Here is a 57671-nt window from a genome sequence, read left to right as displayed (position 1 = left end):
CTAAATCAAAATTTAATTAACATGAAAAAATTAGCAGTAGTATTTTCTCTAATGATGATGATGGCCTCCTGTAACCAGGTTAAGATAGCTTATGTTGATGTGGAGGAAATATTAAAAGAGTATGATGGGGCCAAGAAGGCTGAAGAGGACATGAAGGTAAAATCGCAGGAAATTTCACAGCAGTTAGATCAATTGGCACAGCCTCTTCAGGAGAAAATCCAGGAGTATCAGAAAAACAAGGATAATTTATCTGCTTCTGCGCGTCAGAAGAAAGAATCGGAATTAATGCAAGAGCAGCAAATGTTTCAGCAGCAACAGCAAATGGCTCAGCAACAAGTCCAGGCAGAGGGACAAAGGATATTTGAAGAAATGAATTCTGATATTGAATCATTTTTGAAAGAATTTGGTGAGTCAAATGGATACACTTACATTTTGGGATCTTCCATGCAGACTAAAAGCGTATTGTACGGAGAGGCCTCTCTGAATATTACTGAGGCCGTAATAGATGCGTTAAACGAAAGCTACGCATCTGAGGCCACTGAAGATGCGAAGTCTACTGAAGTTACGGAAACTCCTAATGATTCTGAATCAGCAAAGGAACCTGCTCCGGTCAACTAAAAGATTTATTCAATAGCTAAAAAAGCTCTGCTCTGCAGGGCTTTTTTTATGCCCATTGATTTGATAAATATTTTAAAATTCCCGATGCCATATAATTTTATCGAGTTTTCTACGTTATTAACACACTGTTGATAAGTTAAAGGTTTTGGGCTCTGAGATAGAAATAAAATTATTCAAAACACCCATTTCTAAGATCAACAAAAGTGTTAACAATAATAACCAGAATTACAAACAAATTAATTTAGTATTTATGAAAAGGGGATTCATATTATTTTTTGTTTTAGCATGTTTTTTGAAAGTTACTGGTCAATCAACCGGTAAGTATCAGATTAAGTTTCTTGAAGTGAATAAGAAGAACTCTGATTATGGTGTTGCCATATTGGATGAGAATAAACTTATATTTACTTCTGCTGACCACAAAGTAACAACAGCTAGAAAAAATTATAATCCGAGAAAAGATCTTTATTCAGGAGATATAGATTTTGATGGAGAGATTAAAAATGTAGAACGTGTTACAAAAGAGATTAACAAGAGAGTTAATCAAACAGGAGTAACTTATACTAAGGATCGAAAAACAGTTTACTTCAGTAGAAATAAATACAAAAGGAAACTGAAAAAACAAAAGCTTGAAAAAAATCAACGCCTTATTTTATACAAAGCCGATGTTGCAGCGGATGGTTCCTGGAAAAGAATAAAAAAATTACCTTTTAATAAAAAGAAAACCTCTTCAGGCTATCCAGTCTTAAGTGCTGATGACAGCAAATTATATTTTGTTTCAGATCGGTTACCTTCAAAAGGTAAGTCCGATATTTTTGTTGTTGATATTTTAAAGGAAGGAAACTATAGTAAGCCCCGAAACTTGGGTTCCTTCGTAAACACAGATGGAAACGAAACTACACCATTTATTACTGAAGACAATATACTTTATTTCTCATCAGACGGTCATGAAGGTGAAGGAAAATTAGATGTATTTGCTGTAGAAGTTTATGAGAATGGAACTTCAGAGCCCTATCATCTGGCTTCTCCTATTAATAGTATAAATGATGATTTTGCTTACATCGTAAACAAAGATAACAACCAGGGATTTTTTACTTCTAACAGATTGCAGGGTGACGGTTTTAATGATCTTTATTCATTTACTCTTAAAGAAGATGTAAGGCCTTCCGACTGTTTTATTACTGTAGATGGTAAGGTACGGGATAAAGAATCTTATAAAGCCCTTGCAGGAGCCACTGTAGACTTGTATTCTATTGACGGTAAGCTACTTGAGTCTGTTGACACTTATAGTGACGGGACCTACCACTTTACAGTTTCATGTGCCAAAGAATACCAGTTAATAGCCTCTAACCCAAATTATCTTGATGATAAAAAACGTATCGAGATCCTGGAAGAAAATTATCATTCTGCGCTACATACAAATATGAATTTGAGCAGAATTGAAAAGAAACCTGTCATTGATAAGTTGTCGCCAATTTATTACGAGTTTGACGCTTATAACATCACACCGGATGCGGCTGAGGAAATGGACAGAATCGCTGAGGTTATGCTGGAAAATGAAAACCTTATTATAGAAGCATCTTCATTCACTGATTCAAGAGGTACGGATGCCTATAACATGGAGCTTTCAAAAAGACGTGCACGAGCAGCTGTAGAATACCTTAAGTCTAAAGGAATTGATGAAAGCCGAATCCGATCTAAAGGTTATGGCGAGGATAAATTGATGAATCAATGTGTCAACGGTATTGACTGTACAGATGAGTCCCATCAGATGAACCGTAGAACAGAATTCAATTTTGTAAAAATTCCGGCGGATAAAAAGAAGAAACCATCTTCAGCAAAGACTAAAGTTGCTTTTCAAAGCAAGAAGTCGGTTCGTCCAATTGAAGTAAAAGCTGAAAGTCTTCAAAAGGTGGATACCGAATCTAAAGTGACTTTAAGTGAGGTTTCAGTGAAACCTGTTAAAAAAGAAGTTGAAGTAACCTCTGTCGCTGCTGTCGAGGAAGTAAGATCTCCCGAAAAAGAACAACCTGTTTTGGAAAAATCTTCTCCTATTAAAGGTACAAAATCGGAATCACTGGTTGTGGCAGAAACTAAAAATACGATCGTGGCTCCTGAGATGGACGCGAAGAAAATGGCCAAACCAGAACCTGTTGTTGCCATGGTAAAAGAAGAAGCTATCGAATCAGAAGAAATTACTTCTGTACCTGAAGAAGAAATTACCGAAGAAACAGCTCAAGTTAAGGATGCGCGAGCAGTTGCTCCCGCCATTGCATCAGTAGATAAAATTAAAAATGACAAACCTACAGGTAAAAACAAAAACGAAAGTGGGAAAATTGACAAGGAAACTTTAGCGGTTTCCAGTGAAAAAGAAAAAGAACAAACAAATGAGAATGCTATCAAGGAGGCAGTTGTTATCAATTACAATTCATCCATTGTAGCGACTAATCCTGAAAGTAATAAGGTGCTGAATTATATTGGTACAGAAAAGGTCAAAATGATTGAACAACTTTCTGATCTGGAAAAGAAATACGATGAGGCGATTCCAAAGTATCCCAAGCTTTCAGATTCCCTTAGGGTTCAGAAAGACAAAATACGCGAGATCATTACAAATGCCGAGAATCTGGAAGAAACAGGATGGTCCGATATCATAGCCTACAAAAACAACGTATTGCATTTTAAAAGGAAGTTCAGGGATCTAATGGTTCAGAACAGCAGAAACAGAGTTTCCGGTACTACCTCACGAATAGAAAGACAATTGGCCCGAGCTCCGGAAAAGACGGAATTAAATACGGTTGCACAAGTTGAAAAGCCCAAGGCGAAAATTGCCGAGATGGAAGAGACTTTAAGCGTTGACGATATTCAAATTACCGCCATGAAAAAAAATGGTAAGGGAAAATATCAAAAGACCAGCAGTGCCAACAAAACGGATTTGATCAAAGTATCCTTCAAGCTTCGAAGCAATGAAAAGGTTGATTCGGGAAGAAAAGAAGCGCATCTGGTTCTTCAGAACCCGGAAGGAAAGGTTGAAGAAGCCAAGGGTATTTTTACGGTTAAGAATACCGAGAAACAATCGAAATATACTGATCATGCTATAATCAATTATAATAATCACGATGTTGATGTAACGATGTTTATTCAGAGAAAAGGAGAGAATTTTGAAAAAGGTGTTTATCCGATCAAGGTTTTCCTTGAGGGGGAATTAATGGCCGTGACCAAATTAGATCTCCAAAACCCTTACTAGAACAAGTTAATTCAACCGTATTAAGATTGATTGAATAAGATCGTAATTATAAATCAAAGTGATAGCCCTGGAATCCGCCAGGGCTATTTTTTTAGTACATTATCAGAGAATAAATTGACATCCCTGTATGGAATAGATGACAGGATTTTAAAGGATTTAAATATCTTTGATAAAAATTCCAAAAAATGCCCGTTTTTGCTAAAAAACACATTTTATATTTCCTTATTCTGTTCGTCGCTTTCCAAAGTCTTTCGGGTCAAACTGATTTTAGCAACACATGGGAAGATTATTTCTCTTACAATAATGTCAAGGATTTTTTTATAAATGATGAAAACATTTATGCAATTGCCGACAATGCCGCATTTATTTATGTTAATCAATTCGATGAAATCCAAAAGATTTCCTCTGTACATGGTTTATCGGGAAAAGAAACCTCGAGCCTTTATTTTAGTCAGGAAACCAACAGGTTTGTGATAGGATACCAGAGCGGGCTCATTGAGATCATAGATGAAAAAGGTAAAATCACTGTTGCTAATGACATAGAAAGACTTGACATCACGGGCCAAAAGCAAATCAATCATATCAGTGAGCACAATGGAAAACTGTACCTGTCAACTCCTTTTGGAATCGTAGTTTATGATATTGTTAATCTGAATTTCGGTGACACCTACTATATTGATGAAAACTCCAATCCGGTTTATGTAAATGAGACCCTTGTTTATGAAGAAACAATTTATGCCGTTACAGAAAAAGGAATTTATTCTGCTGATGTTAATGACCCGAATCTGATTGATTACAACAACTGGTTGCAACCTGAGGGAGACCTGTTAGGAAATTTCAGGTCAATATCGATTTTGGAAGGTCAAATTTTTACCTGTAGTTCAAGTCTTTTATTTCAATTGATCGGAATTGATGAATTACGGCAGAGACGAAATTTCAACAGGACCATTTTGAAATTAAGATCCTCTTCCAATAGAATGGCTGTCAGCTTAAACAGATCGGCTCTTATCCTGGACAAGGACTTGACATTGGTCTATGAGGCCAAAGGAACTGATCGTTATGATTTTGAGTTAAACAGCTCTTTTGCAAAAGGTGATGAAATATACCTTGCAACCAAAAACTTTGGGGTTTTAAAAAAGAGTTTTTCTGATTTAGTGTATCGAGAGATTCATCCGGATGGCCCCTCATCGAATAAGGTTTTTTCAATTGAGGCCATGAACAATAACTTGTGGGTCGTATATGGAGGTTATAATCTGTCTTTTGACCCTCTGAATAAAAAACTTGGATTCTCTCATTATAACGGATCTGCCCTGGAAACATCAGCATGGGTAAATGTGGATTATAACGAAGCATTTCCTGCTCAGGATCTTGTGAATATTACACTGGACCCTGAGACCGAAAACAAGGCCTATTTGAGCTCGTGGGGAAGCGGAATGATGGTTGTTGAAGATGATATGCCACAGATCATATGGGATGACACTAACAGTGGTTTGGAAGATCTGTATCAAAACGGAGGGCCCGAATCAAGTATCAGGGTAAATGGAGCAGCTTTTGACAATAGAGGAAATTTCTGGATCGCAAACGCATGGGTTCCAAAAAAATTGAAAAAATTAGACCCGGGAGGAAACTGGAGTGGCTTTGATTTGAATTCTATTATTACTGATCAAAGAGCTCTTGGCCTGACGGAACTGATAATTGATAAATCAGGGAGTATCTGGATAGGGTCAAGACGTAATGGCGCTTTAGTTTACAACGAGTCAGGAGATCGAAAAAGAGCTTTAGTTACTGAATCAACAAAAGGTTCACTGCCAGATCTAAATGTCAGGACCCTGGCGGTTGACAGAAATAACAGGATTTGGATCGGAACACAAAAAGGACTTGTGGTTTTTTCTGATGCCTCAGGACTTTTTGAGGCTGATATCTATGACGCCCAGCCGGTCATCATTGATGACAATGGAATTCCCAAACGCTTGTTGGGAGATCAGCCGGTCAACAGCATTGCCATTGACGGAGCAGAGAACAAGTGGTTTGGAACCGATACGGGAGGGGTTTTGGGCACAAATCCTTCGGGAAGTGAAACCTTGTACAATTTTAATAAAGACAATTCGCCTCTGCCGTCAAATAGTGTCTTAAAGATAAAGGTGGACGATTCAAATGGAAAAGTTTATTTCGCAACGGATAAGGGAATTGTTGCTTTCAACAGTGGAGTAGCTCCTTTTGGAGAAGCCTTAAGGGAAGTATATGCTTTTCCAAACCCGGTAAAAAAAGAGCATGAATTTGTAACCATTGATGGAAGAAACGGATCCCATTTACCCAAAGGCACGAATGTCAAAATTCTTGACATCGCAGGCCGATTGGTTTATGAGACCAATGTAGATATAGGACAGGAAATAAAGGGAGGTAAAGTGATCTGGAACAAAACCAATCTCAGAGGAAGAAAGGTTGCTTCGGGAGTGTATATTGTGCTGCTAACAAGTCCTGATAAATCAGAAACGGCTTCTACCAAAATTGCCCTTATTAATTAGCGTTTACAGCGAACTAAAAAACATGCAGATTAAAACCAAAGCGATAGTTCTTACCTCCATCAAATATGGCGAGGCTGATCTTATCGTAAAATGTTTGACTGAAGAAGGAGTAAAATCTTACCTGATCCGCAGTATTTTCCGGAGTAAAAGTAAAAAACTTCAGATTGGTTACTTTCAGCCGCTGAGTCAACTGGAAATTTCTGCATTTCACAATAATAAAGGAAATTTAAACAAGATGTCCGAAGCCAGGGTGTCCTACCTTTACACAAGTATTGGTTCCAATGTCTATAAACAGTCCATCGCTCTGTTTTTATCTGAGTGCCTGGCATATGCACTTAGAGAGGAAGAGAGAAACCCGGCACTTTTCGAATATATTGAAACCTCTTTTAAATGGCTGGATCAGCATGATTCCTATGCTAACTTTCATTTAATTTTTCTTTGGTACCTTTCCAAATTCCTGGGTATATTTCCTGACCTTGAGGGAAATAACAATAATTATTTTAACCTTGATGAAGGCAGCTTTAATGAGCTTAAGCCTCTGGGAAATTATCTTAGCGGGGATAAATTAATTTTATTTAAATCCATTATCGGCATAAAATTTGATGATATGCAAGGATTGAAATGGAGTTCAGAGTCAAGGAATCAAGTGCTCGAAATCGTATTAAAATACTATGAACTTCATTTACCGGGATTTAAAAAACCACGATCGCTAAAAGTACTAAAAGAGGTCTTTAATGAAGTTTCTTAATGCAGTATTAATTGTCCTGATTGGACATTTTTCTTTTGCGCAAAAATGTGTGATTGTAGATAAGGACTCTGAATTTCCTATTTCCAATGTTCAGATCACAAATGAAGACCGGTCGATATCTGTGGTTTCAGATCGAAATGGAATAGCGGATTTGAGTGGTTTTGAGGAAATGGAACTACTCATATTTCATCATGTGAGTTATGTTGAACTGGAATTGCTCAAAAAACAAATTAGAAAAGACTTTACAACTGTTTTTCTTCAATACAAATCGGAACTTTTAAAAGAAGTTTTCCTTTCTGCAGCCATGGGAGATCTTGAAAGAACCAGAATTGCTGAGGAGGTGGCTGTTTTTTCCAGTAAGGATATTCAAAAGGCTGTACCTCAAACCTCTGCAGATATGCTCGCGGAAATACCTGGTGTCAAAGTACAGAAGACTCAATTTGGGGGAGGTAGCCCTGTCCTTAGAGGTATGGAGGCGAACAGGATACTTTTGGTTGTGGATGGAGTTCGAATGAACAATGCCATTTATAGAAAAGGGCATTTGCAAAATTCAATTACAGTAAGCCCTAGTCAGCTGGATAAAACGGAGGTGATTTTTGGGCCGTCTTCAGTAGTTTACGGATCTGATGCCTTGGGAGGAGTTATTCATTACTACACCAGAAAGCCGGAAGTTTCGGAAAGGACCACGGTAAATCTGGATTTTTTGGGCAGGTACAGCACTGTAAATGACGAAAAGACTGCTAATGCTTCCGTAGAGTTACAGTTTGAAAATATAGCCTCTTTTACAAGTATTTCACACAGCAGCTTTGGTGATCTTAGAATGGGAGAATACAGGCCTCACGGATTCAGCAACTGGGGCCTTCAATATGAATACTCTGACAATACAAAAACATTTTACAATCCGGAACCGGTCCTAAATTCAAATCCAGATGTTCAGAGAAATGTAGGGTTTGAACAGACAGATATTCTCCAAAAGGTATTTATTCCTTTTAAAAACGGAAGTGATCTGCTGTTTAATTTGCAATTCAGTACCTCTTCGGATATCAATAGGTTTGACAAACTCACAGAAAGGAAGGACGGAATGTTGAGGTTTGCGGAATGGTATTACGGGCCACAGGAACGGTTTTTATTTTCAACCCAGTATCATATTGAACCTAACAAAAAACTGATGGATAAGGGTGGATTTACGGTGGCCTATCAGAATATCAAAGAATCCAGGGTCAGTCGTAGATTTGATTCCTTTGATCGGTCTTCTCAGTTTGAGCGAGTTCAGGTATTTAGCCTAAATGGTGATTTTACAAAAAAGGTTGATCCAAAAATAAATCGGGATTTTGGTTATGGTTTTGAAGTGGCTTACAATGATGTTAATTCTACTTCAAGAGGGGATGTGCTTCAGGTTCAGGGTAATGAAATAATAGGAGTTGAGGAGAATTATGTGGTTCAGACCCGATATCCGGATGGAGGAAGCAGTTACCTGAGCTCGGCGATTTACGCCAGTTACAGACAGGATATGGGAAAGAAGTCTACCTTGAATACAGGGCTAAGAGTAACAAATACCATTTTAAACGCCAAATGGATAGATACTACCTATATCAAATTGCCTGACAGTGACATTCAATCAATGAATACGGCGATTACTTTAACAGCGGGTTACGCCTATAAACCTAATACCAACTGGCAGATTAACGGCGTATTTTCTTCGGGCTTTAGATCACCCAACATTGATGACATTGGCAAGGTGAGGGAAAAAAGAGGGGACGTAACCGTACCCAATGCAGACTTACAACCTGAATTTGCCTATAACTTTGAGGCCGGAATGATTAAATTTTTTGATGAAAAGAAATCTTTTGTGGGGCTCACAGGTTATTATACCTTGCTAAATAATTATATCGTTAGAGCCCCTTATATACTTAACGGAAGTTCGCAAATCATTTACGATGGAGAACTTTCAAATGTGGTTGCAAACGTAAATAAAGGTAATGCTTATTTGATCGGAGGAACCTTTACCTTTAAGGGACAATTGACCAATACCTGGAATACCAGAGCAACTATAACTTATACGGAAGGTAATACCTATGATACAGAAGAACCCCTTTCTTCAATCCCACCATTATTTGGCAGGGTCGAGTTTAATTATGTAAGAAACCGAATCGAAACGGGGATGAATATGGTATTTAACGGGATTAAGAAGGCAGAGGATTACAACCTTTCTGAGGGAATTGACAATATTGAGGAAACCCCCTATTTGATCGATCAAGATGCGTATTATGGAACCCCACCCTGGTATACGCTGAATTATTACATGAGGATCAAGACGTCAAAATATGTGGACCTATTGATTAACGTAGACAATATCATGGACCATCACTATAAAGAATTCGCATCAGCGATCAGCGCTCCGGGTCGAAACTTTTCATTTACGGTAATTGGTAATTTTTAAGGCATCTCAACCTTTAAATTTAGGAATAAAAATTATTCATAAACGCGAATAATTTCTCCATTCCCTTTCCCTTCAAGGCTCCTTACATAAGCATTAACAACTTTATACATAGGAACCGGGTTATGGCCCGGAAAGAAATCTTTATATTTTTCATAGGCATCCTGGACCACTCCAGAAGCAACGACATTAATCCTGAGTTCGTTTTCGATTTCAAGAACAACAGCTTTTACAAAACTATGAAGGGCTCCATTTACCATGGCAGCACTTGTGGTTTTGATCACCGGGTCATCGGCCAGAATCCCTGTTGTAAGTGTTATTGAACCTTTTGACCGTAAATAGTGCTGAGCAATTCGAACCAGGTTAACCTGCCCCATCAATTTACTTTTTATTCCAATATAGAAGTCCTCTTCTGACAGATCTTTGAAATCGTCCCATTTTGCCTCTCCTGCAACACAAATTATGGAATCCAGAGACGGAATGGATTCGAGAACCTCTCTTATCGATTCTGAGTCGGTCAGATCAATTAAAAAATCACCATTATTTCTTCCGGCTACAAGCACTTCATGTTTTTCCTCGAAATGCTCAACAAGTCTCCTTCCGATGGTTCCTCTTCCTCCGATAATCAGGATTTTCATACCTTATGTTTTTGAAAGTTAAAATGATAGTGTTAGCTTAGTTGTTCGCTGGTTTTATGATCGGTTCATCAGGTGTAATCGGGATGTACCACACGTTTTTATCAAGATCGATGCCTCCCTGCATTAATTCAATTACCACCACATCTGCTATAGCTGCTCCTTTTTCAGACATATTTTCAAAAGTATCGAGGCCATTATCAGGGAAATTTTGTCTCGTTCTATGGATGTTAAACTTGTTGGAAAACTTTTGGCCAAAAGCCTTTTCAACACCCTCTTTTCCTATCATAAAGCCCAGGAGACCACCCCAGGTGGCTGTTGGGTTATCCGAATCCCATCCGCATAATGCTCCTATTTTAATCGTTTCGACAAGATCACCTTCCCCGTAAAGAAGACTAACAATACTTGCCGCAAAGTTAATTCCAGCTGCAAAACATCCGTTGCAATATAAATTTTTTGAAGTTAGGTCATATCCGTCTTTTCCTTCCACCTGGTACCTTTGATATACTGCGTCCCTGGCCTCTTCCCATGTGGCTCCCTCTTGATATTTTGCCTTCACAAAATCAAACATTTTTGCTGAATAAGAATTTTCCGGAAGTCTTTTCCTCGCCTCTTCTGCCATCCAATGGATTTGATCCTTTATATGATCCTCTGTATTGACTGCCGAAGCCAGTGAGTACATAATCACATAAAATTCGGAAATCCAGGCAGCATCTTCACGTGCTGTTACTCTTATCGGAAGCTCTGACATTTTTAATGCAACATCAGGACGCGCAGGGGCAAACAGCCCGAATATTTCAGTAGTCAACTGGGCATCGATCATCATGTAGTTCTCATTTTTTTCGGGAGAACTTGTTTTAGGAGGTAAAACCCCTTCTCGCATCAGATCGAAAGCCGTTTGATTCGAAACCCAAAGAAAGTTTTCTTCTTCAGCTTTTATGTGCTTTAGCCAGCCTTCCCTTATTTGTTCAGGACTTAAAATGGGAGCTTTATTTGTATAAATCAGGTGCTGATAGATATACTCAATATCTGTATCATCATCCGCTCCCCAAACACTGTCCTGGCCAATGAGAATAAAATCGATGGTTGGCGATAGGGCACTTGGAACCCCTTCTCCCCAAATACTTGGCTGGTCCGGTTGTCCCCAATCTTCTCGTGTGTAAAAATCTCCAGTTTTTAATTCACCTATACTACCGATCTTATCCATTTCAGTGATCAAACCTGTCCAGTTGGCAATGCACTGGCCCAACCAAAAACCATAGAGCTGGTTTTTATAGTCTTCCCTTGAAAGAATAATGTCACCGGGTTTTGGGTGGTATTTCGATTCAGACATCTGATCAGCCCCAGGAAGTACCTCGTCCTTTTGGTTTGAATTCTTTTTTTGGTCCAAATTACAGGAATGGAGTAAGAGAAAACCCATTACAATTAACAGAGTCAAAATTTGTTTCATCATACAAGAATTAATCTATGTCAAATGTAATGGGTTTTTGAGCTATATCCTATCTTTCAAAATACCAAAATAGCATGAATCTTACGAATCAAAACACTTGATTATTATTTCGGTTTGATATTCTGATTTACCCTAAACAAGTTGTTGGGATCGTACTTACCTTTGATCTCGACCAAACGATCATAGTTTTGGCCATAACTGTCCTTAACACGATCATGTCCTTCATCCATCATAAAGTTTGTATATGCCCCTCCCGAAGAATAGGGATGTAAGGCTTCCTGGTAACTCTTTGCCCAAGTTGTCAGCTCCTCTGCTTTGGCAGGATCAGGGTCAACACCTACAAAAACACCCGCATATTTTGCATGTCGGTATGCCCAGGGTGTATCGGTTGGTCCAGGCCGGCTGGCAGCTCCACTTATTGGATACAAATGCATTTGTGACAACGGGGTAGGAATACATGAACCAAACTTTTTGTGCTCTGCCCGGGCTTCGGCCCTCAGGTCATTAAAGAAGTCAGCTCTCCAATACCACTGCATTCCAGATGGCATTAGGCCATCAAACAAGGTTTGAACAGATGGATATGGCATTTCACCCACATGGTTGAATATCGGGTTCTTGTCTACCACAGGTTGAAAGAGCTCCTCAAATTTATTGGGGTCCCCAACATAACACCACACGATTCCACAGAATTGTTTTAGGTGTAATTCTTCAGGAAACGGAGGTCCTGGTATTATCATTGTTGCAATGAAACCATTTAATTCTTCAGGAATATCATGAATAAAGTCATGATACCACTCCATGATTTCTTCAGTCTGTTCTATGGGCCACAGGGTTGGCCCTCCAATGACAGTTTTAACCGGGTGAGCCTGAAATTTAAAAGAGGTAACAATACCAAAATTACCGCCTCCACCTCTGATTGCCCAGAAAAGATCAGAATGCTGAGATTCATTGACCGTGACAAAAGTTCCGTCTGCAAGAACCATATCAGCTTCCAGCACGTTGTCTATTGTGAGTCCAAATTTTCTTGAGAGATGTCCTACTCCTCCACCAAGGGTAAGTCCTCCTACACCTGTTGTCGAGATTATTCCGGCCGGAACCGCAAGTCCAAAAGGATGAGTAGCATGATCTACTTCTCCCCAAACGTTTCCTCCTCCTACACGAACTGTATTATTCTTCGTGTCGACACGAACGAACTTTATTCCTGACAGGTCGATCACCATACCGTCATCACAAATTCCGAGTCCGCCGCCGTTATGGCCACCACCTCGAACAGCGATCAGCAGGTTATTCTCTCTTCCATAGTTCACACAGGAAATGACATCTGCAACGTCCACACATTTTACGATCATTCCGGGTCGTTTGTCAATCATCGCGTTGTACACTTTGCGAGACTCTTCATAACCGTTATCCTGAGGGAGAATTACCTCTCCTCGAATACTGCTCTTAAATAATTCAAAATTAGATTCCATAGGTTTGATAGTTAAATTAGTTTTGGTGTTTTGATAGTTATAATCTTATAAAGTTACTATTTATAAATAGATAATAATGCCATAATTTGCTCAAATTATGGTTTAATGGACTCATTTTATGCTACTTATTGTTAAAATAACCAGGGGATCAAAGCCTTTCTATTTGTTGGGTATTCAGAAAAATGAGACTTATACCAGCTGTGATGTTTAGTGGCTCTGGGGATGAGGTTGGCACATGTCCAGACCAGAAAAGTCAAGGCGGGAAGATTCCATGCCATCATTGCAAACCCGCTCCATTGAATAAGTTCACCAAAAAGATTGGGGCAGGAAATATATTTAAAGAGAAATCCTTTAGGAATTTTATAGCCTGTTTCACTGGGCTTTCGCAGATGGATCAATTTATGATCACTGATCTGATTGATTATAAATCCTCCCAGGAAAAGCAAGATCCCCAAAAAGAATGTCCATTCTGTGAAGGAACTGTTTGAATAGCTTTCAAAATGGGCAAGGAAATAGCCGTTTAACCCGGCATTGATCAGGTTAAAAAAAATAGCTGAGGCAACAATTATAACCGGCATCTGTTTACCCTTTGTTCTGATTCTGAAGGGAAAGATAAAGGTCCTGTTAAAATAATGCAGTAACCAAAGGATGGAGAGCATGGAGGCGAAAGTACTTTGATCTGAAGTCAGAAAGAAGTATAGAATGACCAGGAAAGAAGGAGCTTCCATAATAATCCATCCCGCCTTATTGGAAATTTGAGGCCCCCATCCCGATTTTGCATGTCGGCCATAAGGAGCTGTTACGAACTGTAAAAGGAGGAAAGTAGCGATTCCCACAGCCATCCAAATCCAGCAAATCGTATAAAGGGTTGCAGGAGTCATTTGATATTGTTTTCATTAAACCAGGCAATAAGGGCCCGAACGCTTTCGTTAACCGGCCTGTTCGAATGCCCTAATTCTCTTTTAGCTTTGTTACAGTTCATATTCTTTGGAGCAGTTTGAAGCGTAATAAGACTTTCCCTGTTAACGGGCCATCTTAGAGGAAACAATTTATTGTAAAAATTGATAAAAGGCAATAATGCTAATAGAAGTTTTACGGAAAGAACAGTAGGTGTTTTCGAAGGATTGGCCATTTTCGCCAATTCCTTAAGAGTTACATATTGACCGCCGGTCAAATAAACGGAGCCTTTTGCTGCTTTGGACAAACTGTTCTCAATTGTTTTGCAAAGATCCCGGACATCAACCATATTATAACCACCATCGGTGATGAAAGGGAGTTCACCCTTATGCATATCGAGTATTGTTCGGCCAAACCTTGAAATTTTGGGGTCTTCAGGCCCAAGAATGGCAGTGGGCCTGAGAATGAAAGCATCCAGGTTCTTTTGATTCACATAATCGAGCACCAGTTCTTCAGCCCTGGCCTTGGTCCAGGCATAATAAAAGGACTTGTTTTTTCTATAAGGCCGGTTTTCATCGAAAACATCATTTCCCATTACATCCTCAGTTGCGGTAGAAGAACTGATGTAAGCGAACCTTAGATTCAAGTTCAAACAACAACTTAAAAGATTTCTTGTACCTTCAACATTTACACGGTAGATCAAATCCTGATTTCCTTCTCCAACAGATATGGCGCTTGCACAATGTACTAAATAATTTGAGTCTTTAATGAAATTCAAAAGACTGTCTTTATTCAATAAGTTTCCCTCAATCCAGTCCAGTTCAGAATGAAACCAGGGAGGATCATCTTTTCTAATAAGCGCTCTCACCTTGAAATTCCGGCCAATGAGGTGTTTTATAAGATTTATTCCCAAATGACCAGTTGCACCCGTTACAGCAACGGTTTTTTTAACGAGTATGTTCTTGTTTGATTTCGATTCCATTTAAAAATACTGGGGCCTCCAATAATATATTTCAGTAGTTCCTCTAGATGTTAGGTCAAAGTCCCGGCCAAAATTCAGAATTCAAAGGTTTGGCAAGGAAAACCCTCATCATCGAACATAACCTGAGCATGTCCGCTTGGAGCGTCATAGGGGGCTTTATCGAGAATAGAAGGATTATTAGGATAAGAGCCATCTTTAAAAGATAATTCTTTGAATACCCCGCTGTCTCTAACAAGAAGTATGGACCATCCATTTGTTTTAGTGGGCTCAACAAATATGGGGGCTCGGGTTACGGTAAATTTTGTTATGATTTCCCCGTACTTATCCAAAAGCAGAAAGGTGCACCCTCCGGAGCCGCAAAAATAAGGCCCCATGAACCTTACAAAAATTTCTTCATTGCCATCGTCATTGAGATCTGTTTTGTAAAATTGAAATTTCCTGTCAATGGGTTGCAGAAATTCCAGATCATCTTTTAAGTATTCGAGTGAAAGAAAATTTTTCAGATTATTGGCAGTTTGCTCATCTGTTGATTGTGAAACATACATTGATTTCTCTTGAACCCTTTCATCAGATAATGCAGTCGAGTCCATTGATTCCCCAGAAGTCTGAACCTTTTTTTTCACTTCATTTTTACAAGAAAAAATCATGAGAATCAAAATAAAAAAAGTGATATTTTTCATAGTTGTGGTTAGTTATCGGTTTTTAGCAAGTCGCCTGATTATTGCCCATTGTTTTAAGGTTTCTTTTGCCTCAACGGCAGGAAAGCCGAGAATGGTTTGCCCATCAGGAATATCATTGATAATGCCTGATTTGCCTCCGATAGTGACTCCATTTCCTATGGTGACATGATCTTTGACCGCGACTTGACCGGCCATCACTACCCCGTCTCCCAGGGTGACGGATCCGGATATTCCACAGCTTCCTGCTATCAGACAGGCTCTACCGATCTTGCAGTTATGGCCTATTTGTACCAGATTGTCAATTTTGGTTGCGTCCCCAATAGTGGTTGAACTGAACTTTCCTCTGTCAATACAGGTTGATGACCCTATCTCCACCTGGTTTCCAATTACAACATTGCCTATGTGTGTTATTTTCACGATTCCCTTCCCATCGGGGCTTGGCCTGTAACCAAAACCATCAGATCCAATACTAACATTAGCCTGTAGGATGGTATAATGACCGATCACGCACCTTTCAGCAATGACCGTCCCTGATTTAACGATGGTATGGCTTCCAATCTCGACGTCATCAAGAATCGTGACATTAGGATAAATCTGAGTATTATTGCCTATCTGAACGCCAGGACCTATATATGCATTTGCACCTATAACCACTCCTTTTCCAAGTTGGGCAGTACTTTCAACAACAGCTGATGAATGAATACCCGAGTTTAATTCAACCGGAGGAGGTGTAAACAGATCGAGCAATTGAGCCATTGCCAGATCCGCATTTTCAACCTCAATAAAAGCTCTGTTATGCCCCGGTTCATTAAGACCCAGGGATTTGTTCACAATTGCTGAAGAAGCTTTTGATTTTTCCCACAGGGAAATGTATTTTTTATGCCCTATAAAAGTAATGGAGTTCTTATCAGCAGATTCAATTTGTTCGGGTTCAGAGATTTCTTCAGTAGTATGTCCGATCAATGTCCCACTGAGCAACTCACAAAGCTCTTCAACGCTATAACTTTTTTTTGTTTTATTCATAACTGAAAGATACGTATTTCTAGTGACAGGCTTTTAGTTAATATACATTTCGTATAAGTTATTGAGCGAATAAGAGGTTTGTTTCCTGCCTACTTTTAAAAAACCAAGGTTTGTATAATATTGGCACAGAAGTTCATTGGAAGCGTCGCAGTCAAGTCTCAGTTTTCCTATTCCTTTGGTCTTAAGCCTTTCAATAACTTCCTGTATTACTATTTTTCCTATTCCAAGCCCTGAAAATTCGGGTTTGACCACCAAAGAATGAATATATCTCACACCTTTTTCTTTACCTTTTTCATCCCAGTAAAGAATATCATTCTCAAGGAGTCGGAACATACCAATTTTATGACCAGATTCGTTTAATGCAAAGTAAAATTCATTTTTGTTAAGCCCTTCAGTCACCCATTCAATTTTGTCGTCTGGAGGATCCTGCCAGTAGCTCCATTGACTGACATTTTTTTTCTCAAGCGATTTACTTGCGGTTTTAAAAAATGACAGGATTTGTTTCAGATCCGTCATATTGGCTTTTTGAAAATGTATTTTCATCATTCGCGCTACATTATATAAAACTCATTGTATGCTGTTTCCCCGAACTCCAAATTAATTTAGTACACATCTTACACCACCCCTGTCTATTTCCACGATGCACTCATTGCAGCGATTACATCCGCTTTTATAGATTCTGCCTTGTTTCATTTTAACAAGAAACTGCGGATCGTGGATCAATGGCCTGGCCAGCGCAATAAAATTGAAGCCATTTGAGAGGATCTTTTCTATGCCTTTTTTAGAATCGACTCCTCCTAAATAGATCAGATCCATATTAACTTCTTTTCTCACTTTTATGGCTTTTTCCAAAAAGAAATTCTCTTTGAATTTAAATTTTTTTACAAGTACAGGTCCAAAAAGGGCCATGGTTATCTTTTCAGCAATGGAGGAAGCATTTTTGATCATTTTTTTCAAGGGTACACGGCCTCTCAATAAATAAAATGCAGATTTACTCGTAAAACCTCCACTTAATACAATTGCAGAACAGCCTATTTTTTCAAGTTTCTTGGAAACATAAATACAGTCCTCCAGAGAAAAACCTCCTTTGATACCATCGTCAAGATTCAATTTTACAAGTACCGGAAAATCAGGTCCGACAGATCTGATCACCCTATCGACAACGTACAATGGATATCGACTCCTGTTACTTATTGATCCACCGTACTTATCCTTTCTTTTATTAGTCAGCGGACTTAAGAATTGACTCAGCAAATAGCCATGGCCCAGATGTATTTCCACAGCATCAAATCCAATTTCTTGCAGCTTACGCGCCGAAGAGGCAAATTTGTTTGCCACACGTTCAAGATCATTTTCGTCCATGACCTTAGAATAAAATAAACCGGACAGGAAACCATAGGCGTTGAAAATTTTGCTGGGGGCCAGAAGGTTTTTCGAACTATTGTCTTTTGAGAAATAACCGCAATGAGTCAATTGCATGCACACCTTACCACCTTCATCATGCACCTTATCAGCCAGTTCTTTTAACACTGCCAAACTTTCTTCATTAATGTACAATTGATCTTTGAAAGTCCTTCCATCTGAAGAAACTGCTCCGTAGGCAACTGTTGTCATTCCAACCCCGCCTTTGACCATAGACAGGTGATGCGCTATAAGTTTCTGGTTGGGAATACCTTTATCTGCCATTCCTTCATAAGTGGCCGCTTTAATAAAACGGGATTTCAGGCACAAAGCTGAATTACCTAATTTTTTATCCGAAAAAGCTGATTCAAAAGAGACGTATGCAGATTTTGATTTTGACATTTGCTAATCTTGATGTGCTAATTTAATTTAAGAACATCGAGAATCAAAGAATCAAACCTTAATTTATGCCAAAGAACCCATCGTTGAGTTCCTTTTCAGGCCCACTGACTTCTTTTTTCAATCCAACAACGAGGTTACCGTCAATTTCTTGGGCTTCAAAACCTCCCATATTCAGGTATTTGGAAACTGGAATTCTTTTTGGCCCCAAAATATGATTCTTGAAGAACCCGGCCTGATCAGATCCGCTGGCCTCAGACATAAGTGACTCCAATGCTGCAAGATCATAACCCTCATTGGTTCCACCATATTTTTTATAAAGTTGACGCATTACATTGTCGAGGCTGTTTTCGTTTGATGTTGATGAGCGTATAATCATGTCCTGTGCTATTCCAGTAAACATCCCTCCGCTGTAAATAAGGCCCCAGTGATCGTGTTTTAAATCCCCTTGAGTCAAGGAATGAATTCCTACGGCTTTATCTTTATCATAGCGCTGATAAAATAAGTCATTTAAGGTTTTCAGGTAGGAATCTTGATCCAGAAACCCTATATGATATAAAGCTTTCAAGGTATAATAATTAGTGACCCCTTCCTTAAACCATTCGCAATCATTTCCCAAAGGGGTAAATGATTTTCCGTTCCATAAATGGAAAAATTCATGAGCAAAAATAAATCTTCCGATCAATTCAGACATCATGTCCCCGTTTTCTTTCAGCAAAATGCTGATATGATTTCCAATTACCTCTCCATCTGTATTGGAAGAGGAACTCATGATGACCATGGATTTGTCAAAAGAGTCTTCCGGCGAAGGCTTTGGAACACCTCCAAAAAGATTAATATAGTAATCCATAATACCTTCCGCCATAGCGGTAAATTTTTCTTTTTGGGCTATAATTTCTTTGCCTCCAAATGCGAATATCAATTCAAAGTTTTCTCTTTTTATCAAATATTCTTCATGTGTCCCGGCAAAGAACATACTGTCTGACAGTGTCGTCAAATTATTCACGGAGTACACATAGGGCTGAGATGATGAATTTTTCCAAGGTGACGAAACCTTCCACTTTTTGGGAATATTAAATGCTACAATGATGTCTTTTTTATGTTGACCGTTCATTATAAAAATACTTCTTCCCGTATAGAATACACCCCATTCTCTGGAATAGGCAGCCCCGTCAACTCCACCGCTCCATTTAAAATTTTCATGGTCTAATTTTACGATGTATTTGAGCTTGATCCGACTTCCTGGTTTCGCATGAATTTTCCAGTTTGATCCTGCCAGGGTATCAATTTGAATCGGATCTCCTTTCAATGACCGGGCCTCCAGATCCTGGATAAAATGAGCCCATCGAGAAGAGAACTGATTTGCACCTATAGAACTCATATAGAGCTGATCATCTTCAAGCAGCATCTCACACTCAATTATGGCTGTTTTCACGTTGTTGCCATCGATATGAATTTGATATTTATCAGAATGGGATTCTCCGTTGCCAAATCCGGAAACCGAAATAAAAGTAAACAATAAAGCAATGAAGAAAGGATTTATCCTTGCAAATTTAATTTTAGTAGTCATAGTAAAAGATTTATTCAAAGTAATTGGACGTACACTCTGAATAATTCGTTACACTATTTTATTTAAAAGCTGCAATACCGGTTATATCCAGTCCTGTAATAAGCAAATGAATGTCATGAGTTCCTTCATATGTGATGACAGATTCCAGGTTCATCATATGTCTCATGATCGAATAATCACCTGTTATACCCATGGCTCCCAAAACCTGTCGGGCTTCACGGGCGATATTCAATGCCATTTCCACATTATTTCTTTTCGCCATAGAAATCTGAGCAGAAGTTGCTTTTCCTTCATTTCTCAACACCCCCAACCTCCAGGTCAGTAATTGAGCCTTGGTTATTTCTGTGATCATCTCAGCAAGCTTTTTTTGCTGAAGCTGAAAGGCAGCAATTGGTTTCCCAAACTGAACTCTCTCTTTTGCATACCGAAGAGCTGTATCATAGCAGTCCATGGCACATCCTATGACCCCCCATGCAATTCCGTATCGGGCAGAATCAAGACAACCCAAAGGAGCTCCCAACCCATTTTTGTTTGGCAGGAGATTTTCTTTAGGAACCTTCACATTTTCAAAGATCAGCTCTCCTGTGGCAGATGCCCTTAAAGACCATTTACTGTGAGTTTCCGGTGTCGAAAATCCTTCCATTCCCCTTTCTACGATCAATCCGTGGATCCTTCCTTCTTCATTCTTTGCCCAAACAACAGCAATGTCAGCAAAGGGAGAATTTGAAATCCACAATTTTGCTCCATTCAAAAGGAAGTGATCGCCCATATCCTTGAATTTTGTCTCCATTCCTCCGGGGTTTGATCCGTGATTGGGCTCTGTCAATCCAAAACATCCGATCATTTCACCGGAAGCCAGTTTTGGAAGATATTTGGACCTTTGTGCCTCATTTCCATATTTCCATATTGGATACATGACCAAAGAGGACTGTACGGATGCCGTAGACCTTATTCCTGAATCTCCACGCTCTATTTCCTGCATGATCAGTCCATAAGAGATCTGATCCAGGCCTGCACCTCCGTATTCTTCGGGAATATAAGGGCCAAAAGCACCGATTTCGGCCAATCCACTTAATAACTGATTTGGAAATTTTGCTTGCTGCGCAGCTTCTTCAATGATCGGAGAAACTTCTCTTTTTACCCAGTCTCTGCAAGCGTCTCTTACAAGTTTATGTTCCTCTGAAAGCAAGTCGTCTAAAAGGAAATAATCCGGAGCCTGAAATTGATCTACAGCCATAGTAATTTAATTTTTGTTAATAAAGCAAAGTTACAATTATTGGATTGATAAAAACAAGTACAGTAAACTTTTAAATGCATAATAAATAATTATTTATATTTGTGCTCCATGCAGGAAACTTTTAGAAAGGAAGAAAGGCTAAAAAAGAAAAATCTCATTTCAGAATTATTTGCCTCGGGTAGATCTGCCACAGTATTTCCGTTAAAAATGATCTATCTTGAATACGATCATTTATCACCCTTCAAAATCCAGGCCGGAGTATCAGTTTCTAAGAGGAACTTTAAAAATGCAGTGGAAAGAAATCGCATTAAACGACTGATGCGGGAAGCATACAGGAAGAATAAATCACTTATATACAATGATGCTGATACTAAAAAGCACATAATCATGTTTATATATCAGGCGAAGGAGGAAATATCCTTTGAACTGATGGATAGAAAAATGAATCAATTGATTCGCAAATTTTTGACAAAACAAAAACCTCACAGTGTATGAAAAGATTGAAAAAAGTTGTAGTTATAGGAGGATTAGCAGTAATGAGTACCTTTTTGTTTGCCTTCAAATCTGATTTTTTTGAAGTTGCCAAACAAATGGAAATTTATACAACCCTGTTTAAGGAACTAAACCTTTATTATATCGATGAGATCAATCCGGCAGCTTTGACTGAGAAAGCGATTAATGAAATGCTTGAAGACCTCGATCCTTATACCAAATACTATGATGAACAAGGGGTTGAAGAGGTTAAGATCAATTCTTCCGGTGAATACAGCGGCATAGGGGCTGAATCAAGATATTATGACAATAGACTTGTTATTGCCGAAGTTTATGAGGGTTATTCTGCGGAAGTAGAAGGAATAAAAGTAGGTGATGAGATCATTAAAATTGAGGACATTTATGTTGCTGACTATAACAGCGATCAAATAACTTCTCTTCTTAAAGGAACCGCAGGAACTACGGTGAAACTGGTTGTTAAGAGAAATAATGAGAAACTGAACTTCAATGTGAAAAGAGAGAAGATCATTGTTGACCCGGTTCCGCATTTCCAAATGATCACGGATGATGTTGGATACATAGCGTTTGACCGATTCAATAACAAAGCTTCTTCTTCTGTAAAATCTGCATTTGTGGACCTTAAAGAACAAGGTATGACCAAACTTATTCTTGATGTAAGGGGCAATCCGGGAGGACTCTTAAATGAGGCTATAGAAATAACAAACTTCTTTGTTCCAAAAAATGAGGTTGTGGTAAGCACAAAAGCGAAATTAAAAAAATGGAGTGAAGTTTATAAAACAAAATACGAACCTATAGACCTTGAAATTCCAATTGTTGTGCTCATTAATGAAAGGTCTGCATCTGCCTCGGAAATTGTTGCAGGATCCTTACAGGACCTGGACAGGGCTGTCATATTAGGTGAGCGCTCATTCGGAAAGGGCCTTGTTCAGCGTTACAGGAACCTTACCTATGGCACTAAGTTAAAATTGACAATTTCAAAATACTATACCCCAAGTGGCAGAAACATTCAGGAACTTGATTATACGCATAGAGACGGAGAGGATGTTCCAAAATTTTCAGAAGAAAAGCGAAATGCATTCAAAACCAGGAACGGAAGAACTGTATATGACGGAGGAGGGATATCACCGGATGTATGGGTGAAAAAAGAAGATCTTACAGCTTCGACCAAGGCCTTATTGAGATCTGATGCTATATTCAATTATGCATCCTTTTATTATTATAATCATGAGAGCATTGCCAGCCCTGATACATATGTTTTTAAGGATTCGGAATATGATGCTTTTATCGACTTTTTAAAAGAAGGAGAAACGAATTTTAAAACCAATTCTGAAAAGAAATTCGAAAGGGCTTTTGAATTATCTGAAAAAGAAAATCTATCACGAGGAATAGAAGGTTCTTACAAGGCCTTATCAAAAGCTCTTGAGGATCAGAAAATACAGGAAATAAATACGAATAAAGAAAGAATTAAGGGAATGCTGAGCGACGAAATTATAAACCGGTATTACTTTAAAAAGGGTGAATATCAAAACCATATAGAATTCAGCCCTTATATCAAAGAGGCCGTTTCTGTCTTGGAAAATCAGGATCGTTACAGAAGTATTTTATTGAATGGAAAAAATTAAAAGAACAAGAGCCCAGATTTCAACAAATGCAATTGAGCGTATTTATATTACCATGCGCCATTTGTTTATAAGAGGTTTTTACAAACCGATGGGGGTGTCGGGGAATACCCTGATTAATGAACTTTTAATTCTGCAACCTGAAATTTACGGATCTATTGCCAATGAGGCAACGGAACTGGATGGGTTGCTTTACATCATTGACAGGCTTCCGGAAGGCATAGCCGAATGCAGGTTTATAAGCCTCACTGCAGATGAAGGATTGGGCCAGTCTCATTTTAAGAAAATAGTTCCTGCCAAAAGAAGAAGAAATTGCTACAGGATTGACCGGGATCAGATGAATATTGAAATTACGCGCGGCAGGTCTGATATCTATGACATCCTGACCCACCTGACTTTCATGTTTGTTGAAGCCAATAAAATTGCAAAAAAAGTATTGATCAATGATGATGGGCGTACCATTAGAGAATGGAAACACCTGGAGGAGGTTGTTTTGACTAATAAAAAGATCGATAATAACCAGAGAGAAGTGCTTCTGGCTCATTTGTCAACATTTTTAGGCCGAAGTTATGAAGAATTACACAAGGCAGATTCAAAATTTGGAAATGAACATTCTCCAAACCGCTTTTTCCAGGTTATTTACTGGATGGGAAAACTAGCCCTGGATGAGATTATAGAAGATAAAAAGCATGAAATTACCTTCAGTCCTATTCTCAGGGAGCGAATCGGGCATCACATTTCGGGAGAAAGCTGGGCCATCAATATTAAATATGAACTTGAAAAAAGAGGTTTGATTGAAAGGCCTATTCATATCATCAGTGCCAATATGCACAGTGTAATGAACTCTATTTACGCTCCGATTTTTCTTAGCGAAGAAGCAAAGACCCATTCCGGAACAGCCCTTTTTGAACTTATAGGAAACGAGAAAAACAATAACCTAAGGAAGATCATAAAAAAAGGGGCAGCCAAGAAAGGCCTGACCTTCATCAAGGACAATACAGGGGCAAACATTGATGTTCAAATCATAGATACTGAAAAGATTGACCTGTCGAAAACGAATTATAAGCTAATTAATTCCAAGGAGGAAAGACCGGTAATTATAGTGATGGATTATGCCTTTGGAGAGCAGGCCTATGAAACGCTGGACGAACTTCTAAAACCTTACACGCTATCTTCAGGAGAAAAAAGACATTTAAATGTAGAATCAGTTTCTGTAATGGGAAAGGCGGGAATCCTGGAAGGAGTTAAAGGGGACATTATGATACCAAGTTCACATATTTTTGAAGGGACCGCAGATAATTATCCTTTTATAAATGAACTCAGCGCTGAGGACCTGAAGGATGAGGAGCTTAATGTTTTTGAAGGAGCCATGATCACTGTACTTGGAACTTCACTTCAGAACAGGGATATACTTGAGTTCTTCTACAATTCCACCTGGAGGGTCATTGGTCTTGAAATGGAAGGAGCACACTATCAAAAGGCAATTCAATCGGCCTCAAAGATCCGGGGAAATGTAAAGCAAGACATCAAAGTAAGGTATGCCTATTATGCCTCTGACAACCCCTTGGAAACGGGAAGCACACTTGCTTCAGGAGGTTTGGGAACTTCGGGTGTAAGGCCCACTTACCTTATTACTCAAAAAATACTGGAACAGATCTTCTAATATTTTTACCTGTTTCAAATTTGAGTACTTAGTTCAGAGGGCTAAATAAATTTTTTAAAGTACTTTTGCTGGCATAAAATATGGATACATGAATATACTTGTTTTAGGCTCTGGCGGAAGAGAATGTACAATTGCATGGAAGCTAGCACAAAGTTCTCAATGTGGGAATCTGTTTGTGGCCCCGGGAAACGCGGGAACCATCAAATACGCTACGAATATTGACCTTGACCCAAATGATTTCGAGGCCGTGAAAAATGCGGTGATTGAAAATAATGTTCAAATGGTGGTTGTAGGGCCAGAAGATCCTTTGGTAAATGGTATTCATGATTTTTTCCTCAATGATGATCACTTGAAACTTATACCTGTAATAGGCCCTCAGAAATTTGCTGCCCAACTGGAAGGAAGTAAAGAATTTGCCAAAGAATTCATGTACAGACATGATATTCCTACAGCTCAATATCGAAGTTTTACTGTTGATACTTTGAAAGAGGGCCAGGAATTTCTGGAAACTTTACAGCCTCCATACGTACTGAAGGCTGATGGGCTGGCAGCGGGAAAAGGTGTTTTGATTCTCGAGGATTTGAATGAAGCTAAATCAGAGCTTGAGGCGATGTTAGGGGATCAGAAGTTTGGAGCAGCCAGTTCAAAAGTTGTAATTGAAGAATTTTTAGACGGTATTGAAATGAGTTCTTTTGTGCTCACAGACAGTGAAAACTATGTCATTCTCCCCAATGCAAAAGATTACAAAAGAATTGGAGAAGGTGATGTTGGTTTGAACACCGGCGGTATGGGAGCTGTTTCTCCTGTTCCTTTTGCTGATAAGGAGTTTTTGTCAAAAGTGGAGAACCGGGTGATCAAGCCTACCATAGAGGGTTTAAAAAAAGACAATATCCCGTACGTGGGATTCATTTTTATCGGGCTGATCCGAGTCAATAATGAGCCTTATGTTATTGAATATAATGTTAGAATGGGTGATCCTGAAACGGAGGTTGTTATTCCTCGTATTCAGTCTGATCTTGTAGATCTGTTCAAGGCAACAACCGAGAAAAGACTGAATAAATTTGATCTCCATATTGACGCCAGATCAGCGACCACGGTTATGCTGGTTTCCGGTGGCTATCCGGAGGCCTATGAGAAAGGGAAGGAAATAAAAGGTCTGGATGAAATTGATACTTCAATAGTTTTTCATGCCGGAACAAAACTTTTTGAAGATAAAGTGGTTACGAATGGAGGACGTGTTTTGGCAGTTACCTCTTACGGAGCTGATTTTAGATCTGCACTGAAACAGTCTTATGACAATATTGATAAAATTCATTTTGATAAAATGAATTTTAGAAAGGATATAGGGTTCGATCTTTAGTGATCAAGTTTTGATCTTGATCTTTAAGCTTGTATCTTGGATCAAAGTATATTATTGAATCATCCAATTGAAAATAAGAAAATTCTGGTTGCTCCATTAAACTGGGGCCTGGGACATGCCGTTCGATGTATTCCGATTATCCGGGCATTGAAAAACGAGGGTTTTGTTCCTATACTTGCGGGTGACGGGGATTCTCTTTCTTATTTAAAACAAGTTTTCCCGAATCTTAAAAGTTATGAACTTCCCTCGACCAGTGTAAATTATACTTCAAAGGGAAACCTTTTGAAATTTAAATTGCTTCAACAGGCACCGTTGCTGTTTAAGAGAGTTTTAAAAGAAAGAAAATCTGTTAGAGAGATTCATAGCATTGAACATCTGAGCGGGATAATTTCAGACAATCGTTTTGGATTACGACTGAAGGGGGTTCCAAGTATATATATTACCCATCAGTTACGAGTACTCAGTGGATCTTCAAGTAGATTGACAACCAAACTCCACCAGAATATCATTTCTGGGTTTGATGAGTGCTGGGTACCGGATTTTAAAAAAAATGGATTAGCGGGGATATTATCGCGGCCAATGGAGAAAATGAATAAGGTACGATTTATAGGCCCCTTGAGTAGTTTCAAAAAACAGGAAAAAGAAAAAAAAATTGATGTTTTGGTGGTTCTAAGTGGCCCTGAACCCCAGAGAAGCATTTTGGAATCGAAAGTTAAAGAAGAACTTTCAGGGTTTAGCGGAAAATGCCTCATAGTTCAAGGCCTTATCCAAAAGAAACAGGTTTTTTCAAAGGATAAGCATTTTACTACGGTAAATTTTATGCTTAGGTCTGAACTCGAGCGGGTGATTGCCGAAAGCCATCTCATTATATCAAGGTCTGGTTACACAAGTATTATGGATTTTTTTACAATGGAAAGCCAGGTTTTCTTCGTTCCAACACCGGGTCAGTACGAACAGGAATATCTGGCAGAAAACCTTAAAAAAAAGGGTGTTGCGAATTTTTCGAAGCAGTCGGAATTCACTTTGGACAAGATTAAATACCTGGAAAAGTTCAAGGGCTTTAAGCATAAAAAAACATCAAACCCTGACTTCGACAAGTCCTTGTTTGATGTTTTTTAAATAATCTTTTAAATCTAAATAAACGACAGTTCGGAGCCATCGACTTCTTTGACTTCCACAACTTTATTGGATTTATAGGTAACTTCTTTTACTGATTCTTCACCTACCATATACCATTTACCTTCTTTCACTCCGTTATTATAAAGAGCAACAACTTTCACCTTACCCTCTTCATTATATCGAATCCACTTGTCATGAAGTTTATCATCCTTAAAAAAACCAACTTCTTTTACCATTCCATTATCGTGATAATAGGTGGCTTTTACCAGATCATCCTGCTTTTCAAAGGTAGGTTCTATACTTTGTGCCGAGGCTGTAATTGTCATCAAAACACATATAACGAGGCTTGCCAGAAACTTTTTCATAATTTTCAATATTTCCTTTTAATAGGGTAAATTTACAAAATTAACATAAAATATACAATAAGTTTACAATAACTTAACATTGGAAAGCCACTGGTTATTGTGTGATAAAGTGATTATCTTATAAAAATACTGACCTAAACGGCTTTATTTAAGGTAAATGAAAAGATGCTACCGGTTCCAGGTTCGCTCTCAACCAATACCTCCTGGTCATGAGCTTCTATAATGTGCTTAACAATGGCAAGCCCCAAGCCCGACCCTCCCTGATCCCTTGATCGACTTTTGTCTACTCGGTAAAATCTTTCGAATAATCTAGGGAGATTTTCTTTTTGGATTCCAACACCGTCATCCTCGAATTTAATGATCATCTGATGAACAGAATGAGCTTCTATGCTCACCAGCGTGCTTCCTCCTGGTTTGCCGTATTTAATAGAATTTGAAATTAAATTTATGGCCACCTGTTCTATTTTTTCTTTATCGGCTCTCACCATAATAGGAAATTCATAGGGCTCCTTAAAATCAATTCGAATATTTTTTTTGCCGGCTTTTAGTTCGAATAATTCAAAAACATCTGCAAGGGTCTTAACAATGTTGAAATCACTTTGTTCAAGTTTCATTCCAGATTCCAAACGAGCAATCATGTCGAGGTCCTTAACAATATAACCAAGTCTTTCTATACTTTTATTTGTTCTTTCGAGATACTTTCTCCTTAAGTCAGGATCTTCAATGGAATTGTCCAGGACCGTTAGCAGGTAACCCTGAGCCGTAAATAAGGGTGTTTTCAATTCATGAGAAACATCTCCTAAAAAATCCTTTCTGAAGTCATCTCTGTCATGTAACTGTTCGATTTCCTGATGTTTGGTTTCGGCGAATTTTATAATTTTTTGGATAAAGCGTTCAAAATCCAATTCGCTGCTTCGGTTTTTTAGAACCGGTTCATTTTCAAATAGATTGGATTCGTAGACACGTTGCAATTGCAAATAGATAAATTTCTTCATCTGAGATATAAAGAGCAGATAAATCAATATGAAGTAAACAATCACCGCAAGCACGATCTGAAATATACCCATATTAAAAAAAAACCAAAGGAGAATTCCTGTAACTACCAGGATAAAAACGGCGATCAGCCCTGTCTTCAGAGCTTGCTTTTGCAGAAGCGATAATTTCATTCCCAAATATACGGGAACCAGGCCTTAAACTACAAATTTATAACCAACTCCTTTTATGGTTCGTATGAAGTCGTCACCAATTTTTTCACGAAGTTTTCTGATATGAACATCTATTGTTCTCCCGCCTACGATCACATCCTGACCCCAAACGGTTTTGAGAATAATTTCCCTGTTAAAGACTTTATTAGGAACGCTGGCCAACAAACAGAGTAATTCAAACTCTTTTCTGGGAAGGGTAATTTCCTGTCCGTTTATTTCTACAAAGTACTGATCCTTATTGATTGTAATTCCATCAAATTGAAGTATGTTCTCTTGTTTTTCTTCTTTTGAACTCAAACGCCTGAGCAGCCCCCTGACCTTACTCACAAGAACTTTTGGTTTAACGGGTTTTGTAATATAATCGTCGGCCCCTGCTTCGAATCCTGCAACCTGAGAGTAGTCTTCGCCGCGTGCAGTAAAAAAAGCGATAATTACATTTTCCAGACCTTCAATATTTCTTATTTTTTCACAGGCTTCAATACCATCCATTTCGGGCATCATTATGTCCAATAGAATCAAATGAGGTCTAATTACCTTGGCATTGATAACCGCTTCACTTCCATTACTGGATTTAAAAACTTGATAGCCCTCTTTTTGAAGATGAAAACCCACGATTTCCAAAATATCGGGTTCATCGTCAACCAGCAAAATCTTAATCGATCCATTATCCATACAACTTTTCTTTAGATAAAATCATATACAAAAATAGGCAAATTTGACCCTTTTCCATGTAGTTAACAATAACTTAATATAGTAACACTGTGTATTTGATTTATTGATTGAGTTTTAAAAAGCACTTAACATTTCTGTAACATATGATCTTCAAATTTGCAACAGAAATTTTAAATCAATTATTCTAACAAAGTCTAAAAAATGAAAAAATTAATTCTTTCAACACTATTTGTAACATTTGCCTTTATAAGCAGCTGCAGCGATGAAGCGAGAGTTACATCTACTTGCTTTAATGGTATTCAAGATGGTACCGAAACAGGGGTTGATTGCGGGGGGCCTGATTGTGCCCCATGTCCAACATGTGACGATGGTATTCAAAACGGAGGAGAAACGGGAATTGACTGTGGAGGACCTGATTGTGCTCCGTGTGAGGGCTTGATTGTAAAGTCCGGAATGTTAACCGCAAACGAAAAATGGACTTCAAACAATATTTATCAATTATCAGGAAAAGTTGTAGTAGATGACGGGGTTACCCTGGAAATTGAACCGGGAACCATTATCAAAGGGCAGCAAGGAATAGGATCTTTGGCTTCTGCCTTGATCGTTGCCAGAGGAGGTAAAATTATGGCCATAGGAACCGCAGAGAACCCTATTGTCTTTACCTCAGTTCAAGATAATATATCTATAGGCCAAAAGGCTGGTACCAACTTAAGTGAACTCGACCAGGGTCTTTGGGGTGGAGTATTGATCCTCGGGTACGCCCCTGGGTCATTTAAAGGCGACGTTAAAGAGGTTCAGATCGAAGGTATTCCAGCCGGTGATACATACGGATTGTACGGAGGAGAAGATCCGGAAGACGATTCAGGGGTTTTCCAGTATGTTTCTATTCGTCATGGTGGAGCCTTGATTGGAGAAGGAAATGAAATCAATGGTTTGACCTTAGGTGGTGTCGGAACAGGTACGGTAATCAACAATGTTGAAGTTGTAGCCAATGTAGATGACGGAATAGAGTACTTCGGTGGAACTGTAAATACTGAAAATATGCTGGTATGGGCTCAGGGAGATGACGGTTTGGACATCGATCAGGGATATCAAGGGACAATTAGTAACTCGGTGGTGATTTTAGGTAACTCTTCGGACCATGGTTTGGAAATCGATGGGCCTGAAGGTTCTTCCCCGGGAGAATTTACATTGAACAATATTACTTTAATTGGAAATCCAGATACCCCAGGTGGAGAATATGCGGATTACAGAAGCCTTGCAATGGGTGCTTCAAACAATATCTACGCGTATGGTTTTAAAGATGCTGCGGATGTGGAGTTAGACAATAATGGTGTTTCTCAGAAATTTTTGGATGGAAAGTTGACCTTTTCCAATTGGGAGATCGTTGGTTTTGACAACTCGATCTTTGTAGAAAAGGTTGCCAAAGACGACAATGATGAACCTATTGAAGAAAAAATCATTGTAAACCCTGACTTTACGGAAAGGGCAGCGGAATGGACAACTCAGGTTGAGCTAGGTGCAAATACAGTGGGAGCCGATCTTGGAGATTTCAATTGGACTTACGCAAAAGGTAAGGGTGCTTTCTAAAGCATATAATAAAACAAAAAATTAACGGGCAATTGCTCACCTGTATGAAGGTGAGCAATTCGTCTGTAAACGGAAACAAAACAAACGAAGAGTACTAACAATTATGAAAAGAGTAATTTTAATATTATCGGCAATGTTACTTTGGTCATCAGGGATGTTTGCCCAAACAGGTGAATTGTCAGGTAAAGTGATCGATAAGGAGTATAATGATGTACTGCCTTTTGCCAATGTCATTGTTAAAGAGAATGGAACCGGAACAACGACCGATTTTGAAGGAGCTTATTCCATAAAACTGGAACCAGGGGTCTATACTGTGGTATTTTCTTTTATCGGTTATGAAACAGCTGAAATTTCTGAAGTTGTGATCAAAGAAAATGAGATTACCGAAGTTAATGCGAGCATCGGGCCATTGAGCAATGAGTTGGAGGAAGTAGTGGTAAAAGCCACCACACAAGAAAACACAGAAGCTTCTTTATTAAACGTTCAAAAGAAATCCATCAATCTTTTAGATGGAATTTCAGCCCAAACTTTTAGTAAAATAGGGGCAAGTAATTCAGCCAAAGCGGTTAAAAGCGTTCCCGGCGTTTCTGTTCAGGGAGGTAAATATGTATATGTCAGGGGGCTTGGAGACCGCTACACCAAATCCATTTTAAACGGAGTTGATATTCCAGGATTAGATCCGGATCGTAATACAATACAAATGGACATATTCCCTACGAATATATTGGACAATATCCAGGTGGTAAAGTCTTTTACTGCTGATTATCCTGCAGATTTCACAGGAGGAACTGTGAATATCATAACCAAGGACTTTCCAAATAAGGAAGAATACAGTGTTTCAATAGGAGCTGAGTATAATCCGAGTATGCACTTTAATAAAGATTATCTGGGTTCAGCAAAAAGTAACTCCGAATTACTGGGATTTGATGGTGGCCTGCGTTCAAACCCGATCCCTCCGGACGTGAACATACCACCTCCTTCTGCCCAAAACCCAGCTACTTCATACTGGACTTCACAGTTTAACCCAGAAATGGCGGCAAAGAGGGAGACTAGTTTTATGAATACAAATCTGGGTTTAACCGCGGGTAACTTGTATGACGTAGGAAAAGGGGGTAACAAATTGGGTTATCAGTTCGCCGGTTCCTATCGAAACGATTATATCTATTATGAAGATTATAAAAACGGGAACTGGAGAAAGTTTGCCGATAAATCGATCAATGAAATGGATCCGGATAAATTGCAAAACGGTGACCTAGCCAAAAACAATATTCTTTGGAACGTATTGGCCGGGCTTACGTTTAAGACAGATAAAAGTAAATACAAACTCTCAGGTCTCCATATTCAGAATGGGGTATCAACGGCAGGGTATCTAAGACAGGAAATCTTATTTTCCGATGCCGTTACTATTTTCAAGGATAATCTGGAGTATACGCAGAGCCAGATAACGAACCTTTTGTTAAATGGAAAGCACTCAAATGAAGACGGAACCTGGAACATTGAATGGAAGCTTTCTCCGACCCTTTCAAAAATTAATGACAAAGACATCCGTGTTGCACCTTTTGAATATGATTCCGATACAGGAGATTATTTTTTAAGTCCAAGTTCGGCAGGTAGTCCATTGCGTATCTGGAGAGACCTTGAAGAGGTAAATCTGGTGGGTAAACTAGACCTTACCAAACGACATGACCTTTTTGGAAGGAGTGCCCGATTGCTTTTTGGAGGTCAGTATACCTACAAGCAGCGTGATTTTACCATTCAGCAATACCAAATAAGGTATCAGGGAGGTACTGGTGTTGAGTTTGAGGGAGATGCGGACGAGATTCTGAACCCGAAGAATATCTGGACTGTTAGCACGAGACGAGGAACTTTCGCAGAAGGAAATTTCGAGCCTACTAATACCTTCGATGCAAATATGAATGTTGCTGCGGCATACGTATCTGAAGAATTTCAGATCACGGACAAGTTAAAGTCCATTATCGGTCTTAGATTTGAAAAATTTGACTTGTACTATACAGGTACCAACAACCAGGGAGATGTTGTACTAGACAATGAAAAGATTCTTGACAAGGCAGACCTGTTCCCTTCTGCAAACTTCATTTATGCGTTAAATGACGAATCAAATTTGAGACTGGCCTATGGCCGAACCACTGCGAGGCCTTCTTTCAAAGAAGCATCGATAACACAGATTTTTGACCCGATCTCAAGTACTACCTTTAATGGAAATATTGATCTTCAGCCTACTTATGTGGATAATCTTGACTTAAGATGGGAACGATTTGGAGAGCAAGCACAGATGTTTGCGGTGAGTTTGTTTTACAAGAATTTCAAAGATCCAATAGAATTGTCGTACTTCCTTTCTGCTTCTGACCAGTTCATCCCGGTAAATACCGATAAGGCCCAAGTATATGGGGCTGAATTTGAAATGCGAAAAAACTTTGGATTCATTGGTGGCGAAAGCTGGGAGGATTTCAGCTTCAATCTGAACTTCTCGTTAATTGAGTCCCAGCTTGAAATGTCTGATGCTGAATATGAAAGAAGACTTTTAAGCGCTCGTGATGGAGAAACCATTAGTGACACAAGAGAGATGCAAGGGCAATCTCCTTACCTGGTCAACTTTGGATTGAACTATGCAAATGATGAGAATGGATGGCAAACAAGCCTGTTTTATAATGTACAAGGTAAAACTTTGCAGGTAGTGGGTACAGGTGACGTTCCTGACGCATATACTATGCCATTCAACAGCCTGGATTTTATCTTGAATAAGAGCTTTGGAGAAGACTTTAGTTCGAACATTAGCTTTTCGGTTAAAAACTTACTGGACAGTCAACGAGAGGTACGATATCAGTCTTATGGGGCAGAGGACCAGATCTTCTCAAGCTTTAGCCCCGGTATGGGAATTTCATTGGGATATTCTTACAGATTTTAGAAGAATTAAAGAATCATGAAATAAAAAAGCATTAGTTTCCAGAAACTACCTTAAACAAAACCCTTGTGATTCGAAAACAGAATCACAAGGGCTTTTTCTTTCTCATACTATGTAATTCCGCCTCAAACTATATTTCCATTTTCATGGAAAGCTCAAACCAGCGTTCTTCTTTTTCTTCCAGAGACTGGATAATTTCCTGAAGTTTCACGGATGATTCCTGAATTTGATCCGGTTGGATCTCATTGTTGGAAAACATGTCTTCGATTTCTCTCTTTTTTCGTTCTAACTTAGCGATATCCTTTTCCAGCCTGCTAAACTCCTTTTTTTCTGTGTAGGATAACTGACCGGCCTTTGGTTCAGCTTTTCTGCTATCCTGTTTTTTAATTTTTTCACCCCCTTCAGATGGTTTTGAATCTTCATAAATTCTGTAATCTGAGTAGTTGCCGGGGAAATCAGTAATTCTACTGTTTCCTTCAAAGACAAATAAATGATCCACGATTCGATCCATAAAATAACGATCGTGAGATATGACTACCAAATTACCAGGGAAGTCGAGCAAAAAATTTTCAAGGACCTGTAAGGTTACAATGTCCAGGTCATTAGTGGGTTCATCTAAAATGAGAAAGTTCGGGTTTTGAATCAATACGGTGCAAAGAAACAGGCGTTTTAGCTCTCCACCTGACAGCTTCTCCACATAATCATATTGCTTCTTCCTGTCGAACAGGAAGCGCTCCAGCAATTGGCCTGCACTTATGGTACGGCCCTTGGCAAGGGGTATATAATCACCAAATTCTCTTATGACTTCAATGACCTTCTGACCCGGATTGATTCGTATACCTGATTGAGAATAGTAGCCAAATTTTATGGTATCGCCAATAACAATTTTACCCGAATCCGGTTTCAAGGCCCCGGTGATCATATTGACAAACGTGGATTTACCGGTTCCGTTTTTACCTATAATTCCGATTCGCTCCCCGCGTTTGAAAACATAATCAAATTTGTCGATGAGCAGTTTGTCGTCGAAACTTTTGGAAATGTGATGTAATTCGACCACTTTGCTCCCCAGTCTTTCCATCTGAATTTCCAGCTGAACCTGGTGATCCTTTCTTCTCTGATGCGCAATCTTTTTTATCTCATGGAAGTCATCGATCCTTGATTTTGATTTAGTGGTCCTCGCCTTGGGCTGTCTTCTCATCCATTCCAGCTCCTTTTTAAAAAGGTTCTTTGCCTTGCTGATGGTACTTTGCTCAGCGGTAAGACGTTCTTCCTTTTTCTCCAGAAAATAGGAATAATTGCCTTTGTAACGATAGAGAGATCCATGATCCAATTCGAGGATTTCGTTGCAGACCCGATCCAGAAAATATCGGTCATGAGTTACCATGAATAAGGTGGTATTGGTTTTTTTAAGATACTGTTCCAGCCATTCGATCATTTCCAGGTCAAGATGGTTGGTGGGCTCATCTAAAATCAGGAGTTCTGGCTGGTCGAGCAATATTATAGCCAGTGCAAGACGCTTTTTTTGCCCTCCGGAAAGGGAGGATACTTTTTTATCCAGTTCCTCCAGCTTAAGTTTAAAAAGGATCTGTTTATATTGAGTTTCAAAATCCCAGGCATGATTCTGCTCCATAAGGTCAAAAGCTTTTTGATAAGCTTCTTCATTCTCAGGATTTTTTAAGGCTTTTTCGTACTGCTGGATTATTTTAAGAACTGTATTGTCAGAATTGAATATGGACTCTTCAATGGAAAGCTGTTCATTCAGATCTTCTTTTTGTGAAAGGTAACCTACCCTTAGGTTATTGCGAAGAATTATTTGTCCGGTGTCAGCAGAATCTTCTCCGGCGATTATTTTAAGAAGGGTGGTTTTACCTGTACCGTTTTTCGCAACAAATCCTATTTTCTGATCCTTGTTAATTCCAAATGAAAGATTCTCAAACAGAATACGATCACCAAAGGATTTGGAAATTTGCTCGACGGAGAGGTAATTCACTTATTTTATGTTTTGCTGTTTTAGGTATAATCTTGTCAAGTTCATAAATCCAGGTTAAACTGAAATTACTATCCCTTGAATTGGGAAACAAAATCTTTTTGATATTGATTCCACTGTTCCTGGGTACTTATCGTCTCATGATCGTTATTGAAAAACAGTTTAAGGTATAATTCCAGCTGGCCAGGTGTCTTATAACCGGGAACGGGTAAAAGAGTTTCTCCTTTTTCATTAAAAAATACGATCGTGGGATAGGCTGTTATTTTCAGGGCACTGGCCAACTGATGCTGAGCATTTCTCCCCCTTCTGGAAGGGTCAAAATCAGGGTTCTCAAAAGTGTATCCCTGAAAATTAATCTTTTTGTTTCCTTCTGCATTGAATTTGACGGCATAGAAATTCTGATTGACATACTTAACCACATCAGGGTTTTGGAATGTATTTTTATCGAGCATTTTACAAGGGCCACACCAGGTTGTGTAGACATCCATCATGATCTTTTTTGGATTGACAGCCTGGGCTTCTACAGCTTCTTCAAGACTCATCCAGTTGATTTTTGCTTTTTGAGCCTGTAAGGAAATACTCAAAATAAACACAGCTATTACAAAAACTATCTTCTTCATTTTGTTCAAATTTTCATGGCTTTAGTAGCTATGATCATTGCAAAATTACATAATCAAAACTAAAAAGTTTGTTAAAACGTGTATTAAACAAACTACTTTGAGTTCGAATTATTTTACACCATGCATTAATTTTTTGAGTACCGGATTCAATAAAATTGAAATAAACCCAACCCCTATAGGTACTAATGTAAAGATCAGGAAGAACGTACTTAAGGAATATTGTTCGGATATTTTATCGATCATTCCTCCCATGGTTCCTGCTGCCTTTTGTCCAATGGCAATGGCAAGATACCAGATACCAAACATAAAACCGATCATTCTTGGAGGAACCAGTTTGCTGAGATAAGACAGTCCAACCGGAGAAAGGCATAATTCTCCCATAGTATGCAGTAAATAGGCAAGTACCAAAAAGATCATACTTACTGAAGCAGTTTTGGCTCCTTGCGGAATATTCGCCGTACCAAAAGCTAGAATTGCAAATCCCAGACCCAGAAGGATCAATCCCAGGCCGTATTTAACAGCTGCACTCGGATTGTATTTACTTTCCCACCACCTCGAAAATAAGGGAGCGAGACTAATGATAAAGAAGGAATTCAGAATTCCAAACCAACTCGCATCGATCTGATTGCCTTCCTGAGAAAATTTGTCCATTAATCGATAAATAACCAGTCCCCATACACCGATAAAAGCAATAGCTAATATAATGTTTGAAAAAGGTATTTTGACATAGGTCTTTTTAAACAAAAGAATCAATACCCAGGTAATTATAATCAATGGAACCGTGGTTAGAAGTCCATCGACTATTTTGAATATAATGGCTGAAGTTCCTACAAGGTCCCTGTTTGTGTAATCTCTGGCGAATAAGGTCATGGAACCCAGCGATTGTTCAAATGCGGCGAAAAAGAATACCGTGAACAAACCAAAGATTGCTACTGCTATAATACGGTCCCTAACAATGGGCAAATATCTGGAAACCCTCGTTACCAACAGGACCAGGAATAATAGCAGGGCTCCTAGCACAACAACATTCGAACCACTTAATCCTCCAAGTTCGAAGGGAAGTAAATTGATGCCTTCAATGAGTTCCAGTGGGTGATTGAACAAATAAAGAAGACCTCCAATGGACGATAATACGATCAAAACAAGATCAAATTTTGTAAACGGGTTTAACTTTTCATCAGGGTCTTTTTCTATAACGCTATCAGCCGATTTACTTTCAATCTCCTTTACCTTACTCGGAGATTCTCCAATGGAACCGAAAAGATCCTTTGCGAGCCAAAACTGAAGCATACCGAGAAACATAAAAATACCTGCGAGTCCAAAGCCCCATGACCAGCCAAAATTCTCTGCCAGATATCCACAAAGCATCATTCCAAAAAAAGCTCCTGAGTTTACCCCCATGTAAAAAATTGTATAGGCTCCGTCTTTTTTTGATTCTTTCCCCTTGTACATTGAAGAAATAATAGAAGTGATATTTGGCTTAAAAAAACCAGTTCCAATAACTAATAACCCAAGTCCCAAATAGAGCGACCAAGGAGTTTCAATTGCCATACACGCATGGCCAAGGGTCATGATAAAACAACCAATAACAACGGCCCATTTATAACCCGTATATTTATCGGCTATGAACCCACCAACAATCGGTGTCAGATATAGTAATGAAGCATAAGTCCCGATAAGTGCAAGGGCATTTTCTCTTGGCCATTCCCAACCCGGATTATCACTGATCAGGGGAGCCGTCAAAAATAGTACGAGAAGAATTCTCATTCCGTAGAATGAGAAGCGCTCCCACATCTCTGTAAAAAATAAAATAAAAAGTCCTGCCGGATGCCCTAGGACCCTGTGCTTAAAAAGCTTTTCTATATCGGTATTCATAGATACAATGTTTGAATATTAAAAAAAACCCCTTAAAAGAATTGTTTTCTTAAAAGGGGTATTATGATCAATTATTTGCCGTGGCTACTTTTTCGTCCTCTGTAATTTCATGTTCGTCATCTTCAGCTCCATGTGTGAGTTTCTCGAGTTTTTTTCTAAAGACCAGTACCAGGCCTCCAAAAACAATACAGAACGAGGCAATACCTGTAAATACAGTAAATTCTCCCAGTCCTTCTGCCGATTCTCCCAGCAAACCTGCCAGTTTGTTTCCAAATCCTGTCATTGCAAAATAGATTCCCATCATTAGGGACCCGTATTTCAGAGGAGCTAGCTTTGTAATATATGAAAGAGCAACCGGAGAGATACAGAGTTCACCTACCGTATGGAACAAATAGGCCAATACAAGCCAGTACATCGCGGATGATCCTGCGGTCTCATATTGCGAAGCAGCAGCAGACATAAAAAAGAATCCGGTTCCCATTATGATTAATCCGATGATCATTTTAAACAGAGAAGTTGAAAGCTTGCCCTTTAGTTTTTTCTTTGCCCAGTATGCAGCCACTGTGGTACCTAGAAAAATGATAAACATGGCATTCAAAGATTGAAACCATGATGCAGGAACTTCCCAGCCCATCAACATACGGTTTGTTTTTTCTTTTGCATAGATATTCATCAGTCCTCCTGCCTGTTCAAAGGCACCCCAGAAAATGATAACAAGTAAAAAAGAGATCATAAGTACCACGATCCTGTCTTTTTCAATTTTGGTCAGTGGTTTTTTCATGGCTTCCTTTTCGGCTTTATTCTCAGAAACTCCAAGGAAGTTTCCAACGTTCTTCAAATATTTCTGACCGATTAAATATTGTAACAATCCCATAGCCATACCTATACCTGCTAACCCGAAACCATAATGCCATCCGTGCACTTCTCCAACATAACCCACGATCAAACTCGATAAAAAAGCTCCGATGTTGATTCCTATATAAAAAATAGTAAATCCTTTGTCACGTCTGATGTCTCCTTGTTTATAAAGCCCGCCGACCATGGTAGAAATATTTGGTTTCAGCATACCCACACCGGCAACGATAAGTGCCAATCCGGTATAAAATGCCCAGTATTCTTCAATGGCCAGTATACTGTGCCCTGCAACAAGCAGGATCCCGCCATAAAGAACGGATTTTTTCTGGCCGATAAATTTATCAGCAATCCAACCACCGGGAATTGAAGCGACATATACCAGCATAGTATACCATCCGTATAGAGCCAAAGCCTCACCGTTGGACCAGCCCAAACCTGGGTTGGCATCTGTTGTGGCCTGAACCAGGTATAATACAAGGATTGCCCTCATTCCATAGTATGAGAAACGCTCCCACATTTCAGTAAAAAACAAAATATACAGTCCTACAGGATGTCCAAATAGTTCTTTTTGTTCAGGCGATTTTGCTAAGGATGTCATAAAAGGAATTTTAAATTAGTCGATGATATTTTGCTTTTGTTGAGAAGGCTCTCCCAGCGAACGATCGATAAATGTAGTCATTTTTTTGAAAAGATGAAGTCGGGTGTTTTTGCCTTTATAAATTCCATGTGCTCTGTCAGGATAAATAAAATAATCGAATTCTTTATTTGCCTCTACCAGGGCATTGACCATCTGCATGGCATTTTGAACATGTACGTTGTCATCACCGGTACCATGGATCAACAAGTAATCTCCTTCGAGCATATCCGCAAAATTAACAGGTGAGTTCTCATCATATCCCGAGGCATTTTCCTGCGGGGTCTGCATATACCTTTCCGTGTATACCGTATCGTAGTATCTCCAGTTAGTCACCGGAGCAACGGCAATGGCCATTTTAAATACATCAGCTCCTTTTGTTATGGCAAGGGAACTCATAAAACCTCCATAGCTCCAGCCCCAGATTCCGATTCTGTTTTCATCGATATATGCTCTTTTACCCAATTCTTTAGCGGATTCAATCTGATCCTCTATTTCATATTTTCCTAATTCTTTGTAGGTGACTTTTTTGAAATCTCGTCCTTTGTAACCTGTTCCACGGCCATCAACGCAAGCAACGATATAGTCTTTTTGTGTGAGCATCATATGCCAGTAATCGTGCCTCCAGGCATTGTTCCAACGGTTTGCCACACTTTGAGATCCGGGCCCTGAATACTGAAACATCAGCAGCGGATATTTTTTGTTGGGATCGAAATCAACGGGTTTGATCATCCACATATTGAATTCGCCGTTCTTTGTTTTTATTGTGCTGAACTCCTTTACCGGTAAATTGTATTCGGTCAATCTTTCGGCAAGATTCAGGTTATTTTTTATTTCTTTGATTTCGTTTCCTGTCTTGGCATCAAAGAGTGTATACGAAGTAGGGTTGGTAGCGCTTGAATAGGTATTGACAAAATAATTTAAGCTATTGCTGAAAGCTGCCGAATTGATACCGATATACTTGCTTAATTTCTTCTTTTTCTTCCCGTTTATGTTGATGGAATATATACTTCTGTTTATGGATCCTTCCTCGGTGGATTGATAAAAAACCTTGTTGGATTTTTTATCGAATCCATAATATTGGGTTACTTCCCAGTTTCCTGAAGTAATCTGATTCTTAAGCTCTCCTTCGCTGTTAAAATGATAAAGATGGTTGAATCCGTCTCTTTCACTTTCCCAAATAAAACTGTTATCATCAAGAAAAGTGAGTTTGTAATTTTCATCAACATAGGCCTCATCTTTTTCATTCATGAGTAGTGAGAGGTTTTTACTTTGAGCGTCAAAGGAGATCAAATTCAGATTATTCTGATGTCGATTAAGGGTTGTGATGACAAGCTTGTCAGGATCTTGTGTCCATTGAATACGAGGGATATAGTAGTTCTCAAAACCACTTAGGTCGATTTCAGACAAAGTACCTGAATCCAGATCGAATAAATGAAGTTCTAGTTCAGAATTTATTTCTCCCGCTTTCGGGTACTTAAAGACTTGCTGTGACGGATAAAGACCCTTGCCATAAACATCCATGGAAAATTCGGGAACTTCAGTTTCATCAAATCTGATAAACACAATTTTACTGGAATCAGAATTCCATTCAAAAGCCTTAACTATTGAAAATTCTTCCTCATAAACCCAGTCGGTAATACCATTGATGATCTTGTTGATTTCACCATCTGAAGTGACTTGTTTGACTTCCTTTGAAGAAAGGTCCTTAACGTATAGATTATTCAGATATACGTAGGCTACGAATTTTCCATCTGGTGAAAAGGTAGGCTCCTGGATGTTCTGATCTGAGATCAATTCAAGTGATTTGCTCTGAAGATCATAAACGTAATACTTTCCTTTTTTTGACCGACGGTAAATAGACTCAAGGTTAACTCCAATGATCAACTTTGTTTCATCATCACTAAAGGTGTAGTCTTCAAAATATTTTAGCCCTTCGAGGTCCTTACCTAACACCAGAGTTTCAACTTTTTCCAATGTGCGGTAATCATATTTATCCAAATAAGTTCCGAATGAGTTGTGATTCAAAATGGTGTAAAAGTCACCATTTTTCATCGAATGAAAAGATTGCAGAGACTCTGTACCAAAGGTATTATTGACCCAGATGTCTTCCAGGGTTATATCTTTATTTTGTGCATGTAAGGGTTGAATCAGTAGCAGAAGGAAAATCAGAAGAATTCTCATGTGAACATTTTTGAAATAATTGCCAAGTTTACTAAAAATATATGAATTGAATTCTGATTTTTGGCATAATCTAAATAGTGTGAATAATAATTAGGGTAAATGCTTCATGAGGGTCTTTCAAAACAAATTTTGATATGCAAGAAAGTTTTAAAAAATAGTATTTATCTGTTGAATTTCATACATTTTCTTGGCAAAATCCTTAAAATAAATCCACGCCTTTTTTCCTCTGCCTATTGTTTATATTTGTAGGGTCTTAACAAAACAATTATGTCAAAATTGGTCAAAGGGTTTTCAAAACTGAGCAAAGCAGATAAAATTAACTGGCTTGCTGAAAATTTCTTCTTGGATAGAGCATCAGGAATCAAAACATTAGAGCAATATGTAAATAAGGACCATAAATTACAACAGCTTCATGATGAGTTTATTGAAAATACGATCAGTAACTTTTATGTACCCTATGCCATTGCCCCTAATTTTGTAATAAATGGCAAGTCCTATGCGATACCAATGGCCATTGAGGAAAGTTCAGTGGTTGCTGCAGCATCCCTGACTGCTAAATTTTGGAGTGACCGCGGAGGTTTTAAGGCAGATGTGATCTCCACAAGAAAGGTAGGTCAGGTTCATTTTATTTATAAAGGAAGTGCTGAAGCCCTGGAAACTTACTTTGACAATGTAAAGGATGACCTGATTAAAGCCACGGATCATATCACTGAGAATATGAGGAAAAGAGGTGGTGGAATTGTAGGAATTGAATTAAGAGATAAAAGAGATTCCCTGGACGATTATTATCAACTTCACGTGACTTTTGAAACAGGAGATTCAATGGGTGCTAATTTTATAAACTCCTGTCTTGAGGCCATTGCTTCATCTTTTGAGAAGGAAGGAATACAAATTGTGATGAGCATCTTGTCAAATTATGTGCCCGAATGTTTGGTAAGCGCAGAAGTGAGTTGTAAAGTGAAAGATTTCTTTCCGGAAAACCCCAGGCTTTATGCTGAAAAATTTGTTCAGGCTGTAGATATTGCGAAGGTAGAACCCTACCGGGCCGTAACTCATAATAAAGGAATTATGAATGGGATAGATGCAGTGGTACTGGCAACCGGGAACGATTTCAGAGCCGTGGCAGCAGGAGCACACGCCTATGCTTGCAGAGACGGTAAATACAGAAGCCTCACAAATGCCAGGATAGAAAAAAACAACTTTATTTTTTCTATTGAACTTCCGTTATCACTCGGAACGGTTGGGGGCCTCACAAAATTACATCCACTGGCGAAACTTTCTTTGGAGATTTTGCAAAACCCAACCGCTCAGGAACTCATGCAGATTGTTGCCGTTGCCGGGCTCGCTCAGAACTTTGCCGCACTTAGGGCGCTAACAACTACAGGTATTCAGCAGGGTCATATGAAGATGCACTTGCTTAACATTTTAAATCAGCTTGAAGCCAATGTACACGAAAAGGAAGTGATTACAAAAGCCTTCAATGGTAAAACGGTTTCTCACAGTGCCGTTGCAGAATACCTCCACTCTCTGAGAACGGAACAATAAAACGGAACAATAAATAGGGGCTGGTTATAAAAAAATAAATTATTTCTATTTGAATCGTTTGACAACAGCCCTTTCTAATGCGTATCTTTGAATAAAAATTAAATAATCTCAAAAAATAATATTATGTCATTTCAATTACCAACATTACCATATGCATATGACGCTTTAGAGCCTCATATTGACGCCATGACAATGGAGATCCACCATTCTAAACATCATAATGGATATACGAATAACCTGAACAACGCAATTAAAGGAACGGATCTGGAAGGAAAATCCATTGAGGATATTCTCGAGAATCTGGATATGTCAAACGCGGCAGTTAGAAATAACGGAGGAGGTTTTTATAATCACGACCTGTTTTGGAAAGTAATGTCTCCTAACGGGGGTGGAGCGGCCACTGGAGCTGTTGCTGATGCGATTAATGAAGCTTTTGGATCGTTTGATTCTTTTGTTGAAGCTTTTTCAAAAGCTGCTGCAACCCGTTTTGGATCAGGATGGGCATGGCTATGTGTTCATGAAGGAGGGAAGGTAGAAGTTTGTTCAACAGCAAATCAGGATAATCCTATGATGCCTGAAATTGGTTGTTCGGGAACTCCTATTCTGGCCCTTGATGTTTGGGAACATGCTTACTATCTGAACTATCAGAACAGGAGACCTGATTATATCAAAGCCTTCTTCAATGTGATTAACTGGGAAGAGGTGAACAGAAGATATGCCGCGGGTAAATAAGAAAAGATCTTTTTTGAATTTAATTAACCACGGATTGATTCCGTGGTTAATTTTTTTCAGATAAATACAATTATCCCACATACTAAGAATTCCAAAAATGAGTTCCAGAAAAATTGCCTTCCTTCTGGCCTTTTTAGCAGCCCTGATTTATGGGGTGAGTTTTACGGTAGCCAAAGAGGTAATGCCGGAATACGTCCAGCCTTTTGGGTTCATTCTTCTAAGGGTGCTCGGGGCAACAATTTTATTTTGGATTGTGGGCCTGTTCATTGGCAAAGAAACTATTGAACTCAAGGATTACCCCAGACTATTGATGGGGGCCGTTTTTGGAATTGCCTTAAATCAGCTCAGCTTTTTTAAAGGGTTAAGCATGACCACCCCGATTAACGCCTCGGTGATCATGGTGTCCTCCCCAATTCTGGTATTGATATTTTCCTCAATAATTATAAAAGAAAGAGCTACTAAGAAAAAGATCCTGGGAATCTTTATAGGACTCACCGGAGCAGTAGTTTTGATTGTATTTGGAAAAGACAATAGCGTTGCTTCGAATGCCACCCTGGGAAACGCTCTGGTTTTCCTGAATGCAACCTCATATTCTTTGTATCTGATCCTGATCAAAAACCTGACTAAGCGCTATCATGCCATTACGCTTGCTAAATGGCTTTATTTGTTTGGCTTGATTATGGTGCTTCCTTTTGGACTGTCCGAACTTAACAGTGTTCAATGGATTACTATTCCTGCTTCAATTTATTACAGAATCGGGTTTGTAATTCTGTTTACAAGTTTTATGACCTATATGTTTAATCTGTTCGCTATAAAACAGTTGAAACCCACCACTCTAAGTATTTTTATTTACTTACAGCCCGTTATAGCAAGTATTTATGCCTTAATTGTAGGAAGTGATGAGCTGAGTTTTATTAAAATTCTCGCAAGCCTGTTGATTTTTAGCGGAGTATATCTTGTGACTCTCCGACCAAAAGAACGTTTCGATTAATTTATTATCTGACAATATCACATATGAGACCATATTTTTATTTTAACTTTGTCAAACTAAAAGAATACGATGATACAATCGATGACCGGATATGGGAAGTCCATCATTCAACTGGATTCTAAAAAGATCAGTCTTGAATTAAAATCTTTAAACAGTAAAAATCTGGATATTAACGCAAGATTTCCCGGGATTTACAAAGAAAAGGAAATAGAGGTAAGGAAGCTGCTCGCCAACCGTTTGGTTCGTGGAAAAATCGATATGTCTTTTTACATTGAAACTACAGCCGAAGAGACATCGACAAAGATCAACAAGGGAATCGTAAGCGGCTATATCGAACAACTTGAGGAGATTCACAAGGAAGCTGATATCCTGGCAATTGCTATGCGTCTGCCAGATGTTTTAAAAACAGAACGAGAAGAACTTGACCCGCAGGAATGGATGGAAATAGAGAAAGGTATTGAGGAGGCCGTGAATGCTTTACAGGAATACCGGGTTTCAGAAGGGAATGAATTAAAGAATGATTTTGAGTCCAGAATAAATGTACTGAAAACTAAACTGAAAGAAGTAATTGATCTGGATGGAGACCGTCTGGATCAGGTCAGATTGAGGTTGAACAAATCAATAAAAGAACTCGAACAAAATGTAGACGAGAACCGTTTTGAACAGGAATTGATCTATTATCTTGAAAAACTTGATATCACTGAGGAAAAGGTTCGATTGACCAATCATCTTGATTATTTTTTAAAGGAACTTGAAGTTAAGGTTTCAAACGGAAAAAAACTCGGATTTATTTCCCAGGAAATAGGGCGCGAGATCAATACCATAGGTTCCAAAGCTAATTTTGCTCCTATGCAAAAGGTAGTGGTTGAGATGAAGGATGAGCTGGAAAAGATCAAGGAACAATTGCTAAATGTTCTTTAGGTATGAAAAATAAAAATGGAAAACTCATTGTTTTTTCTGCACCTTCGGGATCGGGTAAAACAACCATTGTTCATCATTTGTTAGAAGCAAAAAAAGAAGATCTTGACTTTTCTGTTTCGGCAACATCAAGGCAACGAAGAGGTGAGGAAATAGATGGAAAGGACTATCATTTCCTGAGTCCTGAAGATTTTAAAAAACATATTGAGGATGATGATTTTGTGGAATGGGAGGAGGTATACAAAGATAACTTCTACGGAACATTGAAATCTGAAGTTGAACGGATCTGGTCTGAAGGAAAGCACGCCATTTTTGACATTGACGTTGTAGGTGGATTAAAAATCAAAGAGAAATTTCCTGAAAGAACTTTGGCTGTTTTTGTAAAAGCACCATCATTGGAGATCATGGAGAAAAGACTCAGGGGAAGAAAGACTGAGTCTGAAGAGAAAATACAGATTCGCCTTGCAAAAGCAGAAAAGGAACTGTCTTTTGCCGGAAAGTTTGATTATATACTGGTTAATGATAATCTTGCGGAGGCTCAGAAAGAGGCTGAAGAGGTAATTGATCGTTTCATTGCGTAATCATTTTTGAGAAGAAAATGAAAATAGGTTTGTTTTTTGGAAGTTTTAACCCGGTTCATGTGGGGCATCTGATCATCGCAAATCATATCGTGGAGAACTCAGACCTGGATGAAGTCTGGATGGTGGTTACTCCTCACAATCCTCTTAAAAAAAAGCATAGCCTTTTAGATGATTACCACAGGTATCAGCTTGTCCTTGAGGCCACTGAAGATTATCCGAAAATAAAGCCAAGTAACATTGAATTCGGGCTGCCTCAACCAAACTACACGATTAATACTTTAATTTATCTTGAAGAAAAATACCCTGAACATCATTTTAATCTGATTATGGGCAGGGATAATTTAAATTCATTTAAAAAATGGAAAAATCATGATAAAATTTTGGAATTTCATGATCTATACGTTTATCCAAGGGTTACAGCCTCATCCACAATACCCGAATTAATTGACCATGAGAGAGTGCACCTTATCGATGCTCCAATCGTTGAAATTTCTTCCACATCGATCAGAAAAGCAATAAAGGAGGGTAAGAATGTCAGACCTTTAATGCCTTACAAAGCCTGGTCCTACCTTGATGAAATGAATTTTTACAAGTAATTTTTGAAGGAAATTCCTGTTAACTGTAGATTTCCTGACTCAAGTCAGAACATAAAAACATTGTATATTTGTTCAATTCAAAGGAATGGCAAAAAGTAAGAAAGATAAGATCAAGGACAAGTTAACCTTTAAGTACCGATTTGTGGTTCTTAATGAGGATACTTTTGAAGAGCGGTTTTCCTTCAAACTAAATCGTTTAAATGCTTTTGTTCTTGGGGCGGTTTTTTCAATTTTGTTAATCAGCCTGACCATAGTCTTTATTACCCTCACACCTTTAAAGGAGTATATTCAGGGATACTCTTCCTCTGAATTACAGAAGGAAGCCACCAACCTTGTGTATAAAGTAGATTCTCTGAATAAGGCCCTTACCGTAAATGACCTTTACATTGAAAATATTCAACAGGTACTAAAAGGTGAGATTAAAAGGGTCACTTTTGATAAGGATTCAGTTTTAAAGCAATTTCAAATTGAAGAAATAGATTTTGCACCTTCAGCTGTCGACTCAATCTTTAGGGAAGAGGTTGAACAAAAAGACAGATTCAGCGTGTTTCAGCAGGCCGAACGAAATACGGATATCGTTTTTACTTCTCCAATAAAAGGTGATGTAACCCAGTTGTATGACGATCAGGAAAAACATTTGGCGGTAGACATTGCGGTAGATGAAGATACTCCGGTTAAGGCCGTTGCGGATGGGACGGTTATTTTTAGGGGCTTCACTGCTGATACCGGATACGTGATCATTCTCGAACACGGTCAGGGATTTACTTCTGTTTATAAGCACAATGCATCCATTTTTAAAGAACAGGGAGAACTGGTTAAAAGTGGTGAAGTGATTGCTAGCGCAGGTTCTACAGGAACATTTTCTACCGGGGCTCATCTGCATTTTGAATTATGGAATGATGGATATCCTGTCAATCCAAGTAATTATATAAGTTTTGAATAACCTCAGGGATTTTCTTTCCCATATTTATATTTGATAGAGTGATTAAATCTTTTTTTGCAAAAATATACGCGGGAATTGTGGCCAGACAAGTTTACAAATGGGCTGACGATCCTGTAAACACTCAGGAAAAGGTATTCCACAACCTTTTAAAATCGGCACGAAATACGGCTTTTGGTTCTGATCATAACTTTTCTGAAATAATGGATTATGAATCATATAAAAAGAAGGTTCCGGTCAGAGATTATGAAGGTTTAAAAGATTATATAGAGCGCATTAGATCCGGAGAAAAAAATGTGCTTTGGAAAGGGAAGCCAATTTATTTTGCAAAAACTTCGGGAACTACTTCAGGAGCAAAATACATTCCTATTTCAAAAGAATCTATGCCCTACCAGATTGCAGCAGCAAAAGAAGCCCTCCTTTTGTATATTGCTGAAACCGGAAACGCAGATTTTGTTGATGGGAAAATGATTTTTCTGCAGGGTTCGCCGGAAATCGAGGACAATGAAAGAATTAAAACAGGAAGGCTTTCAGGAATAGTGGCCCATTATGTGCCTAAATATCTTCAAAAGAACAGGTTACCTTCCTGGGAAACAAATTGTATAGAAGACTGGGAGGAAAAAGTTGACGCCATCGTAAAAGAAACCGTAGTTGAAGATATGAGACTTATCAGCGGAATACCCTCCTGGGTTCAAATGTATTTTGAAAAACTGATCCGGCATAAAGGAAAGAAGGTCTCTGAGATATTCCCAAATTTTAAACTGTTTGTTTATGGAGGAGTCAACTACGAACCCTACAGGCAGAATATGGAAGATCTTATCGGAACTAAAGTCGATTCTATAGAATTATTTCCTGCTTCAGAAGGTTTTTTCGCATATCAGGACCGGCAGCAGAAGGATTCCGATTCCGATAAGGGCATGTTACTCTTATTAAACAGTGGTATTTTTTATGAGTTCATTGCTGCAGATGATTTCTTCAACGATAATCCTGAAAGAATTTCAATCAAAGATGTCAAGTTGGGAGTGAATTATGTTCTTATAATTTCCACGAATGCCGGTTTATGGAGTTACAACATTGGAGACACCGTAGCCTTTACATCTCTTTCTCCGTATCGGGTAATTGTTACCGGAAGGATTAAGCATTTTATTTCGGCCTTTGGAGAACATGTTATAGGAAAAGAGGTTGAGGAATCCATACAGCACGCTTCTAAAATTTCTGGCGCTCTGATAAAGGAATTCACAGTGGCTCCACAGGTAAATCCCAAAGATGGGGTACTGCCTTATCACGAATGGTTCATTGAGTTTGAAAAGGAACCTGCCGATTTGGAGAGTTTTGCAAACGAACTTGACAAGGAAATGCAACATCAAAATTCTTATTATTTTGATCTTCTGCAAGGAAATATTCTTCAACGACTGATCATAAGGCGCGTTAAAAAAAACGGATTTGACCAATATATGAGGTCCATAGGTAAGCTGGGAGGCCAGAATAAGATTCCAAGGCTTTCGAATGATAGAAAGATAGCAGATCAACTTACTACACTGATTGACTAAAAAGAGCTCATTGTCTTAAAAAAAGGCCTGAATTCAGTTGAAATCAGACCTTTTATTGTTATGCAAACAGGAAGTAAATACAAGCCCTATCACCTCCTATTTTTTTGCCAGCAGATCCCTAATCTCAGCAAGCAATTCTTCCTGACTAGGCCCTGCAGGTGCCGGTGGAGCTTCTTCTTCTTTCTGTTTATTCAATTTATTGATTGCCTTGACAATTAAGAACATGACAAATGCTACAATAATGAAATCAATAACATTGGTAATAAAATCACCGTACAATACAGCAACTGTACCTTCTATGACACCCTCTGCATTTTCAACACCTTCCTTTATGATCCATTTTAATTCTTTGAGGTCCGATTTGAATACCAGTCCAATTAATGGTGAGACAATTCCTCCTGTAAAGGAAGTAACAACGCTTTTGAACGCGGCACCCATTACAAAACCAACTGCAATGTCTACCAGGTTGCCTTTTAAGGCAAATTCTTTGAATTCTTTTAGCATGACTTTAAGATTTGTGTTTGTTTGTAACGAAGATACTAAAAAATCTATTTTAAGACCCTCCTTATCCTGTTGCCCCAGGCAGTCAGAATTTCATAGCTAATTGAATTGGAATGATCTGCCATTAGAAGTATTTCCTCCCTGCTGTTGAAAATGATCACTTCATCCCCTTCCTTGCACGGGATATCTGTCACATCGATCATGATCATATCCATACAGACATTTCCTATAACCTGTGATTTTTTGCCTTTTACCGAAACATAAGTTTTACCATTGCCCAGGCTTCTGAAAAACCCATCAGCATGACCGATTGGGAGCGTAGCCGTTTTCATATTACTTTTAGCATGAAACCCCCTGTTATACCCAACACTTTCTCCCGTTTTAATACTGTGAATCTGAGAAATTACCGTTTTAAGAGTCAACACGTTTTTTAGATTCGAATCTTTTTCAGTCAGATTGGTAAAACCATAAAGCCCTAATCCTACTCTGATCATGTCAAAATGCGTTTCAGGATAATTGAGGATCCCTGAGGTATTGCTCATGTGCCTTATGGGAGTATAACCCAATCTCGAATTAAAAGAAGAACAAATTGACTTGAATTTTTCGATCTGATCCAATGAGAACTCCTTTTCCCCTTCATCCTCTGAGGCAACAAGGTGTGAGAAAATACTTTTGACCCGAACAAGGCTTTGTTCCTTAAGATTATCGCAGACAAAATCAATATCTGCGGCGTCAAAGCCCAAACGGTTCAATCCTGTATTAAATTTTATATGAACCGGATAGTTATTCAGCCGCAGGCTTTTAGCGAGTTTAAGAAATTCGCTCAGCATTCGTCTGCTGTATAAATTTGGCTCAAGATTATTTTGACATATGATCTCTAGATTTTGAAGCTGAGGATGAAGAACAAGTATAGGGGTGGAAATTCCGGAAGATCTCAATGCTATTCCTTCGTCTGCATAGGCAACAGCAAAATAATCAACTTCTAATTTTTCAAGCGTCTCCGCCATAATAACGGAGTCGGAGCCATAACCGGAGGCTTTTACAACAGCCAGGATTTTAGTTTTCGGATTCAATTGAGAACGAAAAAAATTCAGGTTGTGTTCGATAGAGGAAAGATCGATCTCCAGGACCGTTGGGCTGTTATTCATTAGGTTCTTTTGAAATTGGCTTTTCAGCTTCTTTTTCCTTTTGTCTTTCTTTAAAAAACGCAGCTCTGCTAAGGGGTTCATATTCATGAACCTCTCCTAATACAACCAACCTGTCATCGGGAATCGTCCTATGACTGAAATGAGCCAGGTTTCCGGTTTTTGTGCAAACCGCGTGTACTTTAGTAACATATTCTGCAGTTGCCATTAAAGCTGGCATAGGTCCAAAGGGGTTTCCTTTGAAGTCCATATCAAGTCCGGCTACAATAACTCGAACCCCTCTGTTGGCTAAATCATTGCAAACATTAACTATTTCATCATCGAAAAACTGTGCTTCGTCAATACCCACCACATCAATGTTGGTAGCCAGGATCCTTATATTTGCAGAAGAGGGAACCGGAGTACAGCGAATTTCATTTTCGTCATGAGACACTACCAATTCATCGGAGTATCGTGTATCAACTGCCGGCTTAAAAATCTCAACACTTTGCTTGGCAAATTGAGCCCTTTTTAGTCGTCTGATAAGCTCTTCAGTCTTACCGGAAAACATAGAACCACAGATCACTTCAATCCATCCAAATTTTTCTGTATGATTAACCGTATTTTCTAAAAACATATGAGATTCTTTCCGAGTATAATGAGAAATTCATCCTTAAATCTGTAACAAAAGTAATGAAATTCTTTAGTAGTATTTTCATTTGAAAAAGTTAATTTCGTATCTTTCTCGCTCAGCCAACCTTACCTGCAAAAATTTGCAACTATGAAAGATAATTTGATCGAAGAGCTCAAGTCTCTTGCTGAAAAAATATTGAATGAAGAGGCACTTAACGATCTGGAATCAAGTCTTGAGCTATCAAGGGCCCTACATGAAAAATTTTTGATATTAAATCATCTGCATTTGAACAACGCGGCAGAAGATTCATTTCAATCCGGTCAGGGTGAGGTAGAGAAATCTGCTGAAGATGAAGCCTTGGTTTTGACAGAGGAAAGCAAATTGGCTACTCAAGAGAGTATTGAAGCAGACCCACCGGTTTTGGAAGAGGAATTGAACCAGGTTGAAAATGATAAAACGGAAGAGGAGGAACCCCTTACCTTGAGCGATTTGTTTGTTCCTACCTTTGAAGAGATCAAAGATGATTTTAGTCAGAAATCAGAATTTAAAGACACCATTTCTTTGGATGAAACTGAAAATATGTTTCAGGTGAAAAAGGAGGCTTCGAAACAGCTCTCTTTAAATGACAAACTCTTGGGTAATAGTATTCAGGTAGGCCTTAACGACAGAATTGCCTTTGTGAACAAATTATTTAATTTTAGCCAGTCTGATTTCAACAAAGTTTTAGCTCGTCTAAATGATTGTGATTCAAAAGAGGAGGCCTTCAATTACTTTCAATATCAGGTAAAACCAAACTATAACTGGAAAGGGAAAGAGGAACTGGAAGACCGGTTCAAGGGTTTAATAGAAAGAAAATTTCTATGATCCTTGCTTCTTTCTTTGCCTTTTTTCCTGTCTTTTGAGCTTTCTTTTTTTCTTCGCCTCTTCTTTTTCGATTGTCATACCGAAAGGAGCTATGGTATTAACAATTCCGTTTTGAATTGTTTTCCAAAGGTAGTTTCCAAATCCCTTGTAAATAACCCTTTCGAATTTCATTGTGGCTTCTCTGAATTCACCATTTTTACCCGGATTGGATTTAAATAGAAGGTTGTTTACCGACCAGCTCAGAAATTTATTCTTTTCTGAATGGTCTGCTTTATAAACTTTTGCTTCCAGATCTTTATATGTCATCTTTAAAGTGCCCTTGGAACTATAATTGTTGGCTGAAGCCTGAAAATATAAACTTTCAATATTTCCATCAAGGACCTTTAAGCCTAAAGCCGGGATTAATGCAGAGTCATAATAACTAAGTTTTGAAGGCCCCATATATCCGCTGAAGAAAAAGGTATTGTTTCCATCTTTTAGTGGCAATATCATATCGATATTCAGCCTGGCTTTATTCATGAGTTTTGCGGACAAATCGATTTTGAGCGGGACCTTTCGCAAAGACTGGATCGATGTAATATTAAAGAGGTTCGATTTCAAATCGTCAAGTGTGACCCTCATCAGAAATCCGTGATTCAATTTTTCCTCATATCCTAATTTACTCTCAAATATTGAGATTTTCTCAATTAGAAATGGACGCTTCATATTTTTCAGAAACTGATGGGGTAACTGTGGTCTTTTCTTTAGGTCGAAAGGCTTTCTCTTATCCTTATATATTTCAATATCAGCATTATAAATCTGAATACTATCAATAAACACCCCTTCATTCTGGATTAGTTTTAAAGCGTTCACATTAAAAACTTTGACCTCTTTTATACTTAGATCATAAATTTCGTCATTGAAGGTGTACGAATTCGCCAGAGTCAATTTATTGACCATTGGTTTAAACTTCAGGCCATTGATCTGAAGGTGATCTTCACCAAAATGATATTTTAAGCTTCCGGCCGAGAAAGTGTATTTTGTATTTGGAAAATCAACATGAATCCTGCTTATTTCCAGAAGTTCATTAACGGGTTTAATTTTGAAATAATCGGGAGATACTTCTTCAAGTTTAAATCCCGAAACTTCGAAGTCGAGTGGCTTGTTTGCAAACGAGACCTTATCACTTTGAATATCGATCAACTGAACCTTTAGATTGGAAAACTTGATTAGATCGATTTGCAATCCCTGGATCTGTTTCAACTCTATGGAATCAAGCTCAAAAGAGGATTCATCCAATTTTTTATTTGATTCTGAATTATTTGAATAAACCTGAATCATTGGATCATCAATGATTAGTTTATTTACCTTGATTTCCTTGGAAAATAATAATGGAGTTAGTTGCAATCCACGAAATTTAAGCCTGGAAATTGTAATATTGTATAGACTGTTTCTTTTGAGATTTTTGTTTTTCAGCATTGTAAGAGCTGAATCTTCGGGCCTGAGTTCGATTCCGGTGAATACGACGGATCGGTCAAATAAACTGAATTTTGTTCTGTTAATTGAGAAATAGAAGTGCTCAATGTTCTGTTTTTCAAGAAGGTCCGTTACTTTTTTCGACAAAACTTTGGAAATGACGAAACTTCCCAGAAGCAGTAACAGTGCTAAGGAGATAATTATTCCTAAACCGACTTTGTGTTTTCTTTTTAGTTTCATCTTTGGAAAATGGAAAAATCACATTGAGAATTGATTGTTTTAAGGCTTAGTCTCAAAATGTTCTTTTAAAGCACTGAGATTTTTTTTATCGCTGCCAATGAATATTTGGTCACCATCAACGATTACTGGTCTTTTTAAAAAAGTGTAATCACTAAGGATCAGCTGCTTATAATCCAATTCGCTAAGAAGCTGATCTTTAAGTCCCATTGCTTTATATTTTTTTGCCCTTCGACTAAACAAAGACTCGTAACTTCCCGAAAGATGCTTTAGTTCATCCAGCTGATCGTTGGTTAAGGCTTCACTTTTAATTTCCTGAAAAGAAAATCCTTCAGTGGAAATTGACTTTATGATTCTTTTACAGGTGTCACAGGTTTTAAGGAAGTAAATTTTTTTCATTTATATTGTGACTTAGGCAATTGTTAAGAATAAAGTTACTTATTTTTGAACAATTTTAAAGTTTATGGAAAAATTATTTGAAACTGCTGTTTTCACAAGACAATCGATGTTACAGATTCTCAAGAGTAAATCCTATGAGGAACTTGTCAAAATTCCACAGGGATTTAATAACTCCCTTTTTTGGAATATTGCGCACCTCTTAGTTACCCAACAGTTGCTTTTCTATAGGCTTTCTGGTAAAAGTTTAGGAATAGAACCTGAAATGGTGGTGAAATACGGGAAGGGTAGTGTAGCAACTGAAAAGGTAAGTAAAGATGACATTGATTATGTGATGAACCTCCTGGTATCAGCCATGGAAAAAACCAGGGAAGACTACTTTAAGGGAGTATTCGATCAAGTTGAAACTTATAAAACCAGTACGGGAATTGAATTAAGAAATATTGAGGATGTGATTAGTTTCAGTACTTTTCACGATGGAATTCATCTTGGAATCGTACTCGCAATATTAAAAGTTATATAGCACGGCTTATGGAGTTTAATACAAAAGTGATTCATGGAAATCAGGAGCATGATCCTGTTACAGGGGCCATTATGACACCTATATATCAAACCTCGACTTATGCTCAAAGCACACCAGGAGGACATAAAGGTTATGAATATTCAAGAACCGGAAATCCAACCAGAGCGGCACTTGAAAATGCGCTGGCAAGCATTGAAAATGGAAAATACGGTTTGGGTTTTGCATCGGGACTTTCGGCTATAGATGCCATCATTAAATTGTTGAATCCCGGAGATGAGGTGATCTCAACAAACGATCTGTACGGAGGTACTTTTAGATTATTTACAAAGGTATTTAAAACCTATGGAATTAATTTTCATTTTGTTGGAATGGACCAGAAAGGAGAAATTGAAAAAAAAATAAACCCAAATACCAAGATGATCTGGGTTGAGACACCTACCAATCCGATGCTGAATATTATTGATATTAAAGCGTGTTCTGAGATTTCTAAAAAGCATGATTTATTATTGGTAGTTGACAATACTTTTGCTACTCCTTATTTACAAAGACCACTTGATTTGGGTGCTGATATTGTTATGCATTCGGCAACGAAATACCTTGGAGGCCATTCGGATGTTATACTGGGGGCATTAGTGGTGAATAACAAGGAGTTGGCCGAAAGACTCTATTTTATTCAGAATGCCAGTGGGGCTGTATGCGGCCCTATGGATAGCTTTTTGGTTTTGAGAGGAATCAAGACACTTCATGTTCGTATGCAGAGGCATTGTGAAAACGGGCGAGTCGTGGCGGAGTATTTAAGAAGCCATGAAAAAATAGGAAAGGTTTACTGGCCTGGATTTAAGGACCATCCCAATCACGATATTGCTACGAATCAAATGAATGATTTTGGTGGAATGGTTTCATTTTCGATTAAAGGTGATGATCAAAAAGATGCCATAAAGGTTCTTGAAAACCTTAAGATATTTACGCTTGCAGAATCTTTGGGAGGGGTAGAATCCTTAAGCGGACATCCGGCAAGTATGACCCATGCTTCTATTCCCAAGGAAGAACGCCAAAAGTCTGGAGTCATTGATTCCTTGATCAGATTAAGTGTTGGAATTGAGGATGAAAAAGACCTTTTATCGGATCTTGAAAAGGCGTTAAAACTGCTTTAGTATTTTCCGAAAACATAAATTACCCCGGCATTGACAAAAACCATCGTGTCATTGCTTTTATTAGCAGGGTCATCCGGTGCGTTAAGACCTTCAACAACGTCAGAGAAAAAATGCTGATATCTTCCTTCAAGGGAAAAATCAAGCCGTTCCAAACCAAACCTTACACCTAATCCGGCAGAGGCTGAAAAAATATTTTCTGAATCCAAAAACACGGCACCTTCCTGCCATTTATCTATGAGTTGCGTATAAGGTTCAAATTGACCTTTAAGAGACACATTGTCGACCAAAATGTCTGGCTGAGAGTAACTGTAGTGAACCCCAAGGCTAACAAAAGGATTAACGGTTCCAGAGCTTCTGTAAAAACTGGTATAATCTTCAAGTTCAAAAAAGTAGTACTCCAGGTTAAGACCCGCACTAAAGAGTTTTATCTGAGC

The 57671-nt window shown here is 38.5% G+C and carries 48 protein-coding genes (1 of these 48 running past the window's edge); 23 read left to right on the top strand and 25 right to left on the bottom strand.

Translation table 11 applies throughout. From position 1 onward, the window contains the following. The first annotated feature begins 21 nt into the window (after window positions 1–21). The 5 genes from LCM02_RS10830 to LCM02_RS10810 all read left to right on the top strand — a co-directional run bounded on the left by LCM02_RS10830 (window position 22) and on the right by LCM02_RS10810 (window position 9572). Window positions 22–618, top strand: a complete 597-nt coding sequence (locus LCM02_RS10830; protein ID WP_224929444.1) for an OmpH family outer membrane protein — start codon at window positions 22–24, stop codon at window positions 616–618. A gap of 250 nt (window positions 619–868) precedes the next feature. Continuing rightward, window positions 869–3859, top strand: coding sequence for an OmpA family protein (locus LCM02_RS10825; protein WP_224929442.1), 2991 nt, complete (start codon window positions 869–871; stop codon window positions 3857–3859). 185 nt (window positions 3860–4044) lie between these two features. After that, the gene (gene porZ / locus LCM02_RS10820) at window positions 4045–6384 is read left to right on the top strand and encodes a type IX secretion system anionic LPS delivery protein PorZ (RefSeq protein ID WP_224929439.1); all 2340 of its coding nucleotides are present in this window, start codon (window positions 4045–4047) and stop codon (window positions 6382–6384) included. Window positions 6385–6406: 22 nt separating this feature from the next. Continuing rightward, window positions 6407–7132: a DNA repair protein RecO gene (gene recO / locus LCM02_RS10815; protein WP_224929436.1), complete on the top strand. Its 726-nt coding sequence runs from the start codon at window positions 6407–6409 to the stop codon at window positions 7130–7132. Beyond that, window positions 7119–9572, top strand: a complete 2454-nt coding sequence (locus LCM02_RS10810; protein ID WP_224929433.1) for a TonB-dependent receptor plug domain-containing protein — start codon at window positions 7119–7121, stop codon at window positions 9570–9572. The genes recO and LCM02_RS10810 overlap by 14 nt, the downstream gene beginning before the upstream one ends. A 32-nt stretch (window positions 9573–9604) precedes the next feature. On the opposite strand, the gene LCM02_RS10805 is transcribed toward LCM02_RS10810, so the two are convergent. From LCM02_RS10805 to LCM02_RS10755, 11 genes are all read right to left on the bottom strand, one after another. Further along, a complete protein-coding gene (locus LCM02_RS10805; RefSeq protein ID WP_224929430.1) occupies window positions 9605–10207 on the bottom strand; it encodes a short chain dehydrogenase in 603 nt (200 codons plus the stop codon). A 37-nt stretch (window positions 10208–10244) separates the two neighbouring features. Then, complete coding sequence (locus LCM02_RS10800) at window positions 10245–11654, bottom strand: ADP-ribosylglycohydrolase family protein (protein ID WP_224929427.1); 1410 nt, start codon at window positions 11652–11654, stop codon at window positions 10245–10247. A gap of 104 nt (window positions 11655–11758) precedes the next feature. Continuing rightward, window positions 11759–13123 (bottom strand): FAD-binding oxidoreductase, encoded by a 1365-nt coding sequence (locus tag LCM02_RS10795; RefSeq protein ID WP_224929424.1) that lies wholly within the window; start codon window positions 13121–13123, stop codon window positions 11759–11761. Window positions 13124–13254: 131 nt separating this feature from the next. Beyond that, window positions 13255–14004 carry a DUF1295 domain-containing protein gene (locus LCM02_RS10790; RefSeq protein WP_224929421.1) on the bottom strand — a complete coding sequence of 250 codons (750 nt, stop codon included), beginning with the start codon at window positions 14002–14004 and terminating at the stop codon, window positions 13255–13257. Beyond that, window positions 14001–15002: an NAD-dependent epimerase/dehydratase family protein gene (locus tag LCM02_RS10785; RefSeq protein ID WP_224929418.1), complete on the bottom strand. Its 1002-nt coding sequence runs from the start codon at window positions 15000–15002 to the stop codon at window positions 14001–14003. The genes LCM02_RS10790 and LCM02_RS10785 overlap by 4 nt, the downstream gene beginning before the upstream one ends. Window positions 15003–15076: 74 nt before the next feature. Beyond that, window positions 15077–15625, bottom strand: coding sequence for a hypothetical protein (locus tag LCM02_RS10780; protein WP_224929415.1), 549 nt, complete (start codon window positions 15623–15625; stop codon window positions 15077–15079). Window positions 15626–15694: 69 nt separating this feature from the next. Beyond that, window positions 15695–16705, bottom strand: a complete 1011-nt coding sequence (gene lpxD, locus LCM02_RS10775) for a UDP-3-O-(3-hydroxymyristoyl)glucosamine N-acyltransferase (protein WP_224929411.1) — start codon at window positions 16703–16705, stop codon at window positions 15695–15697. A 33-nt stretch (window positions 16706–16738) separates the two neighbouring features. After that, window positions 16739–17251 carry a GNAT family N-acetyltransferase gene (locus LCM02_RS10770; RefSeq protein ID WP_224929407.1) on the bottom strand — a complete coding sequence of 171 codons (513 nt, stop codon included), beginning with the start codon at window positions 17249–17251 and terminating at the stop codon, window positions 16739–16741. A gap of 51 nt (window positions 17252–17302) precedes the next feature. Then, on the bottom strand, window positions 17303–18508 hold the full coding sequence (locus LCM02_RS10765; protein ID WP_224929404.1) for an NADH:flavin oxidoreductase: 1206 nt from the start codon (window positions 18506–18508) through the stop codon (window positions 17303–17305). Between the two features lie 58 nt (window positions 18509–18566). Continuing rightward, window positions 18567–20075, bottom strand: coding sequence for a M61 family metallopeptidase (locus tag LCM02_RS10760; protein ID WP_224929401.1), 1509 nt, complete (start codon window positions 20073–20075; stop codon window positions 18567–18569). Window positions 20076–20133: 58 nt separating this feature from the next. Beyond that, window positions 20134–21312 (bottom strand): acyl-CoA dehydrogenase family protein, encoded by a 1179-nt coding sequence (locus LCM02_RS10755; RefSeq protein ID WP_224929398.1) that lies wholly within the window; start codon window positions 21310–21312, stop codon window positions 20134–20136. A gap of 108 nt (window positions 21313–21420) precedes the next feature. On the opposite strand from LCM02_RS10755, the gene rnpA reads away from it, so the two are divergent. From rnpA to LCM02_RS10730, 5 genes are all read left to right on the top strand, one after another. Continuing rightward, a complete protein-coding gene (gene rnpA / locus LCM02_RS10750; protein ID WP_224929395.1) occupies window positions 21421–21807 on the top strand; it encodes a ribonuclease P protein component in 387 nt (128 codons plus the stop codon). Beyond that, window positions 21804–23447, top strand: a complete 1644-nt coding sequence (locus LCM02_RS10745) for a S41 family peptidase (RefSeq protein ID WP_224929392.1) — start codon at window positions 21804–21806, stop codon at window positions 23445–23447. Before rnpA ends, LCM02_RS10745 begins: the two co-directional genes overlap by 4 nt. Continuing rightward, window positions 23434–25107 (top strand): DUF6909 family protein, encoded by a 1674-nt coding sequence (locus LCM02_RS10740; protein WP_224929389.1) that lies wholly within the window; start codon window positions 23434–23436, stop codon window positions 25105–25107. The genes LCM02_RS10745 and LCM02_RS10740 overlap by 14 nt, the downstream gene beginning before the upstream one ends. An 88-nt stretch (window positions 25108–25195) precedes the next feature. Next, complete coding sequence (gene purD / locus LCM02_RS10735; protein ID WP_224929384.1) at window positions 25196–26467, top strand: phosphoribosylamine--glycine ligase; 1272 nt, start codon at window positions 25196–25198, stop codon at window positions 26465–26467. 36 nt (window positions 26468–26503) lie between these two features. Continuing rightward, a complete protein-coding gene (locus LCM02_RS10730; protein WP_224929381.1) occupies window positions 26504–27586 on the top strand; it encodes a glycosyltransferase in 1083 nt (360 codons plus the stop codon). 14 nt (window positions 27587–27600) lie between these two features. On the opposite strand, the gene LCM02_RS10725 is transcribed toward LCM02_RS10730, so the two are convergent. The 3 genes from LCM02_RS10725 to LCM02_RS10715 all read right to left on the bottom strand — a co-directional run bounded on the left by LCM02_RS10725 (window position 27601) and on the right by LCM02_RS10715 (window position 29828). Further along, window positions 27601–27951, bottom strand: coding sequence for a toxin-antitoxin system YwqK family antitoxin (locus LCM02_RS10725; RefSeq protein WP_224929378.1), 351 nt, complete (start codon window positions 27949–27951; stop codon window positions 27601–27603). Between the two features lie 134 nt (window positions 27952–28085). Then, a complete protein-coding gene (locus tag LCM02_RS10720) occupies window positions 28086–29117 on the bottom strand; it encodes a sensor histidine kinase (RefSeq protein ID WP_224929375.1) in 1032 nt (343 codons plus the stop codon). Between the two features lie 24 nt (window positions 29118–29141). Beyond that, window positions 29142–29828, bottom strand: a complete 687-nt coding sequence (locus LCM02_RS10715) for a response regulator transcription factor (protein ID WP_224929372.1) — start codon at window positions 29826–29828, stop codon at window positions 29142–29144. Window positions 29829–30029: 201 nt separating this feature from the next. On the opposite strand from LCM02_RS10715, the gene LCM02_RS10710 reads away from it, so the two are divergent. After that, window positions 30030–31418, top strand: a complete 1389-nt coding sequence (locus LCM02_RS10710; RefSeq protein ID WP_224929369.1) for a hypothetical protein — start codon at window positions 30030–30032, stop codon at window positions 31416–31418. A 103-nt stretch (window positions 31419–31521) separates the two neighbouring features. Next, entirely contained in the window at window positions 31522–34344 is a 2823-nt protein-coding gene (locus LCM02_RS10705; protein ID WP_224929366.1) for a TonB-dependent receptor, read from the top strand. A 127-nt stretch (window positions 34345–34471) separates the two neighbouring features. Here the strand turns inward: LCM02_RS10705 and LCM02_RS10700 are convergent, their stop codons facing one another. The 5 genes from LCM02_RS10700 to LCM02_RS10680 all read right to left on the bottom strand — a co-directional run bounded on the left by LCM02_RS10700 (window position 34472) and on the right by LCM02_RS10680 (window position 42496). Further along, complete coding sequence (locus LCM02_RS10700) at window positions 34472–36331, bottom strand: ABC-F family ATP-binding cassette domain-containing protein (protein WP_224929363.1); 1860 nt, start codon at window positions 36329–36331, stop codon at window positions 34472–34474. 68 nt (window positions 36332–36399) lie between these two features. Beyond that, window positions 36400–36948 carry a thioredoxin family protein gene (locus tag LCM02_RS10695; RefSeq protein ID WP_224929361.1) on the bottom strand — a complete coding sequence of 183 codons (549 nt, stop codon included), beginning with the start codon at window positions 36946–36948 and terminating at the stop codon, window positions 36400–36402. A gap of 108 nt (window positions 36949–37056) precedes the next feature. Next, the gene (locus LCM02_RS10690) at window positions 37057–38823 is read right to left on the bottom strand and encodes a peptide MFS transporter (protein WP_224929358.1); all 1767 of its coding nucleotides are present in this window, start codon (window positions 38821–38823) and stop codon (window positions 37057–37059) included. 67 nt (window positions 38824–38890) lie between these two features. Then, window positions 38891–40276: a peptide MFS transporter gene (locus tag LCM02_RS10685; RefSeq protein WP_224929355.1), complete on the bottom strand. Its 1386-nt coding sequence runs from the start codon at window positions 40274–40276 to the stop codon at window positions 38891–38893. A gap of 15 nt (window positions 40277–40291) precedes the next feature. Further along, the gene (locus LCM02_RS10680) at window positions 40292–42496 is read right to left on the bottom strand and encodes a S9 family peptidase (protein ID WP_224929352.1); all 2205 of its coding nucleotides are present in this window, start codon (window positions 42494–42496) and stop codon (window positions 40292–40294) included. A gap of 267 nt (window positions 42497–42763) precedes the next feature. Here LCM02_RS10680 and LCM02_RS10675 point away from each other — a divergent pair, with 267 nt between their 5' ends. From LCM02_RS10675 to LCM02_RS10640, 8 genes are all read left to right on the top strand, one after another. Then, complete coding sequence (locus tag LCM02_RS10675) at window positions 42764–44041, top strand: hydroxymethylglutaryl-CoA reductase, degradative (protein WP_224929349.1); 1278 nt, start codon at window positions 42764–42766, stop codon at window positions 44039–44041. A gap of 123 nt (window positions 44042–44164) precedes the next feature. Continuing rightward, window positions 44165–44773: a superoxide dismutase gene (locus tag LCM02_RS10670; protein ID WP_224929346.1), complete on the top strand. Its 609-nt coding sequence runs from the start codon at window positions 44165–44167 to the stop codon at window positions 44771–44773. A gap of 97 nt (window positions 44774–44870) precedes the next feature. After that, a complete protein-coding gene (locus tag LCM02_RS10665; protein ID WP_224929343.1) occupies window positions 44871–45764 on the top strand; it encodes a DMT family transporter in 894 nt (297 codons plus the stop codon). A 69-nt stretch (window positions 45765–45833) separates the two neighbouring features. Beyond that, the gene (locus LCM02_RS10660; RefSeq protein WP_224929341.1) at window positions 45834–46685 is read left to right on the top strand and encodes a YicC/YloC family endoribonuclease; all 852 of its coding nucleotides are present in this window, start codon (window positions 45834–45836) and stop codon (window positions 46683–46685) included. Window positions 46686–46687: 2 nt separating this feature from the next. Beyond that, window positions 46688–47263, top strand: coding sequence for a guanylate kinase (gene gmk / locus LCM02_RS10655; RefSeq protein ID WP_224929338.1), 576 nt, complete (start codon window positions 46688–46690; stop codon window positions 47261–47263). Window positions 47264–47280: 17 nt separating this feature from the next. Then, window positions 47281–47859, top strand: a complete 579-nt coding sequence (gene nadD, locus LCM02_RS10650) for a nicotinate (nicotinamide) nucleotide adenylyltransferase (RefSeq protein ID WP_224929336.1) — start codon at window positions 47281–47283, stop codon at window positions 47857–47859. 85 nt (window positions 47860–47944) lie between these two features. Beyond that, window positions 47945–48802, top strand: coding sequence for a M23 family metallopeptidase (locus LCM02_RS10645; RefSeq protein ID WP_224929334.1), 858 nt, complete (start codon window positions 47945–47947; stop codon window positions 48800–48802). 38 nt (window positions 48803–48840) lie between these two features. Further along, window positions 48841–50349: a GH3 auxin-responsive promoter family protein gene (locus LCM02_RS10640; RefSeq protein WP_224929332.1), complete on the top strand. Its 1509-nt coding sequence runs from the start codon at window positions 48841–48843 to the stop codon at window positions 50347–50349. Between the two features lie 96 nt (window positions 50350–50445). On the opposite strand, the gene mscL is transcribed toward LCM02_RS10640, so the two are convergent. Genes mscL through LCM02_RS10625 form a run of 3 tightly spaced genes read right to left on the bottom strand, consistent with a single transcriptional unit; the run spans window position 50446 to window position 52611 of the window. Further along, complete coding sequence (mscL, locus tag LCM02_RS10635) at window positions 50446–50853, bottom strand: large conductance mechanosensitive channel protein MscL (RefSeq protein ID WP_224929331.1); 408 nt, start codon at window positions 50851–50853, stop codon at window positions 50446–50448. Window positions 50854–50897: 44 nt separating this feature from the next. Beyond that, window positions 50898–51998: an alanine racemase gene (gene alr / locus LCM02_RS10630; RefSeq protein ID WP_224929329.1), complete on the bottom strand. Its 1101-nt coding sequence runs from the start codon at window positions 51996–51998 to the stop codon at window positions 50898–50900. After that, window positions 51991–52611 (bottom strand): thymidine kinase, encoded by a 621-nt coding sequence (locus LCM02_RS10625; RefSeq protein ID WP_224929327.1) that lies wholly within the window; start codon window positions 52609–52611, stop codon window positions 51991–51993. The genes alr and LCM02_RS10625 overlap by 8 nt, the downstream gene beginning before the upstream one ends. A gap of 144 nt (window positions 52612–52755) precedes the next feature. Here LCM02_RS10625 and LCM02_RS10620 point away from each other — a divergent pair, with 144 nt between their 5' ends. Further along, on the top strand, window positions 52756–53472 hold the full coding sequence (locus tag LCM02_RS10620) for a hypothetical protein (RefSeq protein WP_224929324.1): 717 nt from the start codon (window positions 52756–52758) through the stop codon (window positions 53470–53472). Here the strand turns inward: LCM02_RS10620 and LCM02_RS10615 are convergent. Both LCM02_RS10615 and LCM02_RS10610 read right to left on the bottom strand, forming a co-directional pair. Beyond that, complete coding sequence (locus LCM02_RS10615) at window positions 53467–55167, bottom strand: hypothetical protein (RefSeq protein ID WP_224929323.1); 1701 nt, start codon at window positions 55165–55167, stop codon at window positions 53467–53469. The genes LCM02_RS10620 and LCM02_RS10615 overlap by 6 nt on opposite strands. 39 nt (window positions 55168–55206) lie before the next feature. Then, window positions 55207–55563 (bottom strand): arsenate reductase family protein, encoded by a 357-nt coding sequence (locus tag LCM02_RS10610; protein ID WP_224929320.1) that lies wholly within the window; start codon window positions 55561–55563, stop codon window positions 55207–55209. Window positions 55564–55627: 64 nt separating this feature from the next. Between LCM02_RS10610 and LCM02_RS10605 the strand changes: the two genes are divergently transcribed. Both LCM02_RS10605 and LCM02_RS10600 read left to right on the top strand, forming a co-directional pair. Further along, the gene (locus tag LCM02_RS10605) at window positions 55628–56083 is read left to right on the top strand and encodes a DinB family protein (protein WP_224929318.1); all 456 of its coding nucleotides are present in this window, start codon (window positions 55628–55630) and stop codon (window positions 56081–56083) included. A gap of 8 nt (window positions 56084–56091) precedes the next feature. Beyond that, complete coding sequence (locus LCM02_RS10600) at window positions 56092–57237, top strand: cystathionine gamma-synthase (RefSeq protein ID WP_224929316.1); 1146 nt, start codon at window positions 56092–56094, stop codon at window positions 57235–57237. On the opposite strand, the gene LCM02_RS10595 is transcribed toward LCM02_RS10600, so the two are convergent. After that, window positions 57234–57671 carry the 3' portion of a THC0290_0291 family protein gene (locus tag LCM02_RS10595; protein ID WP_224929313.1) on the bottom strand. The gene runs 354 nt beyond the window's last position, so the window shows 438 of its 792 coding nt (coding positions 355–792); its start codon lies off the right edge, out of view; the stop codon is at window positions 57234–57236. The genes LCM02_RS10600 and LCM02_RS10595 overlap by 4 nt on opposite strands.

The organism is Lutimonas saemankumensis (genome assembly GCF_020171465.1).
In the GTDB taxonomy this organism is placed as follows: Bacteria; Bacteroidota; Bacteroidia; order Flavobacteriales; family Flavobacteriaceae; genus Lutimonas; species Lutimonas saemankumensis.
This window is presented reverse-complemented; position numbering and strand designations above follow the sequence as displayed.

What these genes read in the sequence shown, in the direction of transcription:
- LCM02_RS10670 (WP_224929346.1), top strand. Translation starts at nt 44,165, where the DNA reads ATGTCATTTCAATTACCAACATTACCATATGCATATGACGCTTTAGAG.
- recO (WP_224929436.1), top strand. Translation starts at nt 6,407, where the DNA reads ATGCAGATTAAAACCAAAGCGATAGTTCTTACCTCCATCAAATATGGC.
- LCM02_RS10610 (WP_224929320.1), bottom strand. Translation starts at nt 55,563, where the DNA reads ATGAAAAAAATTTACTTCCTTAAAACCTGTGACACCTGTAAAAGAATC.
- LCM02_RS10710 (WP_224929369.1), top strand. Translation starts at nt 30,030, where the DNA reads ATGAAAAAATTAATTCTTTCAACACTATTTGTAACATTTGCCTTTATA.
- purD (WP_224929384.1), top strand. Translation starts at nt 25,196, where the DNA reads ATGAATATACTTGTTTTAGGCTCTGGCGGAAGAGAATGTACAATTGCA.
- LCM02_RS10800 (WP_224929427.1), bottom strand. Translation starts at nt 11,654, where the DNA reads ATGAAACAAATTTTGACTCTGTTAATTGTAATGGGTTTTCTCTTACTC.
- nadD (WP_224929336.1), top strand. Translation starts at nt 47,281, where the DNA reads ATGAAAATAGGTTTGTTTTTTGGAAGTTTTAACCCGGTTCATGTGGGG.
- LCM02_RS10685 (WP_224929355.1), bottom strand. Translation starts at nt 40,276, where the DNA reads ATGACATCCTTAGCAAAATCGCCTGAACAAAAAGAACTATTTGGACAT.
- LCM02_RS10620 (WP_224929324.1), top strand. Translation starts at nt 52,756, where the DNA reads ATGAAAGATAATTTGATCGAAGAGCTCAAGTCTCTTGCTGAAAAAATA.
- LCM02_RS10755 (WP_224929398.1), bottom strand. Translation starts at nt 21,312, where the DNA reads ATGGCTGTAGATCAATTTCAGGCTCCGGATTATTTCCTTTTAGACGAC.
- LCM02_RS10665 (WP_224929343.1), top strand. Translation starts at nt 44,871, where the DNA reads ATGAGTTCCAGAAAAATTGCCTTCCTTCTGGCCTTTTTAGCAGCCCTG.
- LCM02_RS10625 (WP_224929327.1), bottom strand. Translation starts at nt 52,611, where the DNA reads ATGTTTTTAGAAAATACGGTTAATCATACAGAAAAATTTGGATGGATT.
- gmk (WP_224929338.1), top strand. Translation starts at nt 46,688, where the DNA reads ATGAAAAATAAAAATGGAAAACTCATTGTTTTTTCTGCACCTTCGGGA.
- LCM02_RS10680 (WP_224929352.1), bottom strand. Translation starts at nt 42,496, where the DNA reads ATGAGAATTCTTCTGATTTTCCTTCTGCTACTGATTCAACCCTTACAT.
- mscL (WP_224929331.1), bottom strand. Translation starts at nt 50,853, where the DNA reads ATGCTAAAAGAATTCAAAGAATTTGCCTTAAAAGGCAACCTGGTAGAC.
- LCM02_RS10695 (WP_224929361.1), bottom strand. Translation starts at nt 36,948, where the DNA reads ATGAAGAAGATAGTTTTTGTAATAGCTGTGTTTATTTTGAGTATTTCC.
- LCM02_RS10795 (WP_224929424.1), bottom strand. Translation starts at nt 13,123, where the DNA reads ATGGAATCTAATTTTGAATTATTTAAGAGCAGTATTCGAGGAGAGGTA.
- LCM02_RS10715 (WP_224929372.1), bottom strand. Translation starts at nt 29,828, where the DNA reads ATGGATAATGGATCGATTAAGATTTTGCTGGTTGACGATGAACCCGAT.
- LCM02_RS10615 (WP_224929323.1), bottom strand. Translation starts at nt 55,167, where the DNA reads ATGAAACTAAAAAGAAAACACAAAGTCGGTTTAGGAATAATTATCTCC.
- LCM02_RS10725 (WP_224929378.1), bottom strand. Translation starts at nt 27,951, where the DNA reads ATGAAAAAGTTTCTGGCAAGCCTCGTTATATGTGTTTTGATGACAATT.
- LCM02_RS10720 (WP_224929375.1), bottom strand. Translation starts at nt 29,117, where the DNA reads ATGAAATTATCGCTTCTGCAAAAGCAAGCTCTGAAGACAGGGCTGATC.
- LCM02_RS10675 (WP_224929349.1), top strand. Translation starts at nt 42,764, where the DNA reads ATGTCAAAATTGGTCAAAGGGTTTTCAAAACTGAGCAAAGCAGATAAA.
- LCM02_RS10790 (WP_224929421.1), bottom strand. Translation starts at nt 14,004, where the DNA reads ATGACTCCTGCAACCCTTTATACGATTTGCTGGATTTGGATGGCTGTG.
- LCM02_RS10740 (WP_224929389.1), top strand. Translation starts at nt 23,434, where the DNA reads ATGGAAAAAATTAAAAGAACAAGAGCCCAGATTTCAACAAATGCAATT.
- LCM02_RS10660 (WP_224929341.1), top strand. Translation starts at nt 45,834, where the DNA reads ATGATACAATCGATGACCGGATATGGGAAGTCCATCATTCAACTGGAT.
- LCM02_RS10605 (WP_224929318.1), top strand. Translation starts at nt 55,628, where the DNA reads ATGGAAAAATTATTTGAAACTGCTGTTTTCACAAGACAATCGATGTTA.
- LCM02_RS10600 (WP_224929316.1), top strand. Translation starts at nt 56,092, where the DNA reads ATGGAGTTTAATACAAAAGTGATTCATGGAAATCAGGAGCATGATCCT.
- LCM02_RS10830 (WP_224929444.1), top strand. Translation starts at nt 22, where the DNA reads ATGAAAAAATTAGCAGTAGTATTTTCTCTAATGATGATGATGGCCTCC.
- LCM02_RS10745 (WP_224929392.1), top strand. Translation starts at nt 21,804, where the DNA reads ATGAAAAGATTGAAAAAAGTTGTAGTTATAGGAGGATTAGCAGTAATG.
- lpxD (WP_224929411.1), bottom strand. Translation starts at nt 16,705, where the DNA reads ATGAATAAAACAAAAAAAAGTTATAGCGTTGAAGAGCTTTGTGAGTTG.
- LCM02_RS10805 (WP_224929430.1), bottom strand. Translation starts at nt 10,207, where the DNA reads ATGAAAATCCTGATTATCGGAGGAAGAGGAACCATCGGAAGGAGACTT.
- LCM02_RS10765 (WP_224929404.1), bottom strand. Translation starts at nt 18,508, where the DNA reads ATGTCAAAATCAAAATCTGCATACGTCTCTTTTGAATCAGCTTTTTCG.
- alr (WP_224929329.1), bottom strand. Translation starts at nt 51,998, where the DNA reads ATGAATAACAGCCCAACGGTCCTGGAGATCGATCTTTCCTCTATCGAA.
- LCM02_RS10690 (WP_224929358.1), bottom strand. Translation starts at nt 38,823, where the DNA reads ATGAATACCGATATAGAAAAGCTTTTTAAGCACAGGGTCCTAGGGCAT.
- LCM02_RS10645 (WP_224929334.1), top strand. Translation starts at nt 47,945, where the DNA reads ATGGCAAAAAGTAAGAAAGATAAGATCAAGGACAAGTTAACCTTTAAG.
- LCM02_RS10785 (WP_224929418.1), bottom strand. Translation starts at nt 15,002, where the DNA reads ATGGAATCGAAATCAAACAAGAACATACTCGTTAAAAAAACCGTTGCT.
- LCM02_RS10825 (WP_224929442.1), top strand. Translation starts at nt 869, where the DNA reads ATGAAAAGGGGATTCATATTATTTTTTGTTTTAGCATGTTTTTTGAAA.
- LCM02_RS10770 (WP_224929407.1), bottom strand. Translation starts at nt 17,251, where the DNA reads ATGATGAAAATACATTTTCAAAAAGCCAATATGACGGATCTGAAACAA.
- porZ (WP_224929439.1), top strand. Translation starts at nt 4,045, where the DNA reads ATGCCCGTTTTTGCTAAAAAACACATTTTATATTTCCTTATTCTGTTC.
- LCM02_RS10760 (WP_224929401.1), bottom strand. Translation starts at nt 20,075, where the DNA reads ATGACTACTAAAATTAAATTTGCAAGGATAAATCCTTTCTTCATTGCT.
- LCM02_RS10810 (WP_224929433.1), top strand. Translation starts at nt 7,119, where the DNA reads ATGAAGTTTCTTAATGCAGTATTAATTGTCCTGATTGGACATTTTTCT.
- LCM02_RS10705 (WP_224929366.1), top strand. Translation starts at nt 31,522, where the DNA reads ATGAAAAGAGTAATTTTAATATTATCGGCAATGTTACTTTGGTCATCA.
- rnpA (WP_224929395.1), top strand. Translation starts at nt 21,421, where the DNA reads ATGCAGGAAACTTTTAGAAAGGAAGAAAGGCTAAAAAAGAAAAATCTC.